General features: G+C 58.8%; 46 protein-coding genes and 1 pseudogene (2 of these 47 cut by a window edge). 25 read left to right on the forward strand and 22 right to left on the reverse strand.

Translation table 11 applies throughout. The features are described from left to right. From K3727_19755 to K3727_19800, 10 genes are all read left to right on the forward strand, one after another. Window positions 1-208, forward strand: partial view of an alpha/beta hydrolase gene (locus K3727_19755; protein ID UWQ90951.1) — the end only. It extends 623 nt beyond the left edge of the window; the window shows 208 of its 831 coding nt (coding positions 624-831); its start codon lies off the left edge, out of view; the stop codon is at window positions 206-208. Then, a complete protein-coding gene (locus K3727_19760; protein UWQ90952.1) occupies window positions 205-1,182 on the forward strand; it encodes a threonine/serine dehydratase in 978 nt (325 codons plus the stop codon). The genes K3727_19755 and K3727_19760 overlap by 4 nt, the downstream gene beginning before the upstream one ends. Window positions 1,183-1,236: 54 nt before the next feature. After that, a complete protein-coding gene (locus K3727_19765) occupies window positions 1,237-2,442 on the forward strand; it encodes an endonuclease/exonuclease/phosphatase family protein (GenBank protein ID UWQ90953.1) in 1,206 nt (401 codons plus the stop codon). 132 nt (window positions 2,443-2,574) lie between these two features. After that, on the forward strand, window positions 2,575-3,369 hold the full coding sequence (gene pcaD, locus K3727_19770) for a 3-oxoadipate enol-lactonase (GenBank protein ID UWQ90954.1): 795 nt from the start codon (window positions 2,575-2,577) through the stop codon (window positions 3,367-3,369). Further along, window positions 3,369-4,082, forward strand: a complete 714-nt coding sequence (locus K3727_19775) for an alpha/beta fold hydrolase (protein UWQ90955.1) — start codon at window positions 3,369-3,371, stop codon at window positions 4,080-4,082. The genes pcaD and K3727_19775 overlap by 1 nt, the downstream gene beginning before the upstream one ends. Beyond that, window positions 4,082-5,425 carry an adenylosuccinate lyase family protein gene (locus K3727_19780; GenBank protein UWQ90956.1) on the forward strand — a complete coding sequence of 448 codons (1,344 nt, stop codon included), beginning with the start codon at window positions 4,082-4,084 and terminating at the stop codon, window positions 5,423-5,425. Before K3727_19775 ends, K3727_19780 begins: the two co-directional genes overlap by 1 nt. A 194-nt stretch (window positions 5,426-5,619) precedes the next feature. Next, window positions 5,620-6,831: a TCR/Tet family MFS transporter gene (locus K3727_19785; protein UWQ90957.1), complete on the forward strand. Its 1,212-nt coding sequence runs from the start codon at window positions 5,620-5,622 to the stop codon at window positions 6,829-6,831. Between the two features lie 111 nt (window positions 6,832-6,942). Next, window positions 6,943-8,049 carry a Zn-dependent alcohol dehydrogenase gene (locus K3727_19790; protein UWQ90958.1) on the forward strand — a complete coding sequence of 369 codons (1,107 nt, stop codon included), beginning with the start codon at window positions 6,943-6,945 and terminating at the stop codon, window positions 8,047-8,049. A 19-nt stretch (window positions 8,050-8,068) separates the two neighbouring features. Continuing rightward, window positions 8,069-9,307 carry a mandelate racemase/muconate lactonizing enzyme family protein gene (locus tag K3727_19795; GenBank protein UWQ90959.1) on the forward strand — a complete coding sequence of 413 codons (1,239 nt, stop codon included), beginning with the start codon at window positions 8,069-8,071 and terminating at the stop codon, window positions 9,305-9,307. 173 nt (window positions 9,308-9,480) lie between these two features. Then, window positions 9,481-9,765, forward strand: a complete 285-nt coding sequence (locus tag K3727_19800; GenBank protein ID UWQ93468.1) for a metalloregulator ArsR/SmtB family transcription factor — start codon at window positions 9,481-9,483, stop codon at window positions 9,763-9,765. A gap of 46 nt (window positions 9,766-9,811) precedes the next feature. Here the strand turns inward: K3727_19800 and K3727_19805 are convergent, their stop codons facing one another. Further along, on the reverse strand, window positions 9,812-12,766 hold the full coding sequence (locus K3727_19805) for a cyclic nucleotide-binding domain-containing protein (protein ID UWQ93469.1): 2,955 nt from the start codon (window positions 12,764-12,766) through the stop codon (window positions 9,812-9,814). A 231-nt stretch (window positions 12,767-12,997) separates the two neighbouring features. Between K3727_19805 and K3727_19810 the strand changes: the two genes are divergently transcribed. After that, the gene (locus K3727_19810) at window positions 12,998-13,387 is read left to right on the forward strand and encodes a DUF3307 domain-containing protein (protein ID UWQ90960.1); all 390 of its coding nucleotides are present in this window, start codon (window positions 12,998-13,000) and stop codon (window positions 13,385-13,387) included. A 24-nt stretch (window positions 13,388-13,411) separates the two neighbouring features. On the opposite strand, the gene K3727_19815 is transcribed toward K3727_19810, so the two are convergent. From K3727_19815 to K3727_19830, 4 genes are all read right to left on the reverse strand, one after another. After that, the gene (locus K3727_19815) at window positions 13,412-15,208 is read right to left on the reverse strand and encodes a HAMP domain-containing protein (GenBank protein UWQ90961.1); all 1,797 of its coding nucleotides are present in this window, start codon (window positions 15,206-15,208) and stop codon (window positions 13,412-13,414) included. A gap of 78 nt (window positions 15,209-15,286) precedes the next feature. Beyond that, window positions 15,287-20,176 (reverse strand): PKD domain-containing protein, encoded by a 4,890-nt coding sequence (locus K3727_19820; protein ID UWQ90962.1) that lies wholly within the window; start codon window positions 20,174-20,176, stop codon window positions 15,287-15,289. A gap of 66 nt (window positions 20,177-20,242) precedes the next feature. Beyond that, a complete protein-coding gene (locus K3727_19825; GenBank protein ID UWQ90963.1) occupies window positions 20,243-22,567 on the reverse strand; it encodes a FecR family protein in 2,325 nt (774 codons plus the stop codon). A 277-nt stretch (window positions 22,568-22,844) separates the two neighbouring features. Then, window positions 22,845-23,303 (reverse strand): Lrp/AsnC family transcriptional regulator, encoded by a 459-nt coding sequence (locus K3727_19830; GenBank protein ID UWQ90964.1) that lies wholly within the window; start codon window positions 23,301-23,303, stop codon window positions 22,845-22,847. A gap of 142 nt (window positions 23,304-23,445) precedes the next feature. On the opposite strand from K3727_19830, the gene K3727_19835 reads away from it, so the two are divergent. After that, entirely contained in the window at window positions 23,446-26,859 is a 3,414-nt protein-coding gene (locus K3727_19835) for an indolepyruvate ferredoxin oxidoreductase family protein (protein UWQ90965.1), read from the forward strand. 46 nt (window positions 26,860-26,905) lie between these two features. Here the strand turns inward: K3727_19835 and K3727_19840 are convergent, their stop codons facing one another. From K3727_19840 to K3727_19850, 3 genes are read right to left on the reverse strand one after another with little or no spacing between them, the layout of a single operon-like run. Continuing rightward, on the reverse strand, window positions 26,906-27,580 hold the full coding sequence (locus K3727_19840; GenBank protein UWQ90966.1) for a TetR/AcrR family transcriptional regulator: 675 nt from the start codon (window positions 27,578-27,580) through the stop codon (window positions 26,906-26,908). A 9-nt stretch (window positions 27,581-27,589) separates the two neighbouring features. Next, window positions 27,590-29,119, reverse strand: coding sequence for a trimethylamine methyltransferase family protein (locus K3727_19845; GenBank protein ID UWQ90967.1), 1,530 nt, complete (start codon window positions 29,117-29,119; stop codon window positions 27,590-27,592). Next, window positions 29,116-31,518, reverse strand: a complete 2,403-nt coding sequence (locus K3727_19850) for an FAD-dependent oxidoreductase (GenBank protein UWQ90968.1) — start codon at window positions 31,516-31,518, stop codon at window positions 29,116-29,118. The genes K3727_19845 and K3727_19850 overlap by 4 nt, the downstream gene beginning before the upstream one ends. Before the next feature lie 141 nt (window positions 31,519-31,659). Between K3727_19850 and K3727_19855 the strand changes: the two genes are divergently transcribed. Next, window positions 31,660-32,250, forward strand: coding sequence for a M23 family metallopeptidase (locus tag K3727_19855; protein UWQ90969.1), 591 nt, complete (start codon window positions 31,660-31,662; stop codon window positions 32,248-32,250). Window positions 32,251-32,482: 232 nt separating this feature from the next. On the opposite strand, the gene K3727_19860 is transcribed toward K3727_19855, so the two are convergent. From K3727_19860 to parC, 4 genes and pseudogenes are all read right to left on the reverse strand, one after another. After that, window positions 32,483-33,112 carry a glutathione S-transferase gene (locus K3727_19860; GenBank protein UWQ90970.1) on the reverse strand — a complete coding sequence of 210 codons (630 nt, stop codon included), beginning with the start codon at window positions 33,110-33,112 and terminating at the stop codon, window positions 32,483-32,485. Window positions 33,113-33,363: 251 nt separating this feature from the next. Next, the gene (gene tuf / locus K3727_19865; GenBank protein UWQ90971.1) at window positions 33,364-34,539 is read right to left on the reverse strand and encodes an elongation factor Tu; all 1,176 of its coding nucleotides are present in this window, start codon (window positions 34,537-34,539) and stop codon (window positions 33,364-33,366) included. Between the two features lie 271 nt (window positions 34,540-34,810). Beyond that, window positions 34,811-35,350, reverse strand: a pseudogene (locus K3727_19870) (hypothetical protein). Between the two features lie 145 nt (window positions 35,351-35,495). Further along, window positions 35,496-37,844 carry a DNA topoisomerase IV subunit A gene (gene parC, locus K3727_19875; GenBank protein UWQ90972.1) on the reverse strand — a complete coding sequence of 783 codons (2,349 nt, stop codon included), beginning with the start codon at window positions 37,842-37,844 and terminating at the stop codon, window positions 35,496-35,498. A gap of 231 nt (window positions 37,845-38,075) precedes the next feature. On the opposite strand from parC, the gene K3727_19880 reads away from it, so the two are divergent. From K3727_19880 to K3727_19905, 6 genes are all read left to right on the forward strand, one after another. Beyond that, window positions 38,076-38,717, forward strand: coding sequence for an SH3 domain-containing protein (locus K3727_19880; GenBank protein UWQ90973.1), 642 nt, complete (start codon window positions 38,076-38,078; stop codon window positions 38,715-38,717). Window positions 38,718-38,840: 123 nt separating this feature from the next. Beyond that, complete coding sequence (locus K3727_19885; protein UWQ90974.1) at window positions 38,841-39,674, forward strand: SDR family NAD(P)-dependent oxidoreductase; 834 nt, start codon at window positions 38,841-38,843, stop codon at window positions 39,672-39,674. Between the two features lie 97 nt (window positions 39,675-39,771). Then, window positions 39,772-39,972 (forward strand): twin transmembrane helix small protein, encoded by a 201-nt coding sequence (locus K3727_19890; protein ID UWQ90975.1) that lies wholly within the window; start codon window positions 39,772-39,774, stop codon window positions 39,970-39,972. Window positions 39,973-39,976: 4 nt separating this feature from the next. Beyond that, on the forward strand, window positions 39,977-40,549 hold the full coding sequence (locus tag K3727_19895; protein UWQ90976.1) for a cob(I)yrinic acid a,c-diamide adenosyltransferase: 573 nt from the start codon (window positions 39,977-39,979) through the stop codon (window positions 40,547-40,549). Window positions 40,550-40,831: 282 nt separating this feature from the next. Continuing rightward, window positions 40,832-41,590 (forward strand): electron transfer flavoprotein subunit beta/FixA family protein, encoded by a 759-nt coding sequence (locus K3727_19900; GenBank protein UWQ90977.1) that lies wholly within the window; start codon window positions 40,832-40,834, stop codon window positions 41,588-41,590. After that, window positions 41,590-42,519 carry an FAD-binding protein gene (locus tag K3727_19905; GenBank protein UWQ90978.1) on the forward strand — a complete coding sequence of 310 codons (930 nt, stop codon included), beginning with the start codon at window positions 41,590-41,592 and terminating at the stop codon, window positions 42,517-42,519. Before K3727_19900 ends, K3727_19905 begins: the two co-directional genes overlap by 1 nt. Before the next feature lie 51 nt (window positions 42,520-42,570). On the opposite strand, the gene K3727_19910 is transcribed toward K3727_19905, so the two are convergent. Further along, on the reverse strand, window positions 42,571-43,386 hold the full coding sequence (locus K3727_19910) for a hypothetical protein (GenBank protein ID UWQ90979.1): 816 nt from the start codon (window positions 43,384-43,386) through the stop codon (window positions 42,571-42,573). A gap of 177 nt (window positions 43,387-43,563) precedes the next feature. Between K3727_19910 and K3727_19915 the strand changes: the two genes are divergently transcribed. Next, window positions 43,564-44,439 (forward strand): 3-hydroxybutyryl-CoA dehydrogenase, encoded by an 876-nt coding sequence (locus tag K3727_19915; protein ID UWQ90980.1) that lies wholly within the window; start codon window positions 43,564-43,566, stop codon window positions 44,437-44,439. A 102-nt stretch (window positions 44,440-44,541) separates the two neighbouring features. On the opposite strand, the gene K3727_19920 is transcribed toward K3727_19915, so the two are convergent. From K3727_19920 to K3727_19950, 7 genes are read right to left on the reverse strand one after another with little or no spacing between them, the layout of a single operon-like run. Beyond that, window positions 44,542-45,429 (reverse strand): lysophospholipid acyltransferase family protein, encoded by an 888-nt coding sequence (locus K3727_19920; protein UWQ90981.1) that lies wholly within the window; start codon window positions 45,427-45,429, stop codon window positions 44,542-44,544. Between the two features lie 31 nt (window positions 45,430-45,460). Next, complete coding sequence (locus K3727_19925) at window positions 45,461-45,730, reverse strand: HPr family phosphocarrier protein (GenBank protein ID UWQ90982.1); 270 nt, start codon at window positions 45,728-45,730, stop codon at window positions 45,461-45,463. Between the two features lie 15 nt (window positions 45,731-45,745). Next, window positions 45,746-46,138, reverse strand: a complete 393-nt coding sequence (locus tag K3727_19930) for a PTS fructose transporter subunit IIA (GenBank protein ID UWQ90983.1) — start codon at window positions 46,136-46,138, stop codon at window positions 45,746-45,748. Window positions 46,139-46,154: 16 nt separating this feature from the next. Beyond that, window positions 46,155-47,021, reverse strand: coding sequence for an RNase adapter RapZ (gene rapZ, locus K3727_19935; GenBank protein UWQ90984.1), 867 nt, complete (start codon window positions 47,019-47,021; stop codon window positions 46,155-46,157). A 7-nt stretch (window positions 47,022-47,028) separates the two neighbouring features. Next, on the reverse strand, window positions 47,029-47,478 hold the full coding sequence (locus tag K3727_19940) for an HPr kinase/phosphatase C-terminal domain-containing protein (GenBank protein UWQ90985.1): 450 nt from the start codon (window positions 47,476-47,478) through the stop codon (window positions 47,029-47,031). Window positions 47,479-47,481: 3 nt separating this feature from the next. Next, window positions 47,482-49,191, reverse strand: coding sequence for a sensor histidine kinase (locus K3727_19945; GenBank protein ID UWQ90986.1), 1,710 nt, complete (start codon window positions 49,189-49,191; stop codon window positions 47,482-47,484). Between the two features lie 45 nt (window positions 49,192-49,236). Then, a complete protein-coding gene (locus K3727_19950; GenBank protein UWQ90987.1) occupies window positions 49,237-49,938 on the reverse strand; it encodes a response regulator transcription factor in 702 nt (233 codons plus the stop codon). Between the two features lie 339 nt (window positions 49,939-50,277). Here K3727_19950 and K3727_19955 point away from each other — a divergent pair, with 339 nt between their 5' ends. Then, complete coding sequence (locus K3727_19955) at window positions 50,278-51,876, forward strand: phosphoenolpyruvate carboxykinase (GenBank protein ID UWQ90988.1); 1,599 nt, start codon at window positions 50,278-50,280, stop codon at window positions 51,874-51,876. Window positions 51,877-51,979: 103 nt separating this feature from the next. Here the strand turns inward: K3727_19955 and K3727_19960 are convergent, their stop codons facing one another. Beyond that, window positions 51,980-52,747: a sulfite exporter TauE/SafE family protein gene (locus tag K3727_19960; GenBank protein UWQ90989.1), complete on the reverse strand. Its 768-nt coding sequence runs from the start codon at window positions 52,745-52,747 to the stop codon at window positions 51,980-51,982. A 146-nt stretch (window positions 52,748-52,893) separates the two neighbouring features. Between K3727_19960 and K3727_19965 the strand changes: the two genes are divergently transcribed. After that, a complete protein-coding gene (locus tag K3727_19965; GenBank protein UWQ90990.1) occupies window positions 52,894-54,594 on the forward strand; it encodes an acyl-CoA/acyl-ACP dehydrogenase in 1,701 nt (566 codons plus the stop codon). Between the two features lie 76 nt (window positions 54,595-54,670). On the opposite strand, the gene K3727_19970 is transcribed toward K3727_19965, so the two are convergent. Next, on the reverse strand, window positions 54,671-55,591 hold the full coding sequence (locus K3727_19970; protein ID UWQ90991.1) for a DMT family transporter: 921 nt from the start codon (window positions 55,589-55,591) through the stop codon (window positions 54,671-54,673). Between the two features lie 183 nt (window positions 55,592-55,774). Between K3727_19970 and K3727_19975 the strand changes: the two genes are divergently transcribed. The 3 genes from K3727_19975 to K3727_19985 all read left to right on the forward strand — a co-directional run. Further along, a complete protein-coding gene (locus tag K3727_19975) occupies window positions 55,775-56,488 on the forward strand; it encodes an SGNH/GDSL hydrolase family protein (protein UWQ90992.1) in 714 nt (237 codons plus the stop codon). A 66-nt stretch (window positions 56,489-56,554) separates the two neighbouring features. After that, entirely contained in the window at window positions 56,555-57,583 is a 1,029-nt protein-coding gene (locus K3727_19980; GenBank protein UWQ90993.1) for an aldehyde reductase, read from the forward strand. Window positions 57,584-57,656: 73 nt separating this feature from the next. Beyond that, window positions 57,657-57,671 carry the 5' end (the start) of an META domain-containing protein gene (locus K3727_19985; GenBank protein UWQ90994.1) on the forward strand. 375 nt of this gene lie beyond the right edge of the window, so 15 of the gene's 390 nt are visible here — the first part of the coding sequence; the start codon lies at window positions 57,657-57,659; its stop codon lies off the right edge, out of view.

The following is a 57,671-nucleotide window of genomic DNA, read 5'->3' on the forward strand; positions in this document are numbered from 1 at the left end:
GCCGCTGTTTGACGCTCTGGCCTCTGGCCCTTTGGGGGTGATCCGAGGCGCGAATTCAGACATACTTGGCCCAGAAACGCTGGCAGACATGCAACGCCGCAACCCGGATATGCTGGTTTGCACCGTGCCCAACCGCGGCCATGTGCCTTTTCTTGACGAGGCCCCCGCCATTGAATTTATCCATACCATCACGGAGATGTCCCGATGACCTCGCTCGCCATGATCGAAGCGGCCGCCTCACGTCTCAAGGGGCACGCCCGCCGGACGCCACTGCTCAGCTCTCCATTTCTGGATGACATTGCCGGACGACGGGTGCTGATCAAACCCGAATGCCTGCAGCATACCGGATCGTTCAAGTTCCGCGGTGGTTGGTCGGCTGTTTCGGCGCTGGCACCGGACGTGCGACAGCGGGGCGTGATCGCCTTTTCCAGCGGCAATCACGCGCAGGGTGTCGCATTGGCAGCACGCCAACACGGGGTTCCTGCGGTGATCGTCATGCCGGCGGATGCTCCGCAATTGAAAATAGACAACACCCGTGCGCTGGGGGCCGAGGTTGTCCTTTATGATCGTGTCGGCGGTGAAAGCCGTGAAGCCATCGGCCAGGAACTGTCACACGCGCGCGGTCTGACCCTGATCAAACCCTATGACGAACCGCAGGTGATTGCAGGTCAGGGGACAACCGGTTTGGAGATCGCAGCCCAAGCCGCCGAATTGGGGGTTGAAACCGCGGATGTTCTGGTCTGTTGCGGTGGTGGCGGGTTGACGTCAGGTATCGCCCTGGCGCTCGAAGGGCATGCACCGGGCCTGCGCCCGCGCCCCTGTGAACCGGCCGGGTTCGATGACGCAACCCGATCGCTGGCGTCTGGAAAAATCCAGGCCAATCCAACCCAATCCGGGTCGATCTGTGATGCCATCGTGACACAGCAGCCGGGCGATTTGACCTTTCCCATCATGTCGCGCCTGTGTGGCCCCGGGTTGGTGGTGACCGATGACGAAGCCATGCATGCCATGGCCCTGGCTTTTTCCCGGCTCAAGGTCGTGGCCGAACCCGGCGGTGCCGTGGCCCTGGCCGCCGCCTTGTTTCGCAAGGACCAAATCCAGGGCGACACCGTTGTTGCCTTGATTTCCGGCGGCAACGTCGACCCGGAAATGTTTCGCGCCGCCCTGGCAACCTATGCTTGAGACCGTGACGAACAAAGCTGGCTGTCCGCAGCCCCAACCCGACCGGAGGGTATCATGACGCGCTTTACCATCGCCTCGTTCAACGTCAAAAATCTGATCGGCCCTGATCGGGAATACTACAAATTCCAAGTTTACACGCCCGAGGAATACGCCTGGAAACTGGACTGGATGGCGGACCAATTGCTGACAATGGACGCGGATGTTGTCGGTTTTCAAGAAATCTTCGAAGAAGACGCGCTGCGTGAGGTCATTGCCGAAACCGATCGTCGCGGGCGCGAAGCAAATGCCGCAAATATTCCTGGCCCCGGCAAACGCTATCGGCGCAAGGCAATCTTTCGCAAACTTTCCTACACCCCCTATACCAGCGCAGCGCTCGCCTTTGCGCCAAATATGCATGATACAGGTGAACCCGGGCGACGCCGCCCAGGATTGGCGATCTTGTCACGACTGGGTTTCGTTGGCGCGCCGGAAATCATACAGAACCTGGATGCGCCCCTGGACATCCCGATGGCTGCTCTTGGCGGAGACGAGGATGCAGGGTGTTTTCGCCTGCACCGCCTGTCGCGCCCAATCCTCAAGGTGCGTATCCCGGTCGGTGGCCAGGTGATCACGGTTTTCAACTGCCACCTGAAATCCAAATTGGGCGAATATATCACGCCCAAAGGTGCCGAATACGCCCCAGAGGCCGTTCTGAGTGCCTATGATCCGGCTGGGCGCGCCATGGGTGCCCTCCGCGCCGCACTGCGCCGGATGGCCGAAGCTTGGGTTCTGCGCCGTGCTATTCTGGAAGAAATAGACCAGGGCCACCCCGTTATGGTTCTGGGTGATTTCAACGATGGAGAACATGCAGTCAGCAGCGAAATCATCAGCGGCGAGATCCCCTTTCACAATTATTCCTGGATGCTGCGCCACGATGCCAAGCAATCGAGTGACCGATATACACGCGAAGAAAACAGGCTAATCACCGAAGCCGTTGATCGGGTCAGACTGCGGTCCGCCGAAAAGATATTCTTGCGAAAATCCTTGAGGGATGTCGTGTACACCACCGCCTTTGGCGGGGTACATGAAAGCATCGATCAGATATATATGTCCCGCCATTTCGATCCGTCGTGGCCCAAGGCGGTGGGAAGAATGCAGTATTTTAGCGTTTTCAATGATCATTTGACGGATGGCAGCCACCCCGAGGCTCCCTATAACAAACTCGCCTCGGACCACGGGCAGATCATGGCCCACATGGAACTTGTCTCCGCATCCGCGTGACCAAAAGTTTTCACTAAAACTTTTGGCAAATTTCTTAGTTAAGAAATTTGCCCGCTGCCGCCCTCCAGAACGCTTTACCCCACGGTTGCAGCCCGGTTACAACGGGCAGATCCATTCACAGGGAGCAAGCCCATGCAGATTGCAGATCTCGGAGACGTACAGCTGCATTACCGGATCGATGGCCCATCTGATGGAGCTCCGGTGGTGTTTGCCAATTCTCTGGGCACGGATTTAAGACTCTGGGATCAGGTTTTGCCGCTATTGCCCCCGAGGTTCCGCTATATCCGCTACGACAAACGCGGGCACGGTCTCTCTTCACTGCCGTCCGGACCATATTCCATGGGCGCATTGGTCAGAGATGCCGAACGCCTTTTGGATCACCTGCAGGTGCGAGACTGCGTGTTTGTGGGCCTGTCCATCGGTGGCATGATCGCCCAAGGATTGGCTGTCAAACGGCTGGATCAAGTCCGGGCGTTGGTTTTGTCCAACACTGCAGCCAAAATCGGGATTCCCGAACAATGGCAGGAACGGATTCAGACCATCAAGACGCACGGCATTGAAGCTCTGGCTGATCCGATCATGGAGCGCTGGTTTTCGCGCGCATTCCGCAATACGCCAGAATGCGCCCTGTGGCGCAACATGCTGTTGCGCCAGCCAGCCGAAGGCTATGCTGGATGTTGCGCTGCGATTTCAGGCACAGATTTCTTTACCCCAACCAGCGGATTACGCCTTCCGACATTGGGCATCGCGGGCAGCGACGACGGCGCGACACCGCCGGATCTGGTACGCGAAACAACAGCCCTGATCCCAGGCTCCAAATTTCACCTGATCCGCAAAGCCGGGCATCTGCCGTGTGTAGAGCAGCCCGAGGAATATGCAGCGCTCCTGACCCAGTTTTTGACTGACACAGGACATGGTCAGATCTGATGTCGGATTTTCTGCTGATTCATGGATCGTGTCACGGGCGCTGGTGTTGGCGCTTTTTGATCGCTGCGCTCGAAGCTCAGGGACACACGGCCCGCGCCATCGACCTCCCCGGTCATGGAGATGACCCGACCCCATTGACGGACGTGACATTGGAGATGACCGCAGACGCCATTCTGAAAGCGTCTGATCCCGGCACCATCCTCCTGGGGCATTCCTGGGGCGGCATTCCGATCAGCCTGGCGGCGGAGATGAACCCATCTGCGATGCGCGGGCTGATTTATCTGTGTGCCTATGTTCCGGTGGCAGGGCTGTCGATGATCGATCTTCGCAAGCGGGCACGCCGACAACCGTTGATGGGGGCCATCGTAAAGGATGAGCTTGGACAGAGCTATACGATTGATCCAGATCAGGTTCCCGCATTGTTTTATCACGATTGTCCTGTTGACTCAGTTGCGCTGGCGCTGGATCGCCTGACACCTCAAGCCATTCGCCCGCAGGACACTGCGCTGGTATCGACGACCCGCTGGCAGGGCGTTCCCAAAGCGTATATCCGCTGCACACAGGACAGGACGATCCCACCAGAGTATCAGACCGAAATGACGGCCGATTGGCCTTTGGATCGAGTCTTTGAAATGCAGACATCCCATTCCCCATTCTTTGCGGACCCACAGGGTTTGGCAACGCTGATGGGACACATCTCACGAGGATTATGATGGCAGGTTCGGTTTTTACATCTGCGCTGTATGGCGACCTTTTTTCGACAGCCGAGATCGGGCGTTTATTCACCGACAGCGCCGAATTGCGCGCCATGTTGCTGGTAGAAGGTACATTGGCCCAGGTTCAGGGCGCTCTGGGCGTAATACCAGCGGACAGCGCAGGTGCCATTCGTAGAGCGTCTTTGGAAATTCAGCTGGATCCTGGTGCCCTGCGCAAGCCGACTGGACAAAATGGCGTTTCGGTTCCCGGCCTTGTCGCAGCGTTCCGGGCGGAAATGCAAGCACCAGAACATGCCCAATTCGTCCATTGGGGGGCCACATCCCAGGACATCATCGACACCGGCCTGATGTTGCGGTTGCGGCAGGCGCTGGCCTTGATGGAAACGGATCTGCGTGCATTTGTCGAAACCTTGGCCACTTTGGCCGAACGTCATGCGGATACGCCAATGCCTGCACGCACCTATGGCCAGCACGCCACTCCCACCAGCTTTGGCGCTGTGGTGGCAGGGTGGGGGCAACCGGTGATGGACCTTCTGGATGACTTGGGCGACCTGCGATCTTCCTGCTTGCTGGTCTCGCTGTCAGGCGCTGCCGGGACCAATTCGGCGCTGGGAGAGACAGCAGCACAGCAAAGAGCCGAGCTGGCAAAGGGCTTGGGGCTGGGTGATCCCGGGCGCAGTTGGCATACGGACCGCAATCCAATTCTTCGTATCGCGGACTGGATGACCCGGGTCACGCTGGCGTTGGCTAAGCTGGGCGAAGATTCAACCGATCTGGTGCAAAGTGGCATCGCAGAGCTGCGGTTGGGCGGCGCAGGGGCATCCTCGACCATGCCCCAGAAACAGAACCCGGTGGCTCCGGCGGTGCTGTGTGCTGTTGCGGCGCAGACTGTGGCCCTGAATGGCACTCTGCAAAACGCGTCAGTGCACCGTCATCAACGCGATGGGGCGGCATGGTTCACGGAATGGATGTGCCTGCCGCAGATCGTGTTGGGGGCCGCCTGTTCCGCGCGTACGGCATGTGACCTGGGCGCAGGATTGGAACCTCAGACCAAACAGATGCTGACCACCGTCGATGGCGGCCTGGGCATGATCCACGCCGAAGCGCTCAGCTTTGCTCTGGCAGAAACCATGCCACGACCGGATGCCCAAGCGGCAGTCAAGGCGCTCTGCCGAACCGCACAGGAAAGCCAGAAGCACCTGCGCGACCTTGTGGCAGCAGCCCACCCTGAGCTGAACGTGGAACATTTGTTCGATCCCGGTCGGCAGTTGGGCCATGCCCCGACAGAGGCCCGTGCCTTTGTTGCCCGGGTTGGCCAGAACCGCAACGTGAACACGTGAAACGGAATCGGGCCGCTCCCGCCCGGTTGTGACGCCTCTGCGAGGCACCAAAACCCGTTGGGCCTGGCAGGTCACAAGGCGCTGACGCGCCCAGATGACCTGCCCCCGGACCTGTTCCCTCGCGTCGCCAAACCGGATCCGAGGTTTTCGCGCTTTCCCGTCCATATTAGCCTGCGCCCAACCCAGATCAATTCATGAGGCCCGCATTGCGCCTGTCCGTTCTGTTTCTATTGTCGACCGTGATGCTGGATGCCATGGGAATCGGGCTGATCATGCCGATCATGCCGTCCCTGATCCGCGAAGTTCAGGGCGGCGACCTCGCGGATGCTGCATTGTGGGGCGGCATCCTGTCCACGGTGTTTGCAGTGATGCAGTTTCTGTTTTCACCGCTTTTGGGCAACTTGTCGGACCGGTTCGGGCGGCGTCCGGTGTTGCTGGTCTCTCTGACTATGATGAGCTGCTCCTATCTGGTGCTGGCCCAGGCGACGGCCTTGTGGGTTCTGTTGGTCGGGCAAATGATCAGCGGCATCACTTCGGCCACCCATGCGACCGCGGGTGCCTGTATGGCGGATCAATCCAAACCGCACGAAAAGGCGGCAAATTTCGGGCTGTTGGGAGCCGGGTTTGGCGTTGGCTTTGTCTTGGGGCCGCTGGTGGGCGGATTGCTGGGAGAATTGGGCACCCGCGCGCCGTTCTACGCAGCGGCCGGTGTGGTCGGGCTGAATGCGCTGCTGGGCGCGGTCGCCATGCGCGAGACTCTACCCCCCGAAAAACGCCGTCCCTTTGCGTGGCGCCGTGCCAACCCGTTGGGTGCCTTTTTCGGGATCTCGAAACTGCCGGGGATCGCACCCTTGTTGCTGGTCTATTTCATCTATTCCGTTGCGCTGTATGTCTATCCGGCAATCTGGTCCTACTTCACGCAGGCCCGGTTCGACTGGAGCCCGCAAACCATCGGCCTGTCGCTGGGGCTGTTCGGGATTTCAATGGCATTGGTTCAGGGTGTGTTGATCCGACTGGTGCTGCGATGGGTCGGAGAACGCAAGACAGTGATCTATGGTCAGCTGTTCGACGCAGTGGCCTTTTTCCTGTTGGCGATTGTCACCAGCGGCGCAGCCGCGTTGATCCTGACACCGGTTGCCGCGCTGGGCGCAGTGGTGTCGCCAGCATTGCAGGCCATCATGTCACGCCGGGTCAGCGATGACGCGCAGGGAGAATTGCAGGGGGTGTTCACGTCGGTTCATGCCTTGTCCATGATCGTGTCGCCTTTGATGATGGCATCCGTGTTTTCCGCCTTTACCCGCGAGGGCGCGCCGGTCCATTTCCCCGGTGCGCCGTTTTTGGTATCAATGGCGCTGATCTTTGTCGCGTTGGCGGTCTTCCTGCGTCAACCCAAAGAGCAAGGTTGATCCCGACTGACTTTCGTAGCGTAATAACGACATGAATGGGGCGGTTTACCGCTTGCGGCACCAGGGCTGGCGGGTCACCCTGACCAGAACAAGGCAGCAAGGGAACTCGCAATGCAAACCATCAAGGCAGCCGTTTGCCACGAATTTGGGGCCCCTCTGGTCATCGAGGATATCCAACTGGCACCGCCGGGAATGGGCGAGGTCGAAATCACCCTGGATGCCGTCGCGATCTGCCATTCTGACATCTCTTATGCCGATGGGGCCTGGGGTGGACATCTGCCGGCCGTCTATGGTCACGAAGCGGCTGGAATCATCACCCGCGTCGGCGATGGTGTGACCGGCTTCGATCTGGGGGACAGCGTTGTGGTCACGCTGATCCGCAGCTGTGGAACCTGCCCCAGCTGTGCCAGCGGCAAGCCGACCATTTGCGAAACACCCCACAATACGGTCAAGGGGCCGCTGCGCACTGCAGAAGGCGGACCATTGGATCAGGCGATGTCCTGTGGTGCCTTCGCCGAAAAAGTTGTCGTGGACCAGCGCCAGATCGTCCAAATCCCCTCGGATATGGCCAAGGACGTCGCCTCTCTGCTGTCCTGCGGGGTCATCACCGGCGTCGGAGCTGCTGTGAATGCGGCCGGACTGCGGGCCGGGCAGGACGTGGTGGTGATCGGCGCGGGCGGTGTCGGGTTGAACGCCATTCAGGGCGCGCGCATCGCCGGGGCCCGGCGGATCGTGGCCGTGGACATGACCGAAGAAAAGCTCGAGATAGCCCGGTCATTCGGTGCCACCCATGGGGTGTTGGCCAGCGACCCGACCCCGTGGAAGGCATCCTACAAGGCCCTCGGAGGACGTGGAGCGGATGCGGTGCTGGTCACCGTCGGCGCAATCCCGGCCTATGAACAGGCAATGCGCTATCTGGGACGGGGTGGCAAGGCAATCATGATCGGAATGCCCCATTCCGGGGCCAAGGCGGCGTATGAACCCGTGGTCATGGCCGCCATCGGTCAGGGGCTTATCGGGTCGAAAATGGGGGACGTTGTGATCCAGCGTGATATCCCCTGGATGATCGACCTGTATCAACAGGGACGGCTGAAGCTGGACGAACTGATTTCCAGACGTTGGACGTTGGACCAGATCAACGACGCAATTGCCGACACCAAGACCGGTAGCGCCAAGCGCAACGTCATCCTGTTCGATCGAGACCCGACAGGAAACTGAACACCTGGGAGTGCACGAGATGAAACTGCAAGATCTCGACGTTATCGTCACGGCCCCGCCCGCACCAGGATGGGGCGGTCGGTATTGGATTTTGGTCAAGATCACCACAGACAGCGGGGTGACCGGCTGGGGGGAATGTTACGCCTCGACCATTGGCCCCCAGGCGATGACACATGTGATCCAGGATGTGTTCGACCGTCACATGGGCGATCAAAATCCCGAAGACATCGAATTGATGTTTCGTCGTATCTATTCTTCGGGCTTTACCCAACGCCCCGATTTGACGGTCATGGGCGCATGGTCGGGGTTGGAAATGGCCTGTTGGGATATTCTGGGCAAAGACCGCGACCGGCCCGTGCACGCGCTGATTGGTGGGCGGATGAATGACCGGATCCGGGCCTATACTTACCTTTATCCGCTGCCGCACCACGATCTGAACGATTTCTGGACGTCACCAGATATGGCAGCCGAAACTGCCTCCGAACTGGTCTCGCGGGGCTATACAGCCGTAAAATTCGACCCGGCCGGCCCCTATACCATGCGTGGCGGGCACATGCCTGCGATGAGCGATATTTCACAGTCCGTCGCCTTTTGCAAAGCCATCCGCGAGGCCGTTGGCGACAAGGCCGACCTGCTGTTCGGCACGCACGGGCAATTCACAACCGCCGGGGCCATCCGCCTGGGGCAGGCGCTGGAACCCTATTCGCCATTGTGGTTCGAAGAACCGGTGCCACCAGACAATTATCCTGAAATGGCCAAAGTCGCGCACGCTGTCCGCATCCCGGTCGCCACCGGTGAACGGCTAACCACCAAGGCCGAATTTGCAGCCGTCCTACAGTCGGGTGCCGCAACGATCCTGCAACCGGCTTTGGGACGTGCAGGCGGGATCTGGGAGATGAAAAAGGTCGCCGCCATCGCCGAAGTCTATAACGCCCAGATTGCACCGCATCTGTATGCGGGTCCTGTGGAATGGGCTGCGAACATTCAATTGGCAGCGTCAATTCCCAATATCCTTTTGGCTGAAACCATCGAAACCCCGTTTCACGACGCATTGATCAAAAGCAGCATTCAGGTCGAAGACGGGTTCATCCCGACGCCGACAGCATCAGGATTGGGGATAGACGTGGACGAAGACCTGGCTCGCGCCCACCCGTTTACAGGATCCGACCTGCATCTGAACATGCGCGATGATCCTTGCGACTACGTGAATGGCAATGCGTTCCAGGGCGGCTCTCCGGCCATACTCTCAAAAACCTGACCCGACACAGTGATGCGCCTGCAAAGGGGCATCACCCTTCACCAATTCGTGCGGATTGCAAGAGTCGCTTCACAATGCCTGTAACAACGATATATTCTATCGATATCAATTCAGGATTCAGGACCGTGACTGCTCAACCCGCCTCCGCTATCTCACCGGAAATTCCAACCGATATGGAACAGCGTGCCGCCGAGGCCGCAGCCTTTCTCAAGACTTTGGCGCATGAGGGACGACTTATGATCCTGTGTCATCTTGGAACCGGCGAACGCTCGGTGGGAGAGCTGGAAGAGCTGCTGGGCATTCGACAGGCCGCAGTCAGCCAGATGCTGGCCCGCCTGCGCGACGAAGGGTTGGTGACCACCCGCCGCGATGGCAAGACGATCTATTATTCCCTAAGCGACAGCAACACCGAACAGGTGATCGGGCTGTTGTATTCCCTGTTCTGCAATCCTGACTGATCTTCCGGCTCAGCGACCTGGTGTCCCGCAGCAATCCAGATGACACCTAGGACACATATCCTGCGACGACCTGCAACAATTTGAATGCGGTCTGGGCATCATTTTCAACCACCGCCAAAAACTCTTCCTCGCCGATCCGCAAACAATTCAGATCCGTGGCAGCCACCATGCTGAGCGCGCGTGGCTCCTTGCGGATAAGGCCCAATTCACCCACAAGCCGCCCCGGGCCAACCGTGACAATCAGCTGATCCTCTGTCTCGTCCTGGGGCAAATACAAACCCGCTTCGCCATCGATCACGACATAGGCACCGTCTGTCGGCTTGTCCCCTTTGAGGAAAACGACCTGCCCCGGTTCTGCCGTGTACCAGCGTGCGCCAAAAGCCAGCAACCGCAGCTGTTTGCGGTTAAGCCCGGAGAACAGGTCAATCTGCTCCAGCGCCCGCACTTTGAGCGCCAAATCCTGACTGGCAGCCCCGTCGCCTGCGACATCCACATGGGGCTCCTCGCTGACCAACCGTCCTTGCCGCAGCTCAAAGAACGTGTCGAACACGTCAGCGCTTTCAAAGCTGTTGTTCAGATAGATCAGCGTCGTGTCCGGCAGCAGCTTGCGCAGGTTCTTGTAGACCGACACTTGGGTTTCGAAATCGTAGCTGGCCAACGCATTGTCCAGGATCAGAATGTCCGGCTTTTTGATTGTCGCCCGACAAAAGGCCAATGGTTCAGCAAACACCTGCGCCAACCCCTGGCCGCCCAGCGCAATGGGCATATCGTAGATCAGTGCCACCACCATGTCGCGCAGCCCGTGTTGCACCAGCAGATCCGCCACCAGATTCCGCAGCTCGTCCCCCTTGCTGCCCGCGTTCTCTGAAACTTTGCCATACATCGCGTTTTCCAGAACCGTCAGGCCCGGGGCAAAGCGGTCCCGCGCCAGCGGTTCGAACAAGTCGCCCAGCGTTTCCAAAATCTCGGCCGCATGTCCGCGGCGCAGATCCAGTATCCGCTGTTTCATTTCATCGCCAAACCCAGGCCCGATCTGTTCGGCCGAGATCCGCAGGGGCACAATCAACAGCTCTACCAGCTCATCAGGTTCCAGCGCCTTGACGCCACCGTCCCGGGTTTTCTCCACCAGCGCCAGCGCAGCATCATAGGTGCGTGGCTCAAGCCCCAATTTGCGGAACAACGGGTGATCAGTCCCATCCAATCCAAAGATCTGGCGCAGCATGTCAATCACGTCCCGGGCCAGGGCGACCAGGTCATCATCCAGCTTGAGCTCGGCCAATTTTTCCAGGAACCCGGACTGACCCACCATCATTTCCTTGGTAATCGGCTCCCTTGGCGAGGCAAACAGCAGGTTATCGGCCACCGGCAGTGCGTGATTGTATTTTTCCGGGTCCAGAAGAAAGGCATACTGGCGCAGGCCGGCCTCGTCGATGGCTCCCTGTATCGCTGGCCGCAATTCAATCAACCGGGCCACCAATTCAGGATGGGCGGCCGGATCAAAGTGCTGATCAATCCCGCGTCGGAACAACGCCGTTCCTGATCCCATACCTTCGACGATTTGCAACCACCAGGCGCGCAATTCGTCATCATTGGCCAGCCCGGCGATCGACGGATCAACCCAGGGCACGTCAAAGGCATCCGGGCTGTTTCCTGCCCGTGACGCGTCGGCCTGAACCTTGGGGTCGTCAGACTCCTCTTGCGGACGCGGACGCATTGCCATCATGACATTGTCGCCAAACGTACCCTGGAACATCACTGGCCGTGACGTCGCATGACCGATCCGCGCTGCGACAATGGATTGGTGCAGTTTCGTTGCATCCTGATCCCCAAACCGCAGCTTGCCAGCCGACGGCAGCAATTCACGGGTTAGCAATTCAGCCATCGCGCGGCGGTCTTCTTCGCTGGGGGCTGCAATCCCGATAACCTTGCCCGCCGGCAGCGTTGCGCTCAGATCCTCTAAGACCAGATTCCCGTCACTGTCGCGCACATTTACCCCCTCCAGCACGATATCACCGGACAGATGCGACACTTGCTCGGGCTCGCCCTTCATCAGGTCGTCATCCACCATCCCCGCCGGGGCAAAGCGTTCCAGGATCACGTCCCAGCGCAGCGCCATATCCTGTGTCTGGTTGTAATAGGCCAACAATTCCTTCCAGGGGCTCGACAGATCCTTGTAAGCGCCCAGTGCCGCCACCAGCGCCCCCAGCGACACGGTGCCCTGAAGCACCAGAAACCCGCCAACCGAATAGAAAAAGAACGGGGTCAGGTTCCCGATGAAGTTGTTGAGGAACTTCATGAAGAACTTTTTCTGGTAGATGATAAAGCGGATCTCATACAGACGACCCAGGCGCGACGTGATCATCGCCAGCCGATAGCGCCAGCCCCCGTTGATCCGCAATGTCGACGCCCCGGCTGCGCTTTCCCCAATCTCCGAAGCCAGCGCCCGCACTTCCTTGATCCGCTTCTTGTTCAGAAGGTTGATCTGTTTTTGCAGCTTGGGGATCAGCCAGGCCTGTAGCGGAATCAGCGCGACAGCGGCCAGCCCGAACCAGACACTCTGCAGAAACAAAAAGGACAGAATGGTGATCATCTGACCGGCCTGCAGAACCGGTTGACTGATCGCATCCCCCATCAAACCGCCCATCGGTTCGCTTTCGGCGGTGACCATCGACACCAATTCGCCCTGGCTCACCCGTTCAAAATAGGGCTGCGGGAACCGCAGAACCCGCGCGATCAGCTGGAACCGGAAACGACGCAGCATGCGTTCGGCCAACACACCCTTCATCGTGTTGATCCGCATTTTCATCAGCCCATGCGCCAGAACCGACAGCAGATAGGCGATACACAAAATCCCCAGGAACATGATCTGTTCTACAGGAATGCCAAAGACGTCAATGACGGCGGTCTGTGATCCGATGGCATCGTTGATGATGCGTTTAGGCAGCTCAAGCGTCAGGTAAAGCAATGGAAACAAACTGGTCGTGACAGCCAACAGGATCAGTTGGTCACGTTTGGAGTACTTCCAGATGAATCCAAAAAGGGTACGTTCGATGTCAATATTCCAGAAAATAAAAAGCTCTGTCCGCGGGTTCAGCGCCAGATTAGCAAGTTGCAGAGCAAACAGGCAATTGGTTTCCTAAAATAACCGGTGTGAAACGGTTCATTTGCAGCCCTCCGAAAAATCCGTAAGCTGTGAGTGTAACCGCGCTCAAACCACTCGAGGATCGTGATTTTGTTAACGTCTGTCGGCACTGTTCTGCTGTTGCTCTGCGCCCTGCAGATTAAACATATGTTTGCCGATTATTACATGCAGACGCCCAAGATGTTGTCTGGTCGGGGCGAATACCTGCATATGGGACGTGCTCAGCATGCGGGCATTCACGCGATTGGATCGTTTCTGGTGCTGGTGCTGTTTGGGGCACCGTTTTTGTTTTCCCTTGTTTTGGCCGGTGTCGAATGGGTGGTTCATTTCAACATCGACTACTGCAAAGCCCGCTATTCGGACGCCAAACAGTATACCCCGACACAGGCAGGGTTCTGGCGTGCTGCGGGTACAGATCAGGCGGCTCATCATCTGACGTATATCGCGATGGTCTGGGCCTGGGTGGTTTTCACCGGGTAGCCCACGACAGGCGTTGGACGTTGATCAGGTTGGCGCATCTGCACCGGTTGTGGCAGATCGCAAGTCCGCCGGAGCATTTTCCGCTTGATATTGATCCCCATGAACATCCGGGCGTGGCGTTGCGGCAAAGACCGGAACCGGGTCGGCGTAGCCTTTGAGCGGAATTGCCGGAAGTTCGTCGAAATCGACACCCGTCAATCCGCGCGCTGCGTCTCGTGTGGCCCGATCTGTCAACACTTGATCAGGTGCCGCCTTGGAACACAGGCGGGCCGACAGGTTTACCGTTGATCCCAACACAGTGAAATCCATACGATCACGCGCGCCCATGGCCCCCATGACGACCACGCCCGAGGCCACACCAATGCCAACATGCAGTTCATGTTCCGGATGCTCTTCGAGCAGGCGGGCCATGGCCCGCGTAATCCCCACTGCACACGACACGGCGCGCCGCTCCATGTCATCGCCTTCGAACACGGCGACAAGGGCATCCCCGATGAATTTGTCGACATCCCCGTGATGCTGGACGACGATATCTGTCTGCGCGTCGAAATACTGATTTAGAACCTCGATCACCCGTTCCGGCGGCACGCGCTCGGAGAATTCGGTGTAGCCACGAATATCGGTGAAAATCACTGAAACGCGCCTGCGTTCGCCGCCCCGCTCCATTCCGGTCTCTTCGGCGTTCTGAATGGCCGAGACTGTTCCGTGCGACACGAATTTCATCAATTCGACCCGCTCTCCCAGATGCGCAATCATCTGATTGAAACGGCGCGCAAGGTCGCCGATTTCATCGCGCGACCGAACATCCTGAACCCGGGCGCCAAAATCACCGCTCCCGACCCGTTCTGCCACCTCACCGATACGGAGGATCGGCCGCGTCAGGCGACGGGCAAACAGCATTGCACCCAAGCTGGCGATCGCAAACCCAACCAACCCGACCACGAAAATCTGTCGGGTGATCGCATTGACCACCGCATAGGCATTTGCTTCGCTCAGCTCGGTGATCACAGCCCAGGGAAACCAATCGGGAAAGGCATAAGCCCCAAGCATCGCCTGGCCGTCAGGACGCACATAGGGTTCCAGCGCGTCGGCCCGCGCCCCGGCCACAATCAGCGGCAGGGCGGATTGAACGATCTGCCGCTCTGTCAGCAATTGCATATCATCGACCAGAACGGTGCGACCGGCCTGATCAATCACAGTGATTTCGCCCCGTTGCGCAAAGGGATGTCGGCGCACCATCTCTCCCAGCATGGACAGGTCGACCTTGGCCACCATGGTGACACGCCGGTTTGCGATCTTCTGGTTGAGTGGCAGAGCCAACGTCGCCATCCAACGACCTGTTCCCGGCAGTCGCGACACCAATGGGCGGCCAAACTGCCCGGTCGCGGCAATGGAGCGCAACAGATCGGGCCCGGTTGTGAGCGCTTGGACCGGGTCAATGCCGGCCTCGACCAGCTTTTGCGAAAACGCTTCGTTGGTGACCAGAATAGGCTGCGGTGCGCCCTCGACGCTAAGCTGCAGCGCCACCACATCCGACAGTTCCTGAAGCCCCAGCGTCAGCAGTGACATCTTTTGCGCAACGCCCAGATCGATGCTGTCCACCCCATTGCGGATCACCATCAGCGGGGTCAACCAGCGCCCCTGAAACGTTGCATCAAAATCTTCACGCAATTGCGCGGCGACCAGGGTCAGGCTCTCGTTGGCGGCGCTTTTCAATTCGTCCCGTGTCAACTGGGTCAGATTTTGTGCCACCATCACCAAAGGTGCAACCGCCAGGGCCGCTGCAAAGACAAAGAACTTGAGGCGCAAAGGAAACCGCATGCCCGGCAGATTAGAGGAATCCGCCGGGAAGTCACCGGTATTGCGCAGCGCGGGCTTGTTTTTACGCTTTGACGTGCCTTAGTTTCGGGCAGTTGCGGTGACCTGGAGCTGATCCTGCGCGACACCGCAGGCCAACCCTGTGCTGTCACGTGCCGTCAAGGTCACGGTGTAGGTTCCGGCGGATTGATATCCGTGACGCGCCACGCGCCCGGTTGCCTGTGCTCCGTCGCCAAATGACCAATCCAGCATCACCCCATGCCCGTCCGGGTCTTTGACCCGAGCAGGTTCAAACCGTTCGATGTCAAAGGATCCGCCAATCGACACAGTCCGATCCTCACCCGCATCCAGCTGCGGCGCAGCATTGACCAAAACCCGTGCAGTATCGCGTCCCGTGTCACATGCCGCGGCACCACTGTCATCGCGCACGGTCAAGGTAACCGCAATGTCGGCGGCGGACTGGAACACCCGTTCAACCCGCGGACCCGTCAGCACCTCTCCGTCCGAAAATTGCCATTCCCATTCCGTCAGTTTGCCATCCAGATCCGAGGACGCCCCCGCGTCGAATACGACGACGTCTCCGGGGCAGACAATGCGATCAGCCCCGGCCAAAGCGGTAGGCGCGGCATTGACACGTTGATAGACTTCGATCCGGCGCTGGCTACCGGGGAGGTTGGCCCCGTCGTCCAGAACCGCCGAAACGGGATACAGACCGGGTGCCGAAAACGCGTGGCTCACGGCCGCGCCCTCGGCTTTGGTCTCCCCAAAGTTCCAGGCGACCGCAGCGCCTTCGGGCACCTGAACCGACCATGGCACATCCTGTGCAGGGCATACCTGACCCGACAGCGCCAACCCTGGATCAGGGGCCGGTTCAACAGTGATCGTATGGCGGCGTTCCACAACCGAATTACCGACACCAGCATCATCATAGACACGCAGGATCACCGGATAAGTCCCGGCCTGCGTATAGCGGTGGCTCACATCAACCCCAACTGAACTGGCCCCATCGCCAAATTCCCATTCGAACAGGGCAATTGCCCCGTCGGGGTCAAACGAACCCAACCCGGTAAACGTCAGCGCTTCACCGATCGACGCCCGGTCCGGTGCGGAGAGTTCGGCCACGGGTGCAGCATTCACCATGATCTTGCGCACAGCTTCGAGCTGGCCACAGATCCGGCTGCTGTCGCTTGAGCCTTCGGGCAATTGTGCAGTGGCTTTGACCAGATATTCGCCGGGCTCGGCGTACACATGCGATAGGGACGGCCCAGTTGCCGTCGTGCCATCTCCCAGATCCCAAGTGATTTCGACCCCATCCAACGGCAGATCTGTGCCCCCTTCGCGCAGGCTCAGCGACATCAAGTGGTCCAACCCCTGAGCGGCACGGTCGTTGGTCTCCACCTTCAATTCGGGCGCTGCGATCACTTTGTAGATCGCCGTGTCGGAATCCAACGGGCTACAACCGCCGCGCGCCTCGCCGGTAATCGTCAGCGTGACCGTATATGTGCCGGGGCGGGAAAAAATATGCAGCGGGGTTTCGCCATTCGCCGCCTTGCCGTCGCCGAAATCCCAGGCAAAGGCGTTCACTGCACCATCCGCATCGGTCGATCCCGACCCGTCCAGACGCACCTGCTGGTTCGAACATACAGTGCGGTCCGCCCCCGCATCCGAAATTGGGCCCTCGCGCACCAATGCCGCGATGCGATCCATGGCTGTTCCCCAATCGGTGCCGGTTTCATTGCGGATTTTCAGCGTAACCGGGTAAATACCAGGTTGTTCATAGGTCTTGGTCGGGTTGATCAGATCCGAAGTATTGCCGTCCCCGAAATCCCATTCATACAGCAACAGCCCACCGTCCGGGTCGGCGCTGGCCGACGCATCAAACAGGATCGGCTGGCCGGAACAGACATCCCGGTTGCCCCCGGCATCCGCCATCGGGCGGGCCCGCACGGACACCGTTGTGGCGTCGGTGGACAGGGCGTTGGACAATCCTGTGCCGTCGTCCACCAACAGGGTCACCGGGAACTTGCCAGCCTTGTCATAGGTATGGGATATCGTCTTGCCAAAGATCGGCCCCGACCCATCGCCCATGTCCCAACGATAGATCAGCGGATCACCGTCAGCATCGGCTGACCCAGAACCATCCAGCGTCACAATCAAACCATCTGAGATCACCGGATCACCGGCATCTGCAACGGGGGCGCTGTTGACCCGGATGGTCACGTCATCATCAGCAACTGCATTCAACACGCCGCTGTCATCGGTAACGACCAATTGCGCGCTCCAGGTTCCCGGCGCGTCATAGGCGCGTTCAACCCGCTGTGCATCCAGCGGCACGCCCAGGTCATCAAACTCCCAACGGTAGGAAATGATCTGACCATCCGGATCAAAGCTTTGGCCCGCGTCAAACACCAGACTGTCTCCCGGCGCCACCAACCGGTCGGCCCCTGCCACGGCCACAGGTTGGGCATTGACGGTGATCAGGGTCTCCGCCTCATCCTGTGCAGGAGGGCCGGGGAAATCGTCGGTAACCGTCAATCCGATGCGATACAAACCAGGGTCAGAAATCTGATGCGCCGCCCGTTCTCCAGTGGCTTGGCCGCCGCCAGGGAAGGTCCACAGATATTCGGAAATCGCGCCATCGGGATCAATTGATCCACGCCCGGACAACAGGAACTCTTCGCCGGGTGCCACGACCTGGGGGCGGCCGGCGTCGGCAATCGGAGCGGCATTCACCGTGACCCGCATCCGGTCGCGCGCCACATTCAGCGGCGCGCCGCTGTCATCGCGCACCCGCACGGACACCTCATAAACACCCGGACGTGCATAGACATGGCGCGGATTGGGCCCCTGCCCCGTGCTGCCATCGCCAAAATCCCAGAGCCATTCGGTAATGGTGCCATCGGGATCCGCCGATCCTGCCCCATCAAATTGCACCTCGCTGGCACTGACAAATTGGTCCGCACCCGCATTCGCCACAGGGGCTGCATCCACACGAACCACACGGGTCGTGCTTTGCAACGCCGAAGCGGTGCCACTGTCATCTATCACCGTCAGTGTAACCGTGAATTCACCCGCTTGCGTCCAGGCATAGGTGACCAGTGGTCCCTCGCCAGATGCGCCATCGCCAAAGTCCCAGATGTAGGACAGAATCTGCCCGTCGGCGTCGCTGGAGGCCCCTGCATCCAACAACGCGGCCTCGGACACGGACACCGGACGATCCGGAATGGCGAACACTGGCACCGGCGGGGCGTTGACGCTGATCTGCAGGTGATCCACGGCCGAAGCATTGGCGACACCGCTGTTATCCGTCACGGTCAACCGAACCGTATAAACCCCGGAGTCCCGGTAGATGTGGGAAACATTGGTCCCGTTCAGAACGGTACCGTCGCCCATGTCCCATTGCCAGGCTCCAACGGCCCCATCCACATCATAGCTGGCCGCGCCAGACAGAAACACCGGCTGGTCGACAACCGCGCTCTGATCCGTGCCCGCTTCGGCGACGGGGGCAAAGTTCACAGCAACCAGCCGCGTTGCCACACCAAAGTTACAAGGATGCTGGCTGTCATCCTCGACCCGCAGCACCGCACGATACTGTCCCGGCTGGGCATAGACATGGGTTGCGCGCACCGATTGGGCCAGCGCTCCATCGCCAAAACTCCAGCGATACCGGGTAATCGGGCTGTCCGACGGGTTCGACCCACCGCCTTCAAAGGCAACCGCCTGCCCGGGTGCAACCACGATGTCCGCCCCGGCGACCGCCACAGGGGCATTGCGCACATGCACTGGCACATCAATTTCGGCACCACGGCCCGGACGAATGCCCTCTTCGAGAACACGCAAACGCGCCGTATAGCGCCCTGGTTCGCTGTACCGATAGGCGATCACCGCGTCCTGAGCGCTTTGACCGTCCCCGAAACTCCATTCGACTCCCAGCGGTGTCAGACCGCGCGACAGGTTGCCGTCAAAGGCCACCGACCGGCAATCGGCCAGAGGTCGCGCCGTACCAACCGCCGTCGGGCGCTCTGGTTCCGGTGCGCGCAACGGGGGCATCCGCAAAGGCAGCGGATTGCCGTCGCTATCATAGACTGCGAGCGTGACGTCATTTGGGGTTTCAAACCCACCCGACAGCGACAACGACAGGTTGCTCTCATCCACCATGACCTCTGCTGAGCGCCAATGGTCCTGCCCGGAAATCGGCAAGTCGATATCCTTGTATTGGGTCAACAGCGCCAGGCGACCGTTGGCTCCATCAAAGCTTTGGACGGTCAACTTGCCCGGTTTTGGGGCGTCAAACCAAACCTGCGTCGGGGTGGCACCGGCCTCCCATCGCACGGTGGGTTGATAGGAAAACATCTCAAGCCCGTCTGGCGCGCGATCCCGATCCCGCGACAGGCTCACCCCCACAGTAAACCCATTGCCGTCATCACCGCCGGTGCCCTGCACGTCGATGCGGAACCAGGCCCGTTCGCCGAGGATCTCGCCCTGTCGCGTCCGCACTCCGGTCAGCGTGACCCACCGCTGGTCCGTCGCACGGTCATTCCCGTATAGTTTTTCGGTCAGCATCTTGCCCGGACCGGTCACGGGGACAGATTTTGTCAGGCGCGGTTCACGCGCGTCATCGGCGACGGCCACGGGACGCTCGGCAGCGCTAAAGGCACCTTCGCCCCCAAACACCCGAAACGCAGTTTCCGCGTTGCCGGTCCCCCCATAGGTGAAATCATCCTGCCCCGAGGTTTCGGGGTCAAACACCCGGATATAGATCCGGTCGCGCAGCCCCTTTGGCACACTGAAGAACACCTGTTCACGCCGGTCCACATCGCCTTCGCGACTGGGCGCAAGCGCACCATAGACAACCAATTTTCCGGTATCCAGTCGCGGCCCGTCAGCGTCGGCAACTGGTGCGAGACTCAACACTGTCGCAACGGCCAGCGCCACAGCGCGGGTTGCCCTCCTTGTGAATTGTGCTGTCATCCGTACCTCGTTGTCGCATTTCCCAGGGGGGTCTTCATCGAGACCCCGGTTAGGCCCATCCCAGTGCTATTCGTATGCCGCGTTTCCGGCGTAATCTTCGATGATCAACTCCACCAACTCGAGCTCCCCAGGCTCGGCCGGCAGGCTCGCCGAACATATATTCTGTGCAGCGTTGCACCGCAGGAAGCCTTCACGCTCCACGTCTCCGATGCGCAGTACATAGGACGCCGCCTGTCGCAGACCGCTGGCGTCAGTGGCCTCCACCTTCAGTTCGATCGGACCATTTGCCCCGTTCGGCCGCCCCAGATCGACATTGATGATCTGCGGCGGGTCCACATCCAAGAGGGTTTCCAACCGCAGAACTCGCAGATTCCCCACTGCGTCTTCAGCGACCAGTTCGAATACGTTCTGCCCCGGTTCCAATTCCGCATCGATCAAAAACCGGCCATCCAGCATGGCAAGCGGAGCATCATTCAACATCAGCCGCACCGCATCTCCCGCATCGCCTTCCAGCCGCAACTCCGGCTCGCCGGTGGCCTGCGGCGGTGGCAAGTCCAGATCCAGATCGGGCGGCGTCCGGTCTTGCAACGCCGAAAACGCTGCTCGGCCTTCGACTGCTCCGGTCGGAGACAGGATCTCTACCCGGTACGTCGACGGCTCTTCGTTGACTGGTACAGAGAACCGGAACCCACCATCCGGACCGATACGGGACCGGACGGTCTCGGCTTCGGAACCAATCACAACCATATCCGCCCCCGGAGCCGCGGTACTGAACCCCCAAACCGAAATCTGTTCCGTGCGTGTGGCAAGCGCCTGACCTGATCTGGGAATTTGATCCGAGAACGTGATCGAAACCTGCTCGACGGGACGGTAGACTACCGAAATGGCCCGTGTCGTCCGATTCCCCGCAGGATCCTGAGCATCAACACGGATCTGGTTTTCACCCGGTTCCAAAGTCAGCGTCGCGGCAAAGCTGCCATCCGCACCGGGTTCCAGCCGTTCCCCATTCAGGTTCAATATTGCATCCGCTTCGGTCACGCCCAGAAATTCGACCTGGGAACTGGTCACCAGGCTATCCGTGGCAGGTGACAAAACTGTCAGGAATGGCGGGGTTTCGTCTATACGCATGGTAAAAACACGCGGATGACTCCACGACCCCGGCAAGCCCAACAAATCAATCGCCGCAACTCGCCAGTGGTAGTCTCCCGGTGCCAGATCCCGCGCCTTGAACCCCGCCTCGGGGATCGCCCACTCGGACACCTGCATCTGGTTGAAACCGGGGTCGCGTGCCACTTCGAGCCAGTATCCTTTGGCATCCTGTACCACAGCCCAGGCCAGATCGACCTGACCGGCATAGGCAATGGCCTCGGCTGCGGGCCGCGTCAGATCGACCGCACCCAGAACATCCGCCCGTTTGGCGTCACCGCCGCTCAGGACCACGCCCTCGTTCGCCCCGACCATAATCGTGTTTTTTCCCTGCTGGATTGCCAAATCCGGCCCGTCGTAATTGACAAACCGCGCGCCCTTCTGGTCGTTCTTGATCCAGAAGTCGGTGGAATCCGTCGTCGTCTTGACTCCGGGCACATCGATTTCAAAGCTGGTATTGTCCGACAGCTGGTTCAGCAGCGCATAGAAATCCCCGTTGACCAGCGACACTTTGGTCACTTCGCCTCCGGTCAGCGGATCTGACCGCATGCGCTGGATGGTGGCGTTGGAATTGGCATTCAGACGCAATCGGCTGAGGTCGCGAAAGGTGATCTGCGTCGTCGAATTCGACAGCGTGCGCATGCGCTCGAATTCGACCAGAACATCGTTGAGGGTCCGCCCGGACCATGTCGGTTCCGCGGGTGACCGCCCTTCGACGCTGCCCTGAACGTCCGACACCACAGCTTCGGCTGAGCGATCCCGCTGGGCAACGGAAATGGCCAACGCCTCTTGTGCAAATCCCGTGGCAATATCGGACAGCGCGACAACATCCTCCCATTCACCGACTGCACGTTGCAGGCCGGCCTGTTCGCGATTGTTGATGGCGCTGTCAATTTCGACGGGGGCAAAGATCTGCGCCCCCTCTGCATTGGCTTTTTGGATCGCATCCAGCGACGCGGTCAAAGCAACATCAGCCGCCCGCACCTGTTCGACCGGCATACGTAACTGCACGCCGGGAACCACCTGGGCAGGAGAGAGGATGCCATTCAATGTCAGAACCACCGGCCACAGGTCCGGGTCCTGCAGATACTGCGCGGCCAACTCACGCAGCGTATCACCGGCCTGAAACTCGATCACCGGCATCGGAGCATTCAACTGATTTGCTCGGACGCCGCGCGCACCTCCTGTGCCTATCGCCACAATCAAGAACGTCAGGGCCATGACCTTGAGTATTCCGGTGCGCATTTGGATCACATGCGATGCCTTTCCAAAACGGCGAGGTCGAAAAAATTTGACTTGAATAGACACCATTCTTGGCTGCCAATCCAATTCAGGCAAGGAAATTCACCTATTTGACGGATTCAGGATGACTTTGCGTTAACCATGTCCGTCATAGCTTCCTCTTTGTTTCCAAAGGGGAAACAGCCCGCACTCGCCCCATGGGACCGTCAGCTCTCAACTTCGCGCTTTTTTCGGTGCTTGCGATATCCTGACAAGGAATCACTGCAAATCCCGCATGGTCCTAGCCGGATATTGGTTCATTCTGCTTGATCGACCGCAAAACCACATTGGTCTGTGCGCTGGCAACGGCGGGCAGGCGAAACAGGAAATCTTCGAGAAAGCGATTGTAGACTTCCAGATCCTGGGTCAGCACCCGCATATGGTAATCCGCCTGCCCGGTGGTCGCGTAACACTCCACCACGGCGTCATGGCGTTCTACGGCCTGGATGAATTCGACGATCCGTTCTGGATCGTGACGGGTCAAATGCACATGCACAATTGCCTGAAACCCCAACCCCATACGGAGCGGATTGACCACGGCACCATAGCGTTCGATCACGCCCGCCTCTTCGAATGCACGCACCCGGCGCCACAGCGCCGAAGACGACATGCCCACAGCTTCGGCGAGATCTGCATTCGACATGCGGGAATCTCGTTGCAGCAACATCAGGATGCGCCGGTCTCTGCTATCCAGGATCATTGGGTATCCCTTTCAGAATTTCATTATCTTCTGGAAACTCTACCCGAATTATCTCCATTCCAGAACATTATTGGAAGAATTCTCCACCAATTCGAGGGTATTTTAACCGTCACTTCGAAACCCGCGCAAGGACAGCCCAGCAATGACCCGGCTCACTCATGACTTTACCAGCTACCAGTTGGACGACCGCTACACCCGTACGACCGGTCGGGTTTTCCTGACCGGCACGCAGGCGCTGACCCGGGTGATGCTGGATCAGGCGCGTCGTGATCGAGACGCCGGATTGAACACCGGCGGTTTTGTCTCTGGCTATCGCGGTTCTCCGCTCGGAGGGGTGGATCTGGAGATGTGGCGGTCGCGGGACCGATTGAAGGAAAACAACGTCACTTTCATGCCCGCTGTGAACGAAGACCTGGGGGCAACAGCAATATTGGGCGCGCAGCAGGCAGTGTTGGACCCTCATTGCGAGGTCGAAGGCCTGTTTTCCATGTGGTACGGCAAGGGCCCCGGAGTGGACCGCTCTGGCGATGCGTTGAAACACGGCAATGCCTATGGGTCATCAGCCAAAGGCGGCGTGCTGGTGGTGGCCGGAGATGACCACGGGTGTGTCAGCTCATCCATGCCGCATCAGTCGGATGTGGCGTTCATGTCGTGGTTCATGCCGGTGCTGAACCCGGCCACAGTGGATGAATTTCTGAGCTTTGGCGAATACGGCTTTGCGCTGTCGCGCTATTCGGGCACTTGGGTCGGGTTCAAGGCCGTGTCCGAAACCGTCGAAAGCGCCCGTTCGGTTGATCTGCAACCCGACCGGGCATTCACCCTGCCTGATCTGCCCGACTATCCCGGTGGGCTTCATGTGCGTCTGGCCGATCTGCCCAGCCCCGAAATCGAAACCCGCATCCAGGCCAAACTCAAGGCTGTGCGCGCCTTTGCCGAAGCCAACCCGATTGATACGCGCGTTTATGACACCGAAAATGCCAAATTCGGCTTTGTCACCACTGGCAAGGGGCATCTGGATCTGATGGAAGCCCTGCGCCTGTTGGGGTTGGACGAAGCCGCCTGTCGCCGTCTTGGAATCGACATCTACAAGGTCGGCATGGTCTGGCCACTGGCACGACGCAACGCCTTGCGGTTCGTAAACGGCAAAAAGGAAGTGCTGGTCGTCGAAGAAAAACGCGGCATCATCGAAAGTCAGTTCAAGGAGTATTTCTATGACTGGCCCGGCAACAAGCCGGACAGGATGGTTGGAAAATACGACAGCCACGGGGAACCGCTGGTCCCCTGGACCGGAGAGTTGAATCCGCAGATGCTGGCCCCCATTGTGGCTGCGCGGCTCGACAGTTTTTTCCCAGAAGAAAACTTGCCCGCCAAAGCCAGGGCGCTGGTCGATACTCCGCCCACCCTGCTGAACATATCCGGAGCCACCCGCACCCCCTATTTCTGTTCGGGCTGCCCGCATAACACCTCGACCAAAGTTCCCGAGGGCAGTGTCGCCAAATCCGGCATCGGGTGCCACGTGATGGCCAGTTGGATGGACAGGGAAACAGCAGGCTACGCCCAGATGGGCGGCGAAGGCGTACCTTGGGTTGTCGCGTCGAAATTCAACGGTGGCAAACACGTCTTTCAGAACCTGGGCGAAGGCACTTGGTATCATTCGGGGTCTCTTGCCATTCGTCAGGCTGTCGCTGCGGACACAAACATCACTTACAAGATCCTTTATAATGATGCCGTAGCCATGACCGGGGGCCAGCCGGTCGACGGCCCCGTCAGTGTCGTGGGCATTGCCCAGACGTGTCGCGCCGAAGGGGTCGACCGGATTGCATTGGTGTCAGATGACATCGCCAAATTCACCCGTGCCGATTTCCCCGCGGGCACCAGCTTTCATGATCGGGCCGCCTTGGACACCGTCCAGCGTGAGCTGCGTGAGATCAAAGGTGTGAGTGTTCTGATCTATGAACAGACCTGTGCCACGGAAAAACGCCGCCGCCGCAAACGCGGCACAATGGATGATCCCAAACGGTTTGCCTTTATCAATGACCTGGTTTGCGAAGGGTGCGGCGATTGTTCCGTCGAGAGCAACTGTCTGAGCGTCGAGCCGTTGGAAACCCCGTTTGGGCGCAAGCGCAAGATCAACCTGAGCTCCTGTAACAAGGATTTTTCATGTCTGAACGGATTCTGCCCGTCCTTTGTCACCGTCGAAGGTGCCACCCGGCGCAAACGTCAGCCCGCCGGACTGGATGTCGCCGAGTTGACTCAGGGCCTGCCCACCCCACAGCTCCCCCCTCTCACCACAGCCTTTGATCTGTTGGTCACCGGAGTGGGGGGAACAGGTGTCGTCACCGTTGGTCAGTTGATCACCATGGCCGCCCATCTCGAAGGGCGTGGGGCTTCGGTTCTGGATTTCACCGGGTTCGCCCAGAAATTCGGGACGGTGTTGTCCTATATCCGGCTGGCGGAGACACCCGCAGGCGTCAACCAGGTCCGCATAGATCCCCGCGCGGCGGATGCTGTCATCGGGTGTGACGTGGTCGTCAGCTCGGCCCCCAAAGCATCCGCGCATTACCGCCCCGGCACCCGTATGGTGCTGAACACTGCCGAAATGCCCACCGGAGACTTGGTCTTGCACCGGGACGCCCGGCTAAAGGTCGCCGAGCGCCACAACGCGATCGCCGGTTTGATCGGTGCCGAAAACCTCAGCGGCTTTGACGCCAATGAAGTTGCAGAAACCCTGTTGGGAGATACCGTTCTGGCCAACGTGATGATGTTGGGATTTGCCTGGCAAATGGGTCTGGTCCCGGTCAGCCAAATTGCACTGGATCAGGCGATTGTTCTGAACGGCGTCGCCATTGACAGGAACAAGCTGGCCTTTGCCATCGGGCGGGCGCTGGCCGCCGACCCCGCACGCCTGTCCAGCCACTATGCCGAACCAGAGGATCAGGAGGAAACGCTGGACCAGATGATTGCCCGGCGCGTCGCCTTTCTAAGCGGATACCAAGATGCTGCTTATGCCAAGCAATATTCGGATCAATTGGCCGGTCTGCCAGAGGCACTGGTCGAACCGGCGGCCCGATCTCTGTTCAAACTGATGGCCTACAAGGATGAATTCGAAGTTGCCCGACTGATGACCGACCCGTTGTTCACGGATCGTCTGGGCCAGGAATTCACAGGAAACTTCAGGGTGAACTATCATCTCGCACCCCCTCTGTTCAGCCGCAAGACTGACACCCGCGGTCGCCCGCTGAAACGCGCCTTTGGGCAATGGCTGACCCCGGTGCTGTCGCTGCTTGCCCAAAGCAAGAGGCTCCGCCGCTCCGCCATGAATCCCTTTGCCTATCACGGCGAAGCGCGCATGCACCGGGCGCTGCTGGCCTGGTATCAGGATCTGGTTGCCCAGGCTGCACGGGATGCCACAGATCAGACGGTTGAGACCTGGCAGCAGATCCTGTCCCTGCCCATGGAAATTCGCGGCTATGGGCCCGTTCGCGAACAGGCCGCACAGGCGGCCCGCGAAACGGCCTTGGATCTGTTGAACGATCTGGACCGGAACGCGGCATGATCACAACTCTGATCCATCGCATCGTCGCGTGTTCGACCGCGATGGATCAGCGCGCTTGTTTCCACTGCTCCATGGCATAGGCCTGGAACTCTTCCACCTCGCCGGGTTGTGGGTCGCGCCCCGTAAAGATGCGCAGGTATTCGGGCACTGTCCCGACACGCTCTTCGTTGGGTTCGTTCAGTTGTGCCACATCATACCCCAGCTGCATGTAATACAGCACCTTGGCACGGGTTTCCGCTTCAAATTCCGGATAATCATACCGGGCAAACATCCGGCTCAGCGCCTCCATCCGGCGCTGGTCCGACCGGTCCAGCAAACTGCGCACAGGGCCGGAGCGGCGCGCCCAATCCCGCACCGCAAAGTCCAACGCCGTATTGAACAACCCCGAATTGGCCGTGCACCGGAAAACATTGCAGATCGCAGCCGTGATGGTCGGCGCGGCGCGTTCGGCCATGGCGACCATGCCCGCAGTGTTGGTTTCCTCCCACTGCTGCAACAGCGCATCCAACAGGTCCTGCCGGGATTTGAAGTACCAATAAAAGGACGACCGCGACACGGCCATACGGTCCGCGAGTGCCAGCACCTTGACCTGTTCAACCCCATCCGAAATCAGAACGTCCATGGCCACGTTCAGCCAATCCTCCCGCGTGACCTTGATATTTCCGACCAAGGGCTCGGCCTTGGGATCATCCCGGTGCAGAACAGGTTTAGAACGGGCCATGCTTGCTCCTCAGCTTTCGGGGGCAGCTCCCCCTTGTTCGGTACGACGGGCGATGAAAGATTTCAACGCATCCACCCGATCCGGATCATGCTGTGGTGGCTGGAAATTGTCCACTACCCGCTGCCAGACGCCTGTCGCGCGATGGTTTGCATCCACGCTGCCCCGTTCGGTCCAGGTGCCAAAGTTCGACCAATCCGCCACAACCGGTTCATAGAACTGATCCTGAAACCGCTCCATCGTATGGGTAGCCCCAAAGAAATGGCCCGATGGCTGCACCTCGCGCAGAGCGTCCAATGCGATATCTGCGTCCGTCGCCGGGGTTCCAGCGCACAGTTCACCAACCATCTGCAGCACTTCCAGATCAGTGATGATCTTTTCATAGGACACGGTCAGCCCGCCTTCGAGCCACCCGGCCGAATGGATGATCACAGACGCCCCGGCCATCAGGCACCCCCACAGCCCGAACTGGGTCTCATTGGCGGCCTGCGCGTCGTTGACATTGGCCGCACTGCCCCCGGCACAGCGCCACGGCAATCCAACACGCCGGGCCAATTGCCCTGCGACCAGAGAGGCGCTGAAATGTTCTGGTGTGCCAAAGGCGGGCGCACCTGATTTCATGTCAACATTGCTGGTAAAGGTGCCATAGCACACCGGCGCGCCGGGTTTGGCCAATTGAGTCAGGGTGATCGCCGACAGCGCTTCGGCATGGCTGAGCGTCATCGCGCCCGCCACGGTGATCGGTGCCATTGCCCCCATCAGGGTGAACGGCGTAACAACCGACATCTGCCCGACCTGGGCAAAGTCGATCAGCCCCTGCGCCATCGGCATGTCAATCACGCGCGGCGAATTGGTGTTGATAATCGTGTAACAATGGCTTTCTGCCTGAAATTCCTCCTCTGACAGCCCACGAAATTCGCGGATCATCTCGAACCCGTCCATCACCTGTGGGGTACCGCGCGAATATAGAAACGGCATCTTGTCACTTAGCAACAGTTCTGTTTCCGTCATCGCATAATGACGCAGATGCATCGGGATATCCTGCGCCTCGACCAAAGGCGGCACCATATGCAGAACGTCATAGGATTGGGTGATTTTCACCATTTCCTGAAAATCGCGCAAACTTCCGGGACGACGCCCCCGCACCAGATCGGTGGCATGGGGGGCTCCGGCCCCGGGTTGAAACGCCAGATTGCCCAGCTTCAGCTCCAAATCGCGGTGCCGTGCCCCGGCGCGCAACTGGATCGCCTTTGGTGCCGTGGCCAACGCCGCCTCAACCATGTCACGACCAATGAACACCATCTCGCTGGTCTCATCGACCCTGGCTCCGCCCGCGCGAAACAGCTTGCGCGCCTCGGGCAGAAGCACCTTGATGCCCAGCTCTTCCAGCACCGTCATCGACGCTTCATGCAGCGCCTCGATCCGGTCTTCGGTAAAGGCATTCATCGGCGGAAACGGGTTTTTCAGGTTTCGATAGTCCACCTTGCGCTGGGGCGACGCTGCTGCCTCGCGTGCGCGGTCACGTCCTCGTCTGCGGCTCATCCTCGCATCGCCTTTCCTGTTGGATCATAAGGGGACGCCGCGATCACCCGCGCCGTACGTTCCACACCGACGATATGCACACCCAGCTCGGTGCCTTCTGCGGATTTGTCCTGATCAACCAGCGCCATGGCCAATGACTTCCCGGTATGGTGCCCATAGGCCCCGGACGTGACAAATCCCACCCGTGCACCGTCCGACCAAATCGGTTCATACCCGCTGGCATCCGCGTCCGGTGTGTCCACCTCGAGCGTCACCTGCACCTGCGCTGGCCCGTTCCCATCACGTTCGGCCACCGCCGCCTGTTTTCCGACAAACTCCTTGTCCCAGTCGATCCAGCGATCCATGCCCGTCATGCCCGGCGTATAACCTTGGGTGAATTCCGCCGACCAGATCCCAAAGCTCTTTTCGATCCGGGTCGACAGCATGGCGTTGAATCCGACTTCGCGGATACCTTCGCGTTCGCCCGCATCCAGCAACATCCGGCGCAGGGCGATATGATCTCCATAGCGACAGTTGATCTCGTATCCCTTTTCGCCGGTCACCGACATGCGCGCCACATGCGCCTGCACCAGACCAATGTCGAATTGCCCACAGCCCATGAATTTCAACGTGCCGATGTCCTGTTCCGCCAATTTTTCAACGACGGCCTGCGACTTGGGACCAATCACGGCAAATCCACAAATTTCTTCGCCCAGATCACGTACCGAGACGCCATCCTCCATATGGTCGTTGAACCAACGCATATGCCAGGCACGCAAGTAATAGCTGCCCATGATCCAATACCGTCCCTCACCCCAATTCAGCACGGTCAGATCGCCTTTGAGTTTGCCGTTTTCGCCCAGCATCGGGGCCAGCCTGGCCCGCCCCGGAGCGGGCAGTCTGGATGCCATGATCCGGTTCAACCAGCTTTCGGCATTGTCCCCTGTGACCTCAAACCTGGAGAAACCGGTGATGTCCAACAGGCCCACACCGTCACGGATCGCCTTGCATTCCTCGGCCACGATGTCATGCGCATTCGACCGTTTGAGCGTCGGGGTTTCCTCGAACCCCTGCGGTGCGAAATACAGCGGCACCTCCAAATCCCAGCTGCATCCCCATTTGCACCCTGCTGCCGTCATCGCATCATGCGCAGGTGCCATTTTCAGCGGTCGGCCCGCAGGCAGTTGTTCGTTGGGATAGGTCATGACGAACCGGCGCGAATAGAACTGCCCGGTGGTTTCGCGGATATAGCGTTTGTTCTGAGCAAAATCGCCATAACGCGCCACGTCCATACCATAGACATCCGCCTCTGGCTCACCATGGATCATCCATTCCGCCAGCGATTTTCCAACGCCACCGCCCTGCAAGAAACCCGCCATGACCGCACAGGCCGTCCAATAGCCGCGCTTGCCCGGCACAGGCCCAACCAGCGGGTTGCCATCGGGCGAGAAGGTAAAGGCACCATTGACCCAGGTCTTGATCCCGACATCATTCAGGCACGGATAGCGTTCAAATCCCAGCATCAGCTCGTTTTCGATCCGCCCGAGGTCCTCCTGCTGCAGCTCGAATCCGTACTCCCAAGGCGCGCCGTCCTCCATCCAGTGATCATAGTCGATCTCGTAAATCCCGACCAACATCCCCTTTTGGTCCTGGCGCATATATGTGAACCCTTCGAGATCCACAGTCATCGGCAATTCACGATCCAGCGCGGCCACTTCGGGGATAGTATCCGTGATCAGATAATGGTGGTTCAGCGGTGACAGCGGCAGTTCGACCCCCGCCATGCGCCCAACCTGTTTGGCCCAGAGCCCCCCGGCATTGACCACATGTTCACAGGTGATCGTGCCCTTTTCGGTGACCACCTGCCACCCATCAGCCGTTTGGTTCAGCTCGATCACCCGGTTGTTTTCGACCACCGTGGCACCGTATTTCTTGGCCGCCCCCGCATAGGCATGGACCGTGCCGGTGGTGTCGATGTATCCTTCGCGATCGGCCCAAAGCCCCCCAAGAATACCATCACCGGACATGACCGGGTTCAACGCTACAGCCTCTTCTGGCGTGACCAATCGACAATCGTCGATGCCGATCGTCTGAAACACACGGTATGCGGACTGGAGCCATTCCCAGCGTTCCGGCGTCCCCGCCAGCGTCAGCCCACCGGTCATGTGCATACCGACCGACTGACCGCTTTCCTTTTCGATCTCTTCCAGCAAATCAATGGTATAGGCCTGCAAGGCGGCAATATTGGGGTCTGCGTTCAAAGCGTGAAACCCACCGGCCGCGTGCCAGCTGGATCCGGCGGTCAGGATCTTGCGTTCGATCAGACAGACGTCCGACCATCCCATCTTGGCCAAATGATACAACACCGAAGCACCAACCACACCGCCGCCGATCACAACGGCCCGATAATGAGACTTCATCCCTGTTCCTCCCCGGAATCACACTGTCGGCACAAGCGTATTGAGCGATAACAGCCCTGTCTAGACATTTCTGTCTAGTACTATTGGATTGCACAGATGACCCGGTTTTGCAAATCTTCAACAAATCTCGGGGAGATATGAATGCGCGTCCTTTTACTGGCTTTGACCCTTGGGCTCCTTGGTGGATGCGACCGGGAAAAACTTTATGGAAAATCCGACTATTACGATCAGCATATCCCGGAGATTCCCGTGACCATGCCGGCCAACGCCCCCTATATTTCCGAGCAATACCGCAACGACAGTTCGAAACAGCATCTGGGCATTGATATTTGGGCAAAACTGCACACGCCGGTTCTGGCAGCAGCACCCGGCGTGGTGCAGGCTTCCTTTTATGAACCAGCCTATGGAAATCGGATCGTCCTGTCCCACGGGATTGATGACACCGGAGCCGAACGTCTGACGGTCTATAAACACCTCAAAACACGGCAGGTCGAACCCGGAACACGGGTTGCCCGCGGCCAACAGATTGGAACCATGGGGGCGACCGGGGCGTTGGGGATGGCGGTGCACCTCCATTTTGAAACCCTGACCAAAGCCCGAATACGGGGCGAAGAATATTCAGATCCCCATCTGCATTGGGTGCAGGGTGTCGGTCGCGTCACCTGTTTTGACCCAAAACAGGTGTATCCTACGTCCGAGTTCCGCACCACCTATCCGGTAAAATGCAGATAGGTGACGACGCGTCCGACGCCGGCAAAGACATCGCCATATCGCTTGGGCCTCTCCTTTGGTCTGTCTCCGCCCGTTCCAACAAGTGCCGCAACTGTACTGTGTCACGATACCCCGTGGGGATACGCCGGACAGGAAAAACACTGGCCCTGTGGGGGGGGGGGGGGACACTGGCCCGGGAGGAACAACTGGGCGGGGCAACACCGGCACACCGCCCCGGTCTGGCATCAGCGCGCTATAGCTGTGCGCTGGGTCGCGATCGGATCGCCTCGTACCACGCCAGCGACGCAATATTGCCTTCGGGGATCCGCTTTTTGACCACCCGGGCAAAATCCGCAAAAACAAACGCACTGATATCGGCAAAGGTAAACGCATCGCTGGCGATCCAGCGGCTCTGTTGCAGCCGGTCTTCCAGAATATCCCAAAACAGATCAATCCGGGCCAAACCCCGTTCGGCGAGAGCAGGAATCTGAGGGAAATTTGTGGGTCCGGGAATAGCCCGGTCTTTGAAATGCGGGTTTGTATTGCGCAACGCCTCGGCGACGGCCATGCCGCCCTGTTGCTCGACAATCGAATGCCACATCAGAACCAACCCTTTTTCATCAGGCGTCCGACCCATCAACGGGAGATCGGGGAACCGTGCCTCCAGATAGGCCGCAATGCCCAGGTTCTCGGTCAGAACATGTCCCTCATCCGTCACCAGAACCGGGATTGTTGCCCGTGGGTTGACCGCCAGAAATTCCGGGCGCAGTTGCTCGCCCTTGGCGATCGACACGTCCTGGGTGTCGATATCAAGCCCCTTTTCAGCAATGAACATCCGCGCCCGGCGTGGGTTCGGGGCGGTCGAGCAATCATAAAACTTCATCTGTGTCTCCGGCTTGGTTTCCGTGCAGGTTAGACCTGCTGCTCCGACCTGCCCAGTAGAACGCCACGGTAGCTCGCCCCGTTGAACGGGTTCCCAGAAACCCAAACCCGCTGCCGCCCCCGCATGAAAAAAGGCCGCTCCGGGTTGGAGCGGCCTTCTTTTGGTGTTCACCGGTGTGGCGCTTGGCAGGTTTTCCCGGAAGGGAAAACCGCCTGTTGCCACTGGCCAGAGTTTTCTGCGAAAACTCGGCCTTACTCAGTGATTTTGGACACGACGCCAGCACCAACGGTGCGGCCGCCTTCGCGGATGGCGAAACGCAGACCGTTTTCCATCGCGATCGGGGCGATCAGTTCAACGTCGAACTTCAGGTTGTCGCCAGGCATAACCATTTCGGTGCCTTCGGGCAGGGTCACGGTCCCGGTCACGTCGGTGGTCCGGAAGTAGAACTGCGGACGGTAGTTCGCAAAGAACGGGGTGTGACGACCGCCTTCTTCCTTGGTCAGGATATAGGCTTCGGCTTCGAATTTGGTGTGCGGCTGAACCGATTTCGGAGCACACAGAACCTGGCCACGCTCAACACCGTCACGGTCGATACCGCGCAGCAGGGCGCCGATGTTGTCGCCGGCTTCACCGCGATCCAGCAGCTTGCGGAACATTTCAACACCGGTACAGGTGGTGGTTTTAGTGTCGCGGATACCAACGATTTCGATGCTGTCGCCAACATTGATCACGCCACGTTCCACACGACCGGTCACAACAGTACCACGACCCGAGATCGAGAACACGTCTTCGACCGGCATCAGGAACGGCTGGTCAACAGCACGCGCCGGAGTCGGGATGTATTCGTCGACAGCAGCCATCAGCTTCTTGATGGATTCTTCGCCGATTTCAGGGTTGTTGCCTTCCATCGCGGCCAGAGCCGAACCAGGGATGACGGGGATGTCATCGCCGGGGTAGTCATACGAAGACAGCAGCTCGCGGATTTCCATTTCCACCAGTTCCAGCAGCTCTTCGTCGTCAACCTGGTCAACTTTGTTCATGTAGACGACCATGTGCGGGATGCCAACCTGGCGGCCCAGCAGGATGTGTTCGCGGGTCTGGGGCATCGGGCCGTCAGCTGCGTTCACAACCAGGATCGCGCCGTCCATCTGGGCAGCACCGGTGATCATGTTCTTGACGTAGTCGGCGTGGCCGGGGCAGTCAACGTGGGCATAGTGACGTGTTTCAGTCTCATATTCCACGTGCGCGGTCGAGATGGTGATCCCGCGCGCTTTTTCTTCCGGTGCGCCATCGATCTGGTCGTAGGCTTTGAAGTCACCAAAGTATTTGGTGATCGCTGCGGTCAGCGTGGTCTTGCCGTGGTCAACGTGGCCAATGGTGCCGATGTTGACGTGCGGCTTGTTACGCTCAAACTTTTCCTTTGCCATGGTAAGGCGCCCTTTTAAAATGTGGGGTCGTCACCGGACCCGTTCCTCTGCGCGCGCGACATATTTGGTTCAGCGACAAAAATCAAGGGGCTCTTGAAGCACGCCCCCAAGACCACAAAGTGAATCAGCCGTTTTGCGCCGCTGAATCCAATGGGGCATTGGCGGCCGGATCCTGCACCGGTTGCGTCGCGTCAGGTGCAGGCGCGGAGTCTTCGTCGAGCGTGTCAACCAGAAGCGGACGCACCACGACCGCATCGGTGGCCGCTCCGGGACGGGAGTCGAACCAACCTTCGGCTTTGCGTTGCGCAATCATCCAGTCCTCGATCTGACCGACAGCATTGCGCGCCAATCCCAGAACCTGTTCTTCCTTGGATCGCGTATACCCCGATCCGACCACAGCACTTTCGGCCGATGTGGTTTCAAAAATGGTAAACTGCTCGACTTCCGAATTCAGCTTGGCCCCGGCGGCATCATCCCAGATCGTCACATTGACTGCGAGAACCGATTTGGGCGTGAATACCAATGGGACACCGCCTGTCGCCAGGTTGTACCCTTCGATACTGATACCAAAGTGATACAGCTGATCCCCCTGGTACTGGCCAAACCGCTCTTCGACCGCACGGGTCAGGGCGTCGGTCCATTCCTTTTTGGACGCATCGCGTGATCCGGGAACTTTCTGCAAGTTATCGGCAATCACGATGTTATGCCCCAGGCGGAACGCGCCCAAATCGGCCAAAGGCTCGTCCGGTGTCGCAGGCGTACACCCAACCACCAGCATCGTTGCAACCAAAGCGGCGAAAATTCGGATCATCTGTCGGAACCCCAAGAAAAACACATCGCTCCATTAGACCGACTGAGGGCGGGGGGTAAACAGGCGCTTGCACCCAAGGCTCCCACAGGTGCGCGCAGGCAACAGGACGGCGGCCGGAAGCCGCCCAATCCCGGCATGTTCAAGGTCATTTGAACTTATAGGTACGCGGAAAGCCATAGGGCGGCCGTTTGCCCACACCAGCCCGTTTGCCCAGCCATTGGGCCAAATCCGGTTCATGCCGGGTTTTGCCGCCTCCCATTTCCCAGCTCAGGCCGTCGGACCAGTCAAAGGTGGTGACATCGCTCAGCCCGCCATCCAATTCCAACGCACCCTGTTTGCCCCGCGCCATATTGTATTTCTGCAACCGCACGCCTTTGCCGCGGCTCATCACCGGCAATTCTTCGGTTGGGAACACCAGGAATTTTCCGTTCTCGGACACAATGGCCACGTGGTCGCCAATGACGGGGATACACAGCTTGGCCTTGTCGTCACCCTTGACGTTCAGGACTTGCTTGCCGGTCCGGGTCTGCGCGACGATTTCCTTTTCCTCGCAGACAAATCCGTTGCCCTCGCTCGAAGCGACCAGCAGTTTGCCGTCCGGGTTGTGGATCATCAAGTCGAGAATTTCAGCCTCATTGGGCAGATCGACAATCAATCGCACCGGCTCGCCCATCCCGCGCCCCCCCGGCAGATTGGCCGCGGACAAGGTATAAAAACGTCCGTTTGACCCAAAGACCAGCAACCGGTCCGTGGTTTCCGCATGGAAAATGAACCGTGGCCCATCTCCATCCTTGAACTTGAGCTCGCGGGTCAGGTCGATATGACCCGTCATCGCCCGGATCCAACCCATCTGTGAACAGACCACGGTGATCGGCTCGCGGTCAATCATCGCCTCCAGCGGCACTTCTTCGACTTCGCCTGCTTCGGCAAAGCGGGTGCGCCGCGCGCCGCCGTCGTAGTCTTTTCCGAACTGTTTCTTGGTCTCTTTCAGCTGATCCGAAATCCGAGACCATTGCAGATCATCCGACGCAAGAAGGTCTTCGAGCCCTGCCCGCTCTTCCATCAATGCGTCGCGTTCGCGGATCAACTCCATCTCTTCGAGGCGGCGCAAGCTGCGCAGCCGCATGTTCAGAATGGCGTCGACCTGGACTTCGGACAGCTCGCCCTCGCCCGGTGGCGGGCTGGCGTAATCAGATTCGTCCATCGCCCGGACAAAATCACGGCTCCAATCTTCGCGCATCAACGCGGCCTTGGGATCATCGTCATACCGGATGATGTCGATCACACGGTCCAGGTTCAGAAAGGCAACAATAAAGCCCTCGAGCACTTCCAACCGGTGGTCGATTTTTTCCATCCGGTGTTCAGAGCGGCGTTGCAGCACCTCGCGCCGGTGATCCAAAAAGGCGCGCAGCACCTCCTTCATCGAACAGACCTTGGGGGTGACGCCGTCAATCAGAACGTTCATGTTCAAGCTGAACCGCACTTCGAGATCCGAATTGCGATACATCATGCCCATCAGCACATCCGGGTCCACATTCTTGGATCTAGGCTCCAGAACGATCCGGATATCTTCGGCTGACTCGTCGCGGATATCGGCCAGAATCGGGATTTTCTTGGTCTGGATCGCCTCAGCAATCTTTTCGATCAGCTTGGACTTCTGCACCTGATACGGGATCTCGGTGACAACGACCTGCCACTGACCACGGCCCAGATCCTCGACCTCATAAGAACAGCGCAACCGGAACGATCCACGTCCAGTGCTATAGGCCTGGGCGATGTTTTCGCGTGGTTCGACAATCACACCGCCGGTCGGAAAATCCGGTCCTGGTACATAGTTCAACAATGTGTCGTCACGGGCATCCGGTGTCTTGATCAAATGCACACAGGCATCGATCAGTTCGGCAATATTATGCGGCGGAATGTTCGTGGCCATCCCCACCGCAATCCCGGCGGCACCATTGGCCAGAATATTGGGAAAGGTCGCCGGCAATACGCTGGGCTCCTGCAGGCGCCCATCATAATTGTCACGAAAATCGACCGCATTTTCGCTTAACCCTTCCAACATCGCCTCGGCGATAAAGGTCATCCGGGCCTCGGTATAACGCGAGGCCGCCGGATTATCGCCGTCGATGTTGCCGAAATTCCCTTGCCCGTCGACCAGCGGGTAGCGCACTGCAAAATCCTGGGCCAAACGCGCCATCGCATCATAAATCGCGGCATCGCCATGCGGGTGGAAATCCCCCATGGTGTCGCCTGAAATCTTGGCGGACTTCAGAAATCCTCCTGTCGAATTCAGACGCAGGCGGCTCATGGCATATAGAATCCGCCGATGCACTGGCTTTAGCCCGTCACGCGCATCCGGTAGCGCCCGGTGCATGATCGTACTCAGCGCATAGGTCAGATATCGCTCGCCGATTGCACGGCGCAGCGGTTCGGATATCTCAGAGCCCTGGGGGCCCTCATTCTTGGCGGGGTCGTCTACCACTTCGGTCATGGTTTACTGATACGCATCAATGCAAGCAGGGTAAAGCGACCGTTTCCAGTTGTCCCCAACCTTGTTCATGTCCTGTACCGGTTTTCTACAACCTTTTGGTGTGGGGAGAAAAAACTATTGGTTCCCCGGTGTTCCGAATCGTTCAATTCGGTAACAATTGGAGACATCCGGATTGTCTGCCACCGGAGTCGCGCTAAAAATTCTTTTATGATTGCCTTTGGGGGGTGCGCCATGTCGCGCTTTGTTGTTGTTTCATTCGCCTTTCTTGGATGGGCCTTTTACGAGCTGAGCGGGGGCGCTGATTTTCAGCCCCCTGAACGACCCGATCAGCTTGCCAAACAGGACGTCACCCAACGCCTCGGCGTCATCGAACGCGTTGCGGCAACAGCCGTGACCAAACCCAAACCTGTGCTGGCCAAACGCGTCACCCGCAGCTTTCCCATGCCCCAGGAACAAACGACCCAGCAGGTTGCCCTGACCGAAGAGGCCGCAGCAGCGCGGCGCGATGTCCTGAGCCGCGGGCTAGCCGGCGGGTTCGAATTGTTCCCGGTCCAGGCCGCGTCTACGGGACTGTCGGTGGCATCCCTTGCAGATGGTACCGCCCAGCTGGTTTCCATCTCGCAACCGGCACCTGCCGCCGAAGAACAGGTGCCCTATGCCGACCCTGAACCGGATCTGCGCGAAGTAACTGGCACCCGCGTGAATATGCGCAACGGACCCGGCACCACTTATCCAGTGATCGAGCGGCTGACATTGGGCAATGCGGTCGAAGTGCTGGACGACAGCGGCACAGGTTGGCTGCGCCTGCGATCCGTGCAGGGTCAGAACATCGGCTGGATCGCTGCGTCGCTGATCAGCAAGAAGTCCCAGTAGCGCGCGTACAACATTTGTTCTCATTTCGCGATTGACCCGATTGATCCGAACGCTAAGTCGCGCCATAGGCTGTTGGTCAGGAAACTCACCGGACACTAACGGGACAATTGCGGGCAGATCTTCATGAAGAAGTCGATTTTGATTACCGGGTGCTCGTCTGGCATCGGATTGGACGCAGCGCGGGGGATGCGGGACCGCGGTTGGCAGGTGTTTGCCTCCTGCCGCCAACAACGCGATTGTGACCGTATGCGCGCCGAAGGCTTCCAGGCCCCGCGGATCGACTATACCGACTCTGACAGCATCAAAACCGGACTGGCCAGCGTTCTGGATCACACCGGCGGCACATTGGAGGCGCTGTTCAACAACGGTGCCCACGGCTTGCCCGGTGCCGTCGAAGACCTGCCGACCGACGCATTGCGCAATATTTTCGAAGTCAATCTGTTTGGCTGGCATGAACTGACCCGACAGGTGATCCCGGTGATGCGCGCACAGGGCCACGGGCGCATCGTTCAGAACTCTTCGATCCTGGGTCTTGTCGCCTTTCCGTGGCGGGGCGCTTATGTGGCGACGAAATACGCGCTCGAAGGGTTGACCGACACCATGCGTGTCGAGCTGCGCGGCACGGGCATCCATATATCATTGATCGAGCCTGGCCCTGTCACCTCCAAGCTGCGGGAAAAATCCATCCCTCATTTTGAACGGTTCATTGATTGGGAAAATTCGCCGCTGCGCGCAAAATACGAATCCAGCCTGCTGAAACGCCTGTATGAAAGCACCGGGACCGACCGGTTCGAGCTGCCCGCTTCGGCCGTGACCGTCAAACTGGCCCACGCCTGCGAATCCCGCCGCCCGCACCCGCGTTATTATGTGACAACACCGACCCATATTGGCGGCCTGTTGCGGCGCATTCTCTCGACCCGGGCATCTGACCGTCTTCTGGCCCGTATCGGTGGTTAGCGTTGTGTGGCCACCGCGCCGAGGCAAAAAGTCATTCGCCTTTCTGGGCGACCCGCGTTAGACCATCGGCAGATTCTGGAAACCTTGCGAGGACATCATGGGCGACCCGCTCTTTATACTTGTGGTGATTGCCATCTTGGCCGTTGTCGTCGTTCTGGTGCTTGGCATTGGCGGCTTTGGCAAAGGCGGCAAATTCAACAAAAAATACAGCAACAAGCTGATGCAATTGCGGCTCCTGCTACAATTCATCGCTGTGGGGCTGATCCTGCTGTTCATTTATCTGCGCCAAGGGGGCTGATCACATGGTGGTCCTGAACAAGATCTACACCCGCACCGGCGACAAGGGCGACACTGCCCTGGGCAACGGCACCCGTGTCGCAAAGCATTCGGCCCGCGTATCGGCCTATGGCACATCCGATGAATTGAACGCCTTTGTCGGCGTTGCCCGTTTGGACGCCACCGGGGAAACCGATACCGCGCTGGCCCGCATCCAGAATGACCTGTTCGATTTGGGCGCGGACCTGTGCCGTCCCGACATGGAACAGGATGCGACCGCCGAATACCCACCGCTGCGCATGGTCACGGCACAGGTCGAACGGTTGGAAGCCGAAATTGACATCATGAATGCAGATCTCAAACCCTTGCGCAGCTTTATCTTGCCGGGGGGATCACGGCTGGCGGCGCAATTGCATGTCTGCCGGACAGTCGCGCGTCGGGCCGAACGTCTGGCGACCGAATTGTCGACGGTCGAACAGATCAACCCGGCCGCCGTCAAATACCTCAATCGGCTGAGCGACTGGTTTTTTGTCGCCGCGCGTGTCGCCAATGACAACGGCACGGCCGATGTGTTGTGGGTCCCCGGCGCAAACCGCTGACCCCGCATCCATACGACGATTTGCGACACCGGCCACCCCTATCGGGTGGTCGTATTCATTTTCATTGATTCCCGCGACCCCGGCTCCCGCCGCCGCGTCGAAAAACGAGCACTGCGCAACATTCTTGCAAAGAATCTGACGCAAAACACCAAACGCGACGTCGGTGTGCCAAAACGTGACGATTTTGCCCTGTTATGGCGGGGACGGCTTCTGTATCAACACCGCGAGAGCATGGAGGGGAGTCGCCCTGGGCGGCTGCCATACTAAGGAGAGAACGCAGAAATGAAGGTACTCGTGCCTGTCAAGCGCGTGATTGACTATAACGTTAAGGTCCGCGTGAAGGCGGACGGCAGCGGTGTCGATCTCGCCAACGTGAAGATGTCGATGAACCCATTCGACGAAATCGCGGTGGAAGAAGCCATTCGTCTGAAAGAAGCAGGCAAGGCCGATGAGGTCATTGCGGTTTCGATCGGCGTGAAGCAAGCTCAGGAAACTCTGCGCACGGCTCTGGCCATGGGTGCAGACCGCGCGATCCTGGTGATTGCAGCGGATGATGTGCACACCGACATCGAACCTCTGGCTGTTGCCAAGATCCTGGCAAAAGTTGTCGAAGAAGAGCAGCCCGGTGTTGTTCTGTGCGGCAAACAGGCGATCGACAACGACATGAACGCCACCGGTCAGATGCTGTCGGCGCTGCTGGGTTGGTCCCAGGGCACCTTTGCCTCGGGCCTGGACATCGATGGCGACAAGGCCGTCGTGACCCGCGAAGTCGATGGCGGCCTGCAGACCATCAACGTGTCGATGCCTTCGATCATCACCGTTGACCTGCGCCTGAACGAGCCGCGTTATGCGTCGCTGCCCAACATCATGAAGGCCAAGAAAAAGCCGCTGGACGAGAAAACAGCCGCCGACTATGGCGTCGATGTCTCTCCGCGTCTGGAAATCGTCACCACATCCGAACCCGAAGCCCGCGCTGCCGGCATCGTTGTTGGGTCGGTTGATGAACTGGTCGAGAAACTCAAAGAAGCGGGGGCTGTGTAATGGCTGTTCTTCTCCTTGCTGAAGTGACCGACGGCGAACTGGCGATGGACGCCACCGCCAAGGCCGTGACCGCCGCCAAAGGTTTGGGCGATGTGACTGTGCTGGCTGCAGGCGGCACTGCTGCTGCTGCCGGTGAAGCCGCAGCCAAGATCGACGGTGTGGCACGGGTCCTGGTTGCCGAAGATGCGACACTGGGCCACCGCCTGGCAGAATCCACCGCGGCGCTGATCGTCAGCCTGGCGGGCGATTACGAACACATCGTTGCGCCTGCCACCACTGACGCGAAAAACGTGCTGCCCCGCGTGGCGGCTCTGTTGGACGTGATGGTGATTTCGGACGTCTCCGGTGTTGTCGATGGCAACACATTCGAGCGCCCGATCTATGCCGGCAACGCGATCCAGACCGTGAAATCTTCGGACGCCAAAAAAGTCGTCTCCTTCCGCACCGCGACATTCGACGCGGCTGGGACCGGTGGCTCTGCGTCGGTTGAAACCGTGTCGGCCGTTGCCGATCCCGGTCTGTCGTCGTGGGTCGAAGACAAGGTCGCCGCCTCTGATCGTCCCGAGCTGACCTCGGCCGGGATCGTTGTGTCCGGTGGCCGTGGCGTCGGGTCCGAAGAGGACTTTGCCCTGATCGAGAAACTGGCTGACAAGCTGGGTGCCGCCGTTGGCGCATCCCGCGCTGCGGTCGACTCGGGCTATGCCCCGAACGACTGGCAGGTTGGTCAGACCGGTAAAGTTGTGGCTCCTGACCTGTATGTTGCCGTTGGCATCTCGGGCGCGATCCAGCACCTGGCCGGCATGAAGGACTCCAAAGTGATCGTGGCGATCAACAAGGACGAAGAAGCACCGATCTTCCAGGTCGCAGACTTCGGCCTGGTCGCAGACCTCTTCACCGCTGTCCCGGAACTCACCGAAAAACTCGGCTGATCCCGAACCGCGTCCCAAATCGAAAAGGCCCGCCAAATAGGCGGGCCTTTTTTACAAGGCGCGCAGAAACGCCTCCAAATCTGCGGCAACCCTGCGATGTGCACAGGGCCCGATCACATGACCCGCTATCGGGCGATGTACCGGCCCCACCTCCATATCCTGAACTTCTCCGCCGGCATCCGCACGCTGTACGTCAGTTACCACGACACCACGTACCTGCGGACCAAGCGTCTCGACCATGTGTCGGCTGACCAAGGGCGGTTCGTGATCCAGAAAATGGGCATTTTCATTCGGGCCATATCGGATCCAGAGCAAGACGATATTGGCCCCCAGCGCCCGGATCAACAGGCGCATCCGGCTCAGCCAAACCCGTTGCAATTCGTCCTGAACCACCGCGAACCGCGCCTCTGAAACCTGCTGGATCGTATTCAACAGATGCCGGTTAAAGTGGAACTCCGTAAAGTCGATCTCGGGAAATAGCGCAACCAGTTTTGGCAAAACCTCCACCAGCCGGTCATTGCGCCTGGGATGGACCCGAAAATACCGGTTCGACAAATTCTGTGCCCCCATGATCTGGACCACACTGACCTGGGACGACCGGGCCCGTCGCAGAATTCCGGGATCATGCATAAAGCTGTCCAATCCCGCATTCACGCAACCAAAGTTGACGCATGTTCGCCCCAGCTGGCTTTCCAGCAACGCCGCAAACGGCATGTCCACAAAGCGCCCGAAAACCTCGGTTCCCCCGAGGATCGCGATATAGGGGCTGGTCAGGTCCCGCTCCGGTCCCCGGACCAATAATTTCGACTCCCCGTACCGACAGGGAGCGATTCCCGGTGCGTCTGCACCAAAGAGTTCATAGCTCATCTTACCCACCAATATTCACCCAAGACTCACTATGATGGGCAGCCGTTGCCAAATTGCTAATTCGTTAATTTTAGCAAAACTAGGGCGATCACAGCGGGGTGGACATAACGTCCACTTGTCCTTGAACCCTGACAGCCGATAAGGTCGGACCAAAGCAAACCGAGGGGCAGTCAGGCCATGGAAATTCAGAAGATCGGGATTATTGGCGCGGGGCAAATGGGCAACGGGATCGCCCACGTCATGGCATTGGCGGACTACGATGTGGTCATGACCGATGTCAGCCAGCAGGCCCTGGACGCCGCTCTGGTCGCCATCCAGAAAAACATGGACCGTCAGGCCAGCCGCGGCAAAATTTCCGATGCAGACGTCAAGGCAGCCATGGGGCGGATCTCGACCACATTGAACCTGCCCGATGTTGGGGCCACAGATCTGGTGATCGAAGCCGCAACAGAGCGGGAAACTGTCAAACAGGCGATCTTCGAAGATCTGCTCCCCCACCTTCAACCGCATACGATCCTGACCTCGAATACATCGTCGATTTCGATTACCCGTCTGGCGAGTCGGACTGACCGCCCGGAACGGTTTATGGGTTTCCATTTCATGAACCCCGTTCCGGTCATGCAACTGGTGGAACTGATCCGCGGCATCGCCACCGATGAACCCACCTTCAATGCCTGCAAGACGGTTGTGGATCGGTTGGGGAAAACCGCTGCCAGCGCCGAAGATTTTCCCGCCTTTATCGTCAATCGGATCCTGATGCCGATGATCAACGAAGCGGTGTACACATTGTACGAAGGCGTGGGGAATGTCCGTTCAATCGACGAGTCGATGAAACTGGGCGCGAACCATCCCATGGGTCCGCTGGAACTGGCGGATTTCATCGGGCTGGACACCTGCCTGGCCATCATGAATGTCCTGCATGACGGGTTGGCCGACACCAAATACCGCCCTTGCCCGCTGCTGACCAAATATGTCGAAGCTGGATGGCTGGGTCGCAAGACCAAACGTGGCTTTTATGATTATCGGGGTGAGACGCCCGTACCTACGCGATAACCTGTACCACAGCGACAAAGCCCCAAGGCGGATTGTCCCCCTTGGGGCTTTGGAGTGGCCGCAGCCCAGACACCGCCAAACGATCGCTCAGCAGTGTGTGGATCAGTTGCCAAGCCGCATGGTGTGATCGCGCAACCACGCCATGAACCCGCGCGGGTCTTTTTGCAGGGGCTGCATTTCTTCGTCTGTCAAAGGCTTGCCAATGACCGGCTTTTGCGGGCGATTGCACGAGCGCACGATTTCATGCAGCAACAATCCCTGACGCAGAATAGCGGACACCCGGTTTGCAATCAGATACCAGCGCGAATTGGAGCCCGGAAAGAAAATCGGCACCACGCGCGCACCCGACCGGCGGATCATCTGCGCTGTAAAGACATTCCATTCCTGTTCGATCGCAGGACCAAACCAACTGTCCGAACTCATCACCACACCCGACGGGAACAGCGCAACAACACCGCCTTCTTTCAGGTGTGTCATCGCGTTGGCCCGCATTTCCACCATCTTGCGTTGGGCTTCGGGGTCATGTGGAAACGGAACCGGAATCATGAAGGATGTCGCAGCTTCGTCCAGCCCGGTCAAAACGGATCGGGTCAGAATCCGGTAATCTTCACGCCTCTGGCCGATCAGCTCGGCAAGAATCATGCCATCAACCATCCCGTGAGGATGGTTGGCCACCACGACCACCGGCCCGTCTGCCGGAATATTGCGAATCTGTTCGATTGGCGTCAGGAGCTCGATACCCATGACATTCAGGGCACCTCGCCAAAACTTCTGTCCCCGGTAAACGGCATTCGTACGTTCAAATTTCTTGACCATCCGCAGGATCGAAATCTTGCCCGTAAACCACTCGATGGCCCGGATCGCAAAGGATGTCCATGGATTGTCAAAGGAATTGGCATAAGTCAGAGTCCGGCGATCATAGATTTCGCCCGACTGCTGTTCCGCATCCGGCCTCAGGTCAGCCCTATTTTCATGTGCGGTATCAGCCACTATCCCAGTCCTGTTCTCATTTCTGGCCGGGTCAGAACCCTTCGCCAAACTTGTCAGCCACCAATGCTTCGAGCGCATCTGCCAATGCATCAGCATCCGGTCCAGACGTCTCGACGTCAATAGTCGTTCCCTTGGAGGCTGCCAACATCAAAAGTCCCATAATACTGTCGCCTGACGCGGACAACCCGTCGCGGCCGACTTCTGCCGTGGCGTCAAACCCTTCGACCACTTCGACCAACTTGGCCGAAGCCCGGGCGTGCAGTCCCTTTTCGTTCACGATTTTCAATGTTCGTTGTGTCATATGGCTCCCAGTGCCCTATTCAGGGCTGACATTGCGGGTGTTAATATATTTTTTACCGGCTTCCATCGCGCCCCGAACCGCATCGCCAACGGGCAGATGGCGGGTTTTCGCTAGCTTGATCAGCATCGGCAGATTGGCACCATACAGGATGCGTCTGTTCTGGGGGGTGCAGGCCTTGAGGCTCAGGTTTGACGGAGATCCTCCAAATAGATCCGTCACAACAACCACACCGTCACCGGCATCGACGGCGTCGGCAGCAGCGCAAATTTCCTGCTGTTTGTCGTCACGATCATCATCTGGCAGAATGGTAATCGCCTTTAGCCCCATCTGGGCACCCACCACATGTTCGACCGCCGCCAGATATTCTCTGGCCAGTCCCCCATGTGCCACGATCACTATTCCGATCAAATCGGCCTCGCTAAGTCTATCGCCTGTCTTTCAGCTCGCGATGCCTAATTGACACTTGCTGGCCATCTTCTGCAAGGGCCTTGGCCAGGCTTTCTGCAATAACAACAGATCTATGTTGCCCCCCGGTACATCCAAAGGCGATCGAAAGATAGGATTTCCCCTCTGCCTTGTATGCTGGCAGCAATAGCCGGGCCAAATCCACCACTCTGTCAAAAAATGGTTTGAACAGCGGATCTGCCTGCACATGCGTCGCCACGGCGATATCGCGACCGTCCTTTTGCCGCAGTTGCGACACCCAATACGGGTTGGATAAAAACCGGCAGTCAAACACCATGTCCACGCCGCGCGGCAATCCCCGTTTGTAGGAAAATGATTGCAGCGACACGGCCAGAATCTTGCCAGTCTCGGGCGCAAAAAATCGAAATATCTCGTCCCGCAACTGATGCACATTCAGGTCCGACGTCTCAACAAGCGTGTCCGCCTGGTCGCGGATCGGGGCCATCAGGTCCAATTCCCGTTCGATCCCGATTGCTGGTGATTCAGCCGGTGCCATCGGATGCGTGCGCCGGGTTTCCGAATAGCGGCGCAACAGAACGTCCGGAGCTGCGTCCAGATACAGGATGTTCACCTCGATATCCGATCGTCCAGCCAGTTCTTCGATCAGATCCAAAAGCGCAGTGGTCGAAAAATCGCGATTGCGGATATCCATACCCAACGCCAGTGGGTGGTCCCATTCTGACCCCTGCAAAACACGCGGCAACAGCCGCAACGGCAGATTATCAATGGTTTCGAACCCCAGGTCTTCGAGCACATTGATCGCAGTGGAACGGCCCGCGCCTGACGGCCCGGTCACCAAAACCAATCGTTTGGGAGCAGTGTTCATCTTGGCCTCATGGTGTGTGACGCCCGCATTTCAGATAGTGCAGCAGCGACGCCGCAAAAACCGGACTGTTCACTCTTTTCAACAATGTAAGCTGAAGCCCAAGCAGTTCAATCATATGATGGTCCGGCAGGCGGTTCTCTTCGATCTGATCCAGATCCACAACTGTATGGATCACCGCAGTGTCCCGGTGATCCGCCCGTAACACTCCAAGGCCGCGCATTTCGATCAGACCTGCGATTGCCGCTGGCACGCGCGCCACGAGATCGGCCCCCTGCCGCTTGAGCTCCACCCGGTCATCCGCAACCAACGTCGCGCCCAACCCCATCAATTGCAACGCGAGCCCGGATTTTCCGCTTCCTGATTTCCCCAGGATCAGCACCCCCCTGTCATCGACCGAAACACAGGCCGCATGCAGGATCAGTGTGTTGGAGTCGCTGGTGGGATCAGAGCCGGACATGGATCAAAGTGGCAGACCCACGACGAAACGGGCACCCAAGGGGTCCGACGTGATATCTGCCTCGGTCGGGCGGATGTTTTCGGCCCAGATGACACCGCCATGAGATTCGATGATCTGTTTCGAAATCGCCAGCCCCAGACCCGAATTGTTTCCAAAATGTTCGTCGGGCCGCTGGGAATAAAAGCGCTTGAAGATCTTGGTCAGCGCCTGGTCCGGTATCCCGGGTCCGGTGTCTTCAACCACGATCAGAACCCGGTTTTTCCGTCGTCTGGCCCAAACCCGAATGGCATCGCCTTCTTCGCAGAACGAAATCGCATTCGTGATCAGGTTGACAAACACCTGCGCCAACCGCGCCTCGAGCCCATGAACGATGATCGGGTCGGCGGGCATGTCGGTGATATAGTCTATTTGTTTGGATCGCGCATCTTCGCCCAGGAACTGGTTCAGGTTGCCCAGCATTTGCAGCAGGTCGAAATCAACCTGCTCTTCCTTGACCAACTCAGCATCCAACCGCGACGCATTCGAAATATCACTGACCAGCCGATCCAGCCGACGAACGTCATGTTCGATGACTTCCATCAGTTTTTCCCGCTGGTCATCGCGTTTGACCATCCGCAAAGTTCCCACGGCCGACTGCAGGCTGGCCAGAGGGTTTTTGATTTCATGTGCCACATCGGCTGCGAATTGTTCGTTGCCGTCAATCCGATTGTAGAGCGCCTTGACCATACCACGCAAAGCCCGGCTGAGCCGACCGATTTCGTCCGGGCGGGCGCTGAGATCAGGAATTCGGATCCGCCCCTTGTCCGCATTGCGGCTGTTGCGTTCACGGCCCAGTTCGGCAGCTTCTGCAAGATCAGCCAACGGATTGGCAATCGTGGACGCCAAAACCAGACTCAACCCGACAGAGACCAACAGCGCAACAACGAACATTTGCAGTACACGCTCCCGCTCGCCGCGGACCAACGCGTCCACTTCACCCGAAGGGCTGGTCAGGACGACGACGCCGACCGCCACCCCATTGTGCAGAATGGGTGTCGCGACAGAAAATACCCGCCCCCCATCGGGGCCAATCAGGGTTTTGGCCTGGGTTTGCCCTTGGAGGGCCAGCGGTGCCAACGCCTTGAATTGAGAGACAAGATCTGGTGCCGCAGTTGTCTGGTTCGAAGACACAAGCCCGGACACGAGCGACCAGACCCAGGACAACCCGTCCGTCAACACCGTCCGCCCTTCGGTTTCCGACTGAGCACCCGGGATAATCTCTTGCTGCCCCACGCCCTGAATGCGACCGACAATCGTGTCGCTGGTGTCAAAAATCAGCACCTCTTCACCGCGTTGCAGCGTCAGCGCCTTCAGCGTGCCGGGCACATCAATGCCGTCACCCGTTGTCAGGTTGACCGGGCTGCTCGCGGGCAGCTGGGCCTCAAAGACATCCGATACCAGATGGGCCTCTCCGACCAGGGTCCGCGCGCGCTGAACAACCAGGCTGTCACGGGTAGAGTTGAGATACAGGATCCCAGAGACCAGAATGATCAGCGCAATCAGGTTGAAGGTAACGATCTTGCGCGTCAACGGAGACCCGCGCAACGGCAGGAAACCTCGACGCGCCCGTTTGGCCCGCATCTCTTCGGCGACAGTATTGTCTGGCGCGATCCAATCGTCGCCCAGCACAACATCGCCGTTGCGATGAGTTTGAGATGTGGTTGTATCGCGCAAAACCGTTGTTCGCTCCTGTTGCCGATCCTGGTTCAGACCGGTCGCCTATTCTTCGTTGTACCGGTATCCGATCCCGTACAGCGTCTCGATCGCCGAAAAATCAGGGTCCGCGGTTCGCATTTTCTTGCGCAAACGTTTGATGTGGCTGTCGATGGTTCGGTCGTCCACATAAACCTGATCGTCATAGGCCACATCCATCAGCTGATCGCGTGACTTTACGAACCCCGGCCGTTGGGCCAACGCCTGCAACAGCAGGAACTCGGTCACTGTCAGGGACACATCGTTGCCCTTCCAGCTGACCGAATGGCGCAGCGGATCCATCCGCAATTCGCCCCGTTCCATGACCTTCGCCTCGGGGCTCGACCCTGCGGCGTCACCGATAAAGGCGTCCTGGCGGCGCAACAGCGCCCTGATCCGCTCGACCAACAGACGCTGGGAAAAGGGTTTCTTTACATAGTCATCTGCGCCCATGCGCAGGCCCAGGACTTCGTCGATTTCATCATCCTTGGACGTCAGGAAAATAACCGGCATCTGGGTTTTCTGGCGCAGACGCTGCAACAGATCCATACCATCCATGCGTGGCATCTTGATATCCAACACCGCCATATCCGGCAATTTCTTGTTGAACGCATCGAGCGCCGCCTGGCCGTCATTGTAGGTCTCAACCTCAAAGCCTTCGGCCTCAAGGGTCATCGAAACGGATGTCAGGATGTTCCTGTCATCATCAACCAATGCAATCTTTGACATCTGATGTGCCCCTATACTGCTCAAAACTGCTTTCTTTTTTGTTACATTAATCGCCTTTCCGGCCCCGCGAATCAATCCCAATCTGCGAATCACCTGCGCTATTCGGAACCATTTCGGCAAAAATACATTATCATTCGCTGAATCTTTGCCCAGTTACCGACCCCAAAAACCTTGGTTGCGCTAAACCTTGCCTTGATGGCGCTAACTGCGCCAAACCGTCCTGTTCATGCCCCGAAACGTCATGTTAAGACCGCGCCCATCGAAGGATTTTCGATCTTATTGCCCCACGGCGCTGCCAACAGGAATTTGGCCCGCGCGCCGACACAGGAGAAAAAACGCATGACATCTGGACGGGTTAACCCGCAATTCCGCCTCGAGGATCAGGGCATCGAGGGACTGGGAAATGTCTATTACAACTACATGGAGCCAGCGCTGATCCAAGAAGCGCTGAAGCGCGACGAAGGCACATTGGGCAACGGCGGGGCCTTCCTGGTCACCACCGGCAAATTCACAGGCCGGTCGCCCAAGGACAAACATGTCGTCAAAACCGACAGCGTGATTGACACCATCTGGTGGGAAAACAACGCCGCGATGTCGCCCGAAGGCTTTGATGCCCTGCATGCTGACATGCTCGAACACATGAAGGGCAAGGACTATTTCGTCCAGGATCTGGTTGGCGGTGCCGACCCGGCCCATGCCATCAATGTTCGCATGGTGACCGAGCTGGCATGGCACGGTCTGTTCATCCGCACCATGCTGCGCCGCCCCGACCGCGAAGACCTGAACGATTTTGTGTCCGACTTCACCGTCATCAACTGCCCCAGCTTTCAGGCGGACCCCGCCAAACACGACTGCCGGTCCGAAACTGTCATTGCGATGAACTTTGACAAGAAGATGATCCTGATCGGTGGCACAGAATATGCCGGCGAGAACAAAAAATCCGTCTTTACCCTGCTGAACTATCTGCTGCCCGAAAAAGGCATCATGCCGATGCATTGCTCTGCCAACCACGCCACCGGCAACCCGGTTGACGCGGCTGTGTTCTTTGGCCTGTCCGGCACCGGCAAGACGACCCTGTCCGCAGACCCTGCGCGCACCCTGATCGGGGATGACGAACATGGCTGGTCGGACCGTGGTACCTTCAACTTTGAAGGCGGCTGCTACGCCAAGACCATCAACCTGAATGCCGAGGCCGAGCCGGAAATCTACGCGACCACCTCGAAATTCGGCACCGTCATCGAAAACATGGTCTTCGACCCGGAAACCAAGGAACTGGATTTCGACGATGACAGCCTGACCGCCAACATGCGCTGTGCCTATCCGCTCGAATACATCTCCAATGCGTCCAGCAGCGCCATGGGTGGTCACCCCAAGAACATCATCATGCTGACCTGTGACGCCTTTGGTGTTCTGCCTCCGATCGCGCGGCTGACACCGGCACAGGCGATGTACCACTTCCTGTCGGGCTTCACTTCGAAAGTGGCTGGAACCGAACGCGGCGTGACCGAGCCGGAACCGACGTTCTCGACCTGTTTTGGCGCGCCCTTCATGCCGCGTCGTCCCGAAGCCTACGGCAACCTGCTGCGTGAAAAGATCGCCCAGCACGGCGCAACCTGCTGGCTGGTCAACACCGGCTGGACCGGTGGGGCCTATGGCATCGGGTCGCGGATGCCGATCAAGGCAACCCGCGCCCTGCTGACCGCCGCGCTGGACGGATCACTGGTCGAGGCCGAATTCCGCAAGGACAGCAACTTTGGCTTTGACGTTCCGGTTTCTATGGCTGGTGTGCCCGAAGTGCTGCTGGATCCGCGCCGGACCTGGGATGATCAGGCCGCCTATGACAGGCAGGCGGAAAAGCTGGTTCAGATGTTTTCGGAAAACTTCCAGCAATATCTGCCCTACATCGACGACGATGTAAAAGCCGCAGCCATTGGCTGATACCACAGTCTGACTGTCGTAAAACATGCGCCCGACGGATCCCCGGATCTGTCGGGCGCATTTGTTTTCATGCCTTTTCAACCCGGCCCGCGCGCACTACCGCTCAGCCCATGAGCCCCCGGCGCACAAGGTTCAAACCTGCGACTGTCAGGATGATCAATGTCGCTTTGCGAAACGTTGCCTGATCAATCCGGTCGTGCACCTTGGTGCCCAACCACATGCCCACAACAGCGGGCGCGATCAGACCGATCGACAACGGCAGGGTCTGCAGCCGCAAAACGCCAGACCCCAAATGCGCACCGACCAACGCCAACGCGCCCAACCCATAGATGACCCCTTGCACCCGAACCTGTTCAGTCTTGGGCGTATTCAGCGCGGTCAGATACAAGACCGTCGGCGGCCCCCATACGCCGGACATCCCGCCAACCAGCCCGGCCATCAGGCCAAACAGAGAGTCCGCCGACCGGGTCTGTTGGTGCATCTGGAACCGCACGCCCAGCAACTGAATCCCGGCAAAGACACAAATGGGAACCCCCAGAACCAACAGAAACGTCTGTGGCTCCAGTTGCGGGACCAGTTGCGCGCTCGCCATCAAAAAGACAAATCCGACCATCAGAAAAACCCGGAACCGATACACCGAAGCCCAGGCCTGTCGTGGCCCCTGTCGCAGGGCCTGCATGGCGTTGCTGGCGACCGTTGGCAAAATCAGTCCAGCCAACGCCAGTTCGGGTAACAGAAATGTGCTGAGCCCCGTGATCATGATCATCGGCATCCCAAATCCGACCATACCTTTGATCATGCCCCCCATCAGGGCAACCATCGCGGCGAAAACAAACTCGGCCGGGGTCATCAGAGATAAAATCGCTTCCATTTGGTTGTCTTAGCACTATCTGATTTTTCTGCACGCGCAAAAATATCCACGCAACTTTTGCAACAAATGCCGCAGTGCAACGTATTTTTGTTGCGCTGCACCTGCAAAGTGATTACGACCAAGCAACTCGAAATAGGATGTGATTCATGGCTCACGACGGACAGGACCTGCATATGACCGCCGATACTGCAAACGCGCCCCTTCTCCCCGATCTTCTGACCCTGACGGCAGCAGCCCTGCCACCGGTCACGCAATTGTTCGAACAGGGCCGCGAAGCGGTCCGGGCGCTGGTCAGCCAGGATGGCCGCGTATCGGGCAAGCTGATGGAACGCCACCAATCGGCTGCGCACGGTCTGTCGTGGCTGGCAACCTATGAACAGTCGCTGAAACAGATGCAGGCCTGGGCCGAGCGCCTGCAAGCGGACGGAAAATTCGGCGAGATCGAACAGCTGATCCACCAGATTGCATTCGGCGAATACCTGCACCAGCTGGCCGGCGGCATCCCGATGAACCAGGGCGAAGTCGTGCGCCTGCAGGAACTGGGTCTCGGCTGGGACGCGCTTTCGGGCTTCCAGTGCGCCGAAGTACAGACCCTGATGGCATCCGCCAACACCCAGGACGCCCGCACCCGTCTGGTCGAATTGATGCAGGAGCAATCCGCCAATATCACCGTCGGGGCCAGCGGCCTGGACGAAGAGCTGGAAATGATCCGCGAACAGTTCCGCCGCTTTGCCGTCGAACGCGTGGAACCCAACGCGCATGACTGGCACCTCAAGGACGAATTGATCCCGATGGAAATCATCGAGGAACTGGCCGAAATGGGTGTCTTTGGTCTGACCATTCCCGAAGAATTCGGCGGCTTTGGCCTGTCCAAGGCGTCGATGGTTGTCGTGTCCGAGGAACTGTCGCGCGGTTATATCGGCGTTGGCAGCCTTGGCACCCGCTCTGAAATCGCGGCCGAGCTGATCCTGTGCGGCGGCACCGACGAACAAAAGGCCAATTGGCTGCCGAAACTGGCCAGCGCCGAAATCCTGCCCACCGCCGTCTTTACCGAACCCAACACCGGGTCCGATCTGGGCAGCTTGCGCACCCGCGCGGTCAAAGACGACGACGGAAACTACAAGGTGACAGGCAACAAAACCTGGATCACCCACGCCGCGCGCACCCATGTCATGACCCTGCTGGCCCGCACCAACCCCGACTCCACCGATCATCGGGGCCTGTCGATGTTCCTGGCCGAAAAGACCCCCGGCACGGATGACGCCCCCTTTCCCACGCCCGGCATGACCGGCGGCGAGATCGAAGTGCTGGGCTATCGCGGCATGAAGGAATATGAACTGGGTTTTGACGGGTTCGAAGTCAAAGGCGAAAACCTGCTGGGCGGCGAAGAGGGCAAAGGCTTTAAACAGCTGATGGAGACCTTTGAATCCGCCCGCATCCAGACCGCCGCCCGCGCCATCGGCGTGGCGCAATGTGCGCTGGATATCGGGATGCAATACGCCCAGGACCGCAAACAGTTCGGCAAATCGCTGATCGACTTCCCTCGCGTCTCCAGCAAGCTGGCGATGATGGCCGTCGAAATCATGATCGCCCGTCAGCTGACCTATTTCTCGGCTTGGGAAAAGGACCACGGCCATCGCTGTGACCTCGAGGCGGGCATGGCAAAACTGCTGGGGGCCCGCGTCGCCTGGGCGGCGGCCGACAATGGTCTGCAAATCCACGGCGGCAACGGTTTTGCCCTTGAATACAAGATTTCCCGCGTGTTGTGCGACGCACGGATCCTGAACATCTTTGAAGGTGCGGCTGAAATTCAGGCGCAGGTCATCGCCCGCCGCCTTCTGGGATAACTCGAACACTCCCCGGGGATTTCCCCGAACCTTGGGCCCGGCCATTTGTGCCGGGCCTTCTTTTTTCCGGCGTCGCCTAATTGCGGATCCGACGCCGCAACGCAAACAGCCGACCATCGGTGACGGCAAAGCCGACAGCGATAATAGCGAACCCGATCCACGCCTCGGGCCCCATTCGCTCGCCCAGAAACAATACGCCCAACCCGATGGCAAACGGCGGAATCAACAGCGTCACCAACATCAGGTTCGCGGCCCCGGCTCGTGCCAGGATCGCAAAATACAGCACATAAGCCAGCGCAGTCGACAGCGCCGCGACCCCTAGCAATGCCCCCCAGACACTGGCTGACAACCCAAGAACCGGCGGCCCGTCGATGACAAACACAATCGGGATCATCAACACTGTACTACCAATCAGCATCCCCAGGGCATTCATCAGGGGCGGTTGCCCGGACAGGGCCACCTTGCCCCAGACACTGGCAAATGCATAGGATAGCGCCGCCCCCAAAATGGCCAGCTGCGCCAGATTGCCCGGGTTGAAATCGCTCAGCGCCGATGGCCCCATGATAAAGGCAACCCCTGCCAGCCCCAACCCTGCCCCGATGAGCTTTCGGGCGGTCAGCGGTTCATCAACCAGCAACACCCCTGCCACAACCGCGCCAAACATGGCGGTGGTGCCATTCAGGATCGATGCCAAACCGCTTTCTATCTGCGTCTGCCCCCAGAAGATCAATGAAAACGGGATGGCGTTGTTCAACGCCCCCATCACCAGATAAGCGCCCCAGACACGCGCCGACCGTGGCCAACGGATCCCCTTGACCCAAACGATCACCACCAATAGCGGAACCGCCCACAGAACCCGGTGCAGCGTGATGGTCAGCGGCGGTAACTCACGCAGCGCAATCTCGGCAAAGAAAAACGAGCCGCCCCAAACAACGGCTAACAGCAACAGCAGGCCGGTGGTCCTGAAGTTCATGGAAGTGGCTGAGGCGCGGGGCATTGGAATACATCCTGAGATTGGGCGTCCCGTTCCAAATGCCGCACGGTCTGATCAAAAACGACCCGGATCCTGCGGAATACACGGATCCCGAGCTCGGTCGCCATAATTCCGCCCTTGGTTTACATTAAATGATAAATGAATCGCATAGCCCCAAACACCCAGCACACGGATTAAACCCACATCATGCTTTCCCGCCTTGGTCTGTTTTTAGCTCCTTTTCTGTTTTTGTCCGGTTGCGGTGAAACACCGAGTGAGTCCCGCGAGGCCCGTATTCTGGCTGTCGGGGATTCGCTGATGGCGACTCACAGCATGACGGGACGCGCCATTTCCAATGTTGTGGAACAGCAACTGAACGAAGAAGTGGTGGACCGGTCGGTCATCGGGGCCCGCATGATCTATAATCTGCCGGTGTCGGGTGCTGCCGGAATGAGCATCCCCAAACAGTTCCGCACAGGCGACTGGGATTGGGTAATCGTCAACGGCGGTGGCAATGATCTGTGGTTGGGGTGCGGGTGTTTTGTCTGCAAGGGCAAGATGAACAAACTCATTTCCGAAGATGGGCGCCGGGGCACGATTCCCGGATTTCTGTACAAACTGCGCCAAACCGGCGCACAGGTCATCTATGTCGGCTATCTGCGCAGCCCGGGTCTGGGATCTCCGATCGAACATTGCCGCGACGAGGGTGAAGAACTCGAACGTCGCATCGACAAGCTGGCCGACTTGGATCCGGGGGTGCATTTCCTGTCGCTCGCGGATCTGGTACCGCATGGTGACAGGTCCTTTCATGGCATCGACATGATCCACCCGTCGCTCAAGGCCAGCGACGAAATCGGCAACCGGGTGGCCGCGATCATCAGCAACGCCCCTGCTCCGGCCGGTCCCAACAGCACCGAATGATCATCCCGCTTGTATTAATCTGAAATTCCCCGATCCTGATGCCTTAGCAACTTGGGGGGATACAACATGCCTGAAACAACTGTTCTGGTCACTGGCGCGACAGGATATATTGCCAAACACCTTGTATTGCAGCTGTTGAATGCTGGTTACCACGTTGTCGGATCGCTGCGAAACATGGCACGCGAAGCCGAGCTGCACACCGCATTGGCCCCCCATTTGACCGATCCGAATGCATTGTCCCGGCTCAGGGTTGTGCAATTGGACCTGATGTCCGATTCGGGATGGGACACCGCGATGGCCGGGGTGGACGTGCTGATGCACACAGCATCGCCCTTTCCCATCGCCCAGCCCAAGGACGAGAACGAATTGATCCGCCCGGCAGTTGACGGGGCCTTGCGCGCGGTCAACGCCGCCAAGGCCGCCGGGATCAACCGGGTGATCATGACGTCGTCCTCTGTCGCGGTGATGAACGGCGACCTGCCACAGGGCAAGACGACATACGATGAAGAGGACTGGAGCGATTTGGATTACCCGTCGGTCACGCCCTATGTGAAATCCAAGACATTGGCCGAACGCGCAGTCTGGGACTGGCAGGCCAAAGACGCCCCCGACATGCAGATCACCATGATCAACCCGACCTTTGTCATGGGGCCACCATTGGACAACAACTATGGATCGTCGATTGACGTGATTGTCCGGCTGATCACCAGCAAGGATCCGATGCTGGCACGTTTCGGGATGCCCTGTGTCGATGTGCGCGACATTGCCCTGATGCATATTCGGGCCATGGAACGCCCCGACAGCGCGGGGCAGCGCATCCTCGGGGTGGACCGCTCGCTGTGGTATGCGGACATGGCCCTGACCCTGAAAGGCGCATTTCCCGACCGCCGGATCGTGACACGCGTCGCGCCCAATCTCATCGTTCGCTTTCTCAGCCTGTTTGACGCCGAAATCCGGTCCATCCTTCCGATTCTCGGGACGTCACCACAAGTGTCCAACAGCAAGGCCCGCGATCTGCTCGGGATCGACTTCCGCGACGTCCGCACTGGTATTCGCGAAGCCGGACAATATCTAATCGACAATCGGTTGGTCTGACCCCGGCACCTCGTGCGCCATACAGGGACACATCAGCGCCAAACCGCCCGTCAACAAACCGGAGTTTCCATCTATGCGCTTCATGATG

It is taken from the genome of Rhodobacteraceae bacterium M382, assembly GCA_025141015.1.
GTDB lineage: Bacteria > Pseudomonadota > Alphaproteobacteria > Rhodobacterales > Rhodobacteraceae > Aliisedimentitalea > Aliisedimentitalea scapharcae.

Excerpts from the sequence above, each read along its gene's own strand:
- K3727_19760 (UWQ90952.1), top strand. The coding sequence starts at position 205 with ATGACCTCGCTCGCCATGATCGAAGCGGCCGCCTCACGTCTCAAGGGG.
- K3727_19915 (UWQ90980.1), top strand. The coding sequence starts at position 43,564 with ATGGAAATTCAGAAGATCGGGATTATTGGCGCGGGGCAAATGGGCAAC.
- K3727_19890 (UWQ90975.1), top strand. The coding sequence starts at position 39,772 with ATGGGCGACCCGCTCTTTATACTTGTGGTGATTGCCATCTTGGCCGTT.
- K3727_19925 (UWQ90982.1), bottom strand. The coding sequence starts at position 45,730 with ATGACACAACGAACATTGAAAATCGTGAACGAAAAGGGACTGCACGCC.
- K3727_19800 (UWQ93468.1), top strand. The coding sequence starts at position 9,481 with ATGGAACAGCGTGCCGCCGAGGCCGCAGCCTTTCTCAAGACTTTGGCG.
- K3727_19950 (UWQ90987.1), bottom strand. The coding sequence starts at position 49,938 with ATGTCAAAGATTGCATTGGTTGATGATGACAGGAACATCCTGACATCC.
- K3727_19830 (UWQ90964.1), bottom strand. The coding sequence starts at position 23,303 with ATGATCCTGGATAGCAGAGACCGGCGCATCCTGATGTTGCTGCAACGA.
- K3727_19940 (UWQ90985.1), bottom strand. The coding sequence starts at position 47,478 with ATGTCCGGCTCTGATCCCACCAGCGACTCCAACACACTGATCCTGCAT.
- K3727_19850 (UWQ90968.1), bottom strand. The coding sequence starts at position 31,518 with ATGAAGTCTCATTATCGGGCCGTTGTGATCGGCGGCGGTGTGGTTGGT.
- K3727_19885 (UWQ90974.1), top strand. The coding sequence starts at position 38,841 with ATGAAGAAGTCGATTTTGATTACCGGGTGCTCGTCTGGCATCGGATTG.
- K3727_19970 (UWQ90991.1), bottom strand. The coding sequence starts at position 55,591 with ATGCCCCGCGCCTCAGCCACTTCCATGAACTTCAGGACCACCGGCCTG.
- K3727_19960 (UWQ90989.1), bottom strand. The coding sequence starts at position 52,747 with ATGGAAGCGATTTTATCTCTGATGACCCCGGCCGAGTTTGTTTTCGCC.
- K3727_19955 (UWQ90988.1), top strand. The coding sequence starts at position 50,278 with ATGACATCTGGACGGGTTAACCCGCAATTCCGCCTCGAGGATCAGGGC.
- K3727_19790 (UWQ90958.1), top strand. The coding sequence starts at position 6,943 with ATGCAAACCATCAAGGCAGCCGTTTGCCACGAATTTGGGGCCCCTCTG.
- K3727_19840 (UWQ90966.1), bottom strand. The coding sequence starts at position 27,580 with ATGGCCCGTTCTAAACCTGTTCTGCACCGGGATGATCCCAAGGCCGAG.
- K3727_19765 (UWQ90953.1), top strand. The coding sequence starts at position 1,237 with ATGACGCGCTTTACCATCGCCTCGTTCAACGTCAAAAATCTGATCGGC.
- K3727_19975 (UWQ90992.1), top strand. The coding sequence starts at position 55,775 with ATGCTTTCCCGCCTTGGTCTGTTTTTAGCTCCTTTTCTGTTTTTGTCC.
- parC (UWQ90972.1), bottom strand. The coding sequence starts at position 37,844 with ATGACCGAAGTGGTAGACGACCCCGCCAAGAATGAGGGCCCCCAGGGC.
- K3727_19895 (UWQ90976.1), top strand. The coding sequence starts at position 39,977 with ATGGTGGTCCTGAACAAGATCTACACCCGCACCGGCGACAAGGGCGAC.
- K3727_19980 (UWQ90993.1), top strand. The coding sequence starts at position 56,555 with ATGCCTGAAACAACTGTTCTGGTCACTGGCGCGACAGGATATATTGCC.
- K3727_19845 (UWQ90967.1), bottom strand. The coding sequence starts at position 29,119 with ATGAGCCGCAGACGAGGACGTGACCGCGCACGCGAGGCAGCAGCGTCG.
- K3727_19785 (UWQ90957.1), top strand. The coding sequence starts at position 5,620 with ATGAGGCCCGCATTGCGCCTGTCCGTTCTGTTTCTATTGTCGACCGTG.
- K3727_19905 (UWQ90978.1), top strand. The coding sequence starts at position 41,590 with ATGGCTGTTCTTCTCCTTGCTGAAGTGACCGACGGCGAACTGGCGATG.
- K3727_19910 (UWQ90979.1), bottom strand. The coding sequence starts at position 43,386 with ATGAGCTATGAACTCTTTGGTGCAGACGCACCGGGAATCGCTCCCTGT.
- K3727_19825 (UWQ90963.1), bottom strand. The coding sequence starts at position 22,567 with ATGCGCACCGGAATACTCAAGGTCATGGCCCTGACGTTCTTGATTGTG.
- K3727_19775 (UWQ90955.1), top strand. The coding sequence starts at position 3,369 with ATGTCGGATTTTCTGCTGATTCATGGATCGTGTCACGGGCGCTGGTGT.
- tuf (UWQ90971.1), bottom strand. The coding sequence starts at position 34,539 with ATGGCAAAGGAAAAGTTTGAGCGTAACAAGCCGCACGTCAACATCGGC.
- K3727_19900 (UWQ90977.1), top strand. The coding sequence starts at position 40,832 with ATGAAGGTACTCGTGCCTGTCAAGCGCGTGATTGACTATAACGTTAAG.
- K3727_19880 (UWQ90973.1), top strand. The coding sequence starts at position 38,076 with ATGTCGCGCTTTGTTGTTGTTTCATTCGCCTTTCTTGGATGGGCCTTT.
- rapZ (UWQ90984.1), bottom strand. The coding sequence starts at position 47,021 with ATGAACACTGCTCCCAAACGATTGGTTTTGGTGACCGGGCCGTCAGGC.
- K3727_19795 (UWQ90959.1), top strand. The coding sequence starts at position 8,069 with ATGAAACTGCAAGATCTCGACGTTATCGTCACGGCCCCGCCCGCACCA.
- K3727_19820 (UWQ90962.1), bottom strand. The coding sequence starts at position 20,176 with ATGACAGCACAATTCACAAGGAGGGCAACCCGCGCTGTGGCGCTGGCC.
- K3727_19815 (UWQ90961.1), bottom strand. The coding sequence starts at position 15,208 with ATGCGGTTTCCTTTGCGCCTCAAGTTCTTTGTCTTTGCAGCGGCCCTG.
- K3727_19835 (UWQ90965.1), top strand. The coding sequence starts at position 23,446 with ATGACCCGGCTCACTCATGACTTTACCAGCTACCAGTTGGACGACCGC.
- K3727_19780 (UWQ90956.1), top strand. The coding sequence starts at position 4,082 with ATGGCAGGTTCGGTTTTTACATCTGCGCTGTATGGCGACCTTTTTTCG.
- pcaD (UWQ90954.1), top strand. The coding sequence starts at position 2,575 with ATGCAGATTGCAGATCTCGGAGACGTACAGCTGCATTACCGGATCGAT.
- K3727_19855 (UWQ90969.1), top strand. The coding sequence starts at position 31,660 with ATGCGCGTCCTTTTACTGGCTTTGACCCTTGGGCTCCTTGGTGGATGC.
- K3727_19965 (UWQ90990.1), top strand. The coding sequence starts at position 52,894 with ATGGCTCACGACGGACAGGACCTGCATATGACCGCCGATACTGCAAAC.
- K3727_19860 (UWQ90970.1), bottom strand. The coding sequence starts at position 33,112 with ATGAAGTTTTATGATTGCTCGACCGCCCCGAACCCACGCCGGGCGCGG.